The 57,671-nt window shown below is 56.6% G+C and carries 51 protein-coding genes and 1 pseudogene (2 of these 52 cut by a window edge); 16 read left to right on the forward strand and 36 right to left on the reverse strand.

Going from position 1 to position 57,671, the window contains the following annotated elements:
• Positions 1-926, reverse strand: the 5' portion of a protein-coding gene (queA, locus tag BM007_RS08195) for a tRNA preQ1(34) S-adenosylmethionine ribosyltransferase-isomerase QueA (protein WP_032646148.1). Its footprint begins 145 nt before the window's first position; only the first 926 of its 1,071 coding nucleotides appear in the window; the start codon lies at positions 924-926; its stop codon lies off the left edge, out of view.
• A gap of 92 nt (positions 927-1,018) precedes the next feature.
• Here queA and acpH point away from each other — a divergent pair, with 92 nt between their 5' ends.
• Together acpH and BM007_RS08205 are read left to right on the forward strand one after the other, a co-directional pair.
• Positions 1,019-1,600, forward strand: a complete 582-nt coding sequence (acpH, locus tag BM007_RS08200; RefSeq protein WP_024906800.1) for an ACP phosphodiesterase — start codon at positions 1,019-1,021, stop codon at positions 1,598-1,600.
• A 127-nt stretch (positions 1,601-1,727) separates the two neighbouring features.
• Positions 1,728-2,330 carry a peroxiredoxin gene (locus tag BM007_RS08205; protein WP_008503347.1) on the forward strand — a complete coding sequence of 201 codons (603 nt, stop codon included), beginning with the start codon at positions 1,728-1,730 and terminating at the stop codon, positions 2,328-2,330.
• Positions 2,331-2,373: 43 nt separating this feature from the next.
• On the opposite strand, the gene BM007_RS08210 is transcribed toward BM007_RS08205, so the two are convergent.
• From BM007_RS08210 to phoB, 7 genes and pseudogenes are all read right to left on the reverse strand, one after another.
• Positions 2,374-3,759: a DUF3999 domain-containing protein gene (locus BM007_RS08210; RefSeq protein WP_090418048.1), complete on the reverse strand. Its 1,386-nt coding sequence runs from the start codon at positions 3,757-3,759 to the stop codon at positions 2,374-2,376.
• A complete protein-coding gene (locus tag BM007_RS08215) occupies positions 3,756-6,365 on the reverse strand; it encodes a DUF2339 domain-containing protein (RefSeq protein ID WP_090418050.1) in 2,610 nt (869 codons plus the stop codon). The genes BM007_RS08210 and BM007_RS08215 overlap by 4 nt, the downstream gene beginning before the upstream one ends.
• Positions 6,366-6,453: 88 nt before the next feature.
• Positions 6,454-8,274, reverse strand: a pseudogene (gene malZ / locus BM007_RS08220) (maltodextrin glucosidase).
• Between the two features lie 159 nt (positions 8,275-8,433).
• Entirely contained in the window at positions 8,434-9,807 is a 1,374-nt protein-coding gene (proY, locus tag BM007_RS08225; RefSeq protein ID WP_008503261.1) for a proline-specific permease ProY, read from the reverse strand.
• Between the two features lie 81 nt (positions 9,808-9,888).
• A complete protein-coding gene (brnQ, locus tag BM007_RS08230) occupies positions 9,889-11,208 on the reverse strand; it encodes a branched-chain amino acid transporter carrier protein BrnQ (RefSeq protein ID WP_024906795.1) in 1,320 nt (439 codons plus the stop codon).
• A gap of 409 nt (positions 11,209-11,617) precedes the next feature.
• Positions 11,618-12,913, reverse strand: a complete 1,296-nt coding sequence (gene phoR / locus BM007_RS08235) for a phosphate regulon sensor histidine kinase PhoR (RefSeq protein ID WP_090418053.1) — start codon at positions 12,911-12,913, stop codon at positions 11,618-11,620.
• A gap of 21 nt (positions 12,914-12,934) precedes the next feature.
• On the reverse strand, positions 12,935-13,624 hold the full coding sequence (gene phoB / locus BM007_RS08240; RefSeq protein ID WP_008503265.1) for a phosphate response regulator transcription factor PhoB: 690 nt from the start codon (positions 13,622-13,624) through the stop codon (positions 12,935-12,937).
• A gap of 187 nt (positions 13,625-13,811) precedes the next feature.
• Between phoB and sbcD the strand changes: the two genes are divergently transcribed.
• Together sbcD and sbcC are read left to right on the forward strand one after the other, a co-directional pair.
• A complete protein-coding gene (gene sbcD, locus BM007_RS08245; protein ID WP_090418056.1) occupies positions 13,812-15,017 on the forward strand; it encodes an exonuclease subunit SbcD in 1,206 nt (401 codons plus the stop codon).
• Entirely contained in the window at positions 15,014-18,145 is a 3,132-nt protein-coding gene (gene sbcC, locus BM007_RS08250) for an exonuclease subunit SbcC (RefSeq protein WP_090418059.1), read from the forward strand. Before sbcD ends, sbcC begins: the two co-directional genes overlap by 4 nt.
• Before the next feature lie 66 nt (positions 18,146-18,211).
• Here the strand turns inward: sbcC and mak are convergent, their stop codons facing one another.
• A complete protein-coding gene (mak, locus tag BM007_RS08255) occupies positions 18,212-19,117 on the reverse strand; it encodes a fructokinase (protein WP_061715887.1) in 906 nt (301 codons plus the stop codon).
• 123 nt (positions 19,118-19,240) lie between these two features.
• Between mak and rdgC the strand changes: the two genes are divergently transcribed.
• The gene (rdgC, locus tag BM007_RS08260) at positions 19,241-20,155 is read left to right on the forward strand and encodes a recombination-associated protein RdgC (protein WP_023310540.1); all 915 of its coding nucleotides are present in this window, start codon (positions 19,241-19,243) and stop codon (positions 20,153-20,155) included.
• A gap of 48 nt (positions 20,156-20,203) precedes the next feature.
• Here rdgC and ppnP read toward each other — a convergent pair whose 3' ends face one another.
• From ppnP to BM007_RS08285, 5 genes are all read right to left on the reverse strand, one after another.
• Positions 20,204-20,491 carry a pyrimidine/purine nucleoside phosphorylase gene (ppnP, locus tag BM007_RS08265; protein ID WP_008503270.1) on the reverse strand — a complete coding sequence of 96 codons (288 nt, stop codon included), beginning with the start codon at positions 20,489-20,491 and terminating at the stop codon, positions 20,204-20,206.
• Between the two features lie 71 nt (positions 20,492-20,562).
• On the reverse strand, positions 20,563-21,240 hold the full coding sequence (locus BM007_RS08270; protein WP_024906791.1) for an AroM family protein: 678 nt from the start codon (positions 21,238-21,240) through the stop codon (positions 20,563-20,565).
• A 237-nt stretch (positions 21,241-21,477) separates the two neighbouring features.
• A complete protein-coding gene (gene yaiA, locus BM007_RS08275; RefSeq protein WP_023334675.1) occupies positions 21,478-21,669 on the reverse strand; it encodes a protein YaiA in 192 nt (63 codons plus the stop codon).
• A gap of 44 nt (positions 21,670-21,713) precedes the next feature.
• Positions 21,714-22,238 (reverse strand): shikimate kinase AroL, encoded by a 525-nt coding sequence (gene aroL, locus BM007_RS08280; protein ID WP_090418061.1) that lies wholly within the window; start codon positions 22,236-22,238, stop codon positions 21,714-21,716.
• A 143-nt stretch (positions 22,239-22,381) separates the two neighbouring features.
• Entirely contained in the window at positions 22,382-22,840 is a 459-nt protein-coding gene (locus BM007_RS08285; protein ID WP_010428006.1) for a YaiI/YqxD family protein, read from the reverse strand.
• Between the two features lie 97 nt (positions 22,841-22,937).
• On the opposite strand from BM007_RS08285, the gene proC reads away from it, so the two are divergent.
• Complete coding sequence (gene proC / locus BM007_RS08290) at positions 22,938-23,747, forward strand: pyrroline-5-carboxylate reductase (RefSeq protein WP_032646136.1); 810 nt, start codon at positions 22,938-22,940, stop codon at positions 23,745-23,747.
• A 16-nt stretch (positions 23,748-23,763) separates the two neighbouring features.
• Here the strand turns inward: proC and adrA are convergent, their stop codons facing one another.
• From adrA to BM007_RS08320, 6 genes are all read right to left on the reverse strand, one after another.
• On the reverse strand, positions 23,764-24,867 hold the full coding sequence (gene adrA, locus BM007_RS08295) for a diguanylate cyclase AdrA (protein ID WP_090418064.1): 1,104 nt from the start codon (positions 24,865-24,867) through the stop codon (positions 23,764-23,766).
• 102 nt (positions 24,868-24,969) lie between these two features.
• Complete coding sequence (gene psiF / locus BM007_RS08300; RefSeq protein ID WP_023334671.1) at positions 24,970-25,290, reverse strand: phosphate starvation-inducible protein PsiF; 321 nt, start codon at positions 25,288-25,290, stop codon at positions 24,970-24,972.
• A gap of 89 nt (positions 25,291-25,379) precedes the next feature.
• Positions 25,380-26,795, reverse strand: a complete 1,416-nt coding sequence (phoA, locus tag BM007_RS08305; protein WP_090418067.1) for an alkaline phosphatase — start codon at positions 26,793-26,795, stop codon at positions 25,380-25,382.
• Positions 26,796-26,894: 99 nt separating this feature from the next.
• Positions 26,895-27,155: an anti-adapter protein IraP gene (iraP, locus tag BM007_RS08310; RefSeq protein WP_024906786.1), complete on the reverse strand. Its 261-nt coding sequence runs from the start codon at positions 27,153-27,155 to the stop codon at positions 26,895-26,897.
• Positions 27,156-27,365: 210 nt separating this feature from the next.
• The gene (locus BM007_RS08315; RefSeq protein WP_090418069.1) at positions 27,366-28,580 is read right to left on the reverse strand and encodes a multidrug efflux MFS transporter; all 1,215 of its coding nucleotides are present in this window, start codon (positions 28,578-28,580) and stop codon (positions 27,366-27,368) included.
• Between the two features lie 168 nt (positions 28,581-28,748).
• A complete protein-coding gene (locus BM007_RS08320) occupies positions 28,749-29,432 on the reverse strand; it encodes an extensin-like domain-containing protein (protein WP_032646133.1) in 684 nt (227 codons plus the stop codon).
• A 103-nt stretch (positions 29,433-29,535) separates the two neighbouring features.
• Between BM007_RS08320 and ddlA the strand changes: the two genes are divergently transcribed.
• Positions 29,536-30,636, forward strand: a complete 1,101-nt coding sequence (gene ddlA, locus BM007_RS08325) for a D-alanine--D-alanine ligase (RefSeq protein WP_090418072.1) — start codon at positions 29,536-29,538, stop codon at positions 30,634-30,636.
• Here the strand turns inward: ddlA and BM007_RS08330 are convergent.
• Positions 30,633-30,869 (reverse strand): DUF2754 domain-containing protein, encoded by a 237-nt coding sequence (locus BM007_RS08330; RefSeq protein WP_023334666.1) that lies wholly within the window; start codon positions 30,867-30,869, stop codon positions 30,633-30,635. The genes ddlA and BM007_RS08330 overlap by 4 nt on opposite strands.
• Positions 30,870-31,116: 247 nt before the next feature.
• Here BM007_RS08330 and BM007_RS08335 point away from each other — a divergent pair, with 247 nt between their 5' ends.
• Positions 31,117-31,416: a DUF2755 family protein gene (locus BM007_RS08335; protein ID WP_024906782.1), complete on the forward strand. Its 300-nt coding sequence runs from the start codon at positions 31,117-31,119 to the stop codon at positions 31,414-31,416.
• On the opposite strand, the gene BM007_RS08340 is transcribed toward BM007_RS08335, so the two are convergent.
• The 3 genes from BM007_RS08340 to BM007_RS08350 all read right to left on the reverse strand — a co-directional run bounded on the left by BM007_RS08340 (position 31,413) and on the right by BM007_RS08350 (position 34,393).
• Positions 31,413-32,510 carry a DUF1615 domain-containing protein gene (locus BM007_RS08340; protein ID WP_090418075.1) on the reverse strand — a complete coding sequence of 366 codons (1,098 nt, stop codon included), beginning with the start codon at positions 32,508-32,510 and terminating at the stop codon, positions 31,413-31,415. The two genes, BM007_RS08335 and BM007_RS08340, sit on opposite strands and share 4 nt — an antisense overlap.
• Before the next feature lie 14 nt (positions 32,511-32,524).
• Positions 32,525-33,745 (reverse strand): peptide antibiotic transporter SbmA, encoded by a 1,221-nt coding sequence (gene sbmA / locus BM007_RS08345; protein ID WP_025912609.1) that lies wholly within the window; start codon positions 33,743-33,745, stop codon positions 32,525-32,527.
• A gap of 114 nt (positions 33,746-33,859) precedes the next feature.
• Positions 33,860-34,393 (reverse strand): isochorismatase family protein, encoded by a 534-nt coding sequence (locus BM007_RS08350; RefSeq protein ID WP_032646126.1) that lies wholly within the window; start codon positions 34,391-34,393, stop codon positions 33,860-33,862.
• A 204-nt stretch (positions 34,394-34,597) separates the two neighbouring features.
• Between BM007_RS08350 and ampH the strand changes: the two genes are divergently transcribed.
• Entirely contained in the window at positions 34,598-35,758 is a 1,161-nt protein-coding gene (ampH, locus tag BM007_RS08355) for a D-alanyl-D-alanine-carboxypeptidase/endopeptidase AmpH (RefSeq protein ID WP_024906778.1), read from the forward strand.
• Between the two features lie 2 nt (positions 35,759-35,760).
• On the opposite strand, the gene BM007_RS08360 is transcribed toward ampH, so the two are convergent.
• A complete protein-coding gene (locus BM007_RS08360) occupies positions 35,761-36,384 on the reverse strand; it encodes a helix-turn-helix domain-containing protein (RefSeq protein ID WP_090418077.1) in 624 nt (207 codons plus the stop codon).
• Between the two features lie 96 nt (positions 36,385-36,480).
• Entirely contained in the window at positions 36,481-39,255 is a 2,775-nt protein-coding gene (locus BM007_RS08365; RefSeq protein ID WP_090418080.1) for an autotransporter outer membrane beta-barrel domain-containing protein, read from the reverse strand.
• 451 nt (positions 39,256-39,706) lie between these two features.
• Between BM007_RS08365 and hemB the strand changes: the two genes are divergently transcribed.
• Together hemB and BM007_RS08380 are read left to right on the forward strand one after the other, a co-directional pair.
• On the forward strand, positions 39,707-40,681 hold the full coding sequence (hemB, locus tag BM007_RS08375) for a porphobilinogen synthase (protein ID WP_024906774.1): 975 nt from the start codon (positions 39,707-39,709) through the stop codon (positions 40,679-40,681).
• A 72-nt stretch (positions 40,682-40,753) separates the two neighbouring features.
• Positions 40,754-42,454, forward strand: a complete 1,701-nt coding sequence (locus BM007_RS08380; protein ID WP_090418084.1) for a bifunctional ornithine lipid synthase OlsF — start codon at positions 40,754-40,756, stop codon at positions 42,452-42,454.
• Positions 42,455-42,559: 105 nt separating this feature from the next.
• Here BM007_RS08380 and tauD read toward each other — a convergent pair whose 3' ends face one another.
• From tauD to mmuP, 6 genes are all read right to left on the reverse strand, one after another.
• A complete protein-coding gene (gene tauD, locus BM007_RS08385; protein WP_090418087.1) occupies positions 42,560-43,408 on the reverse strand; it encodes a taurine dioxygenase in 849 nt (282 codons plus the stop codon).
• Positions 43,405-44,232 carry a taurine ABC transporter permease TauC gene (tauC, locus tag BM007_RS08390; RefSeq protein ID WP_048225831.1) on the reverse strand — a complete coding sequence of 276 codons (828 nt, stop codon included), beginning with the start codon at positions 44,230-44,232 and terminating at the stop codon, positions 43,405-43,407. Before tauC ends, tauD begins: the two co-directional genes overlap by 4 nt.
• Entirely contained in the window at positions 44,229-44,996 is a 768-nt protein-coding gene (tauB, locus tag BM007_RS08395) for a taurine ABC transporter ATP-binding subunit (RefSeq protein ID WP_090418090.1), read from the reverse strand. The genes tauC and tauB overlap by 4 nt, the downstream gene beginning before the upstream one ends.
• Positions 44,997-45,006: 10 nt before the next feature.
• Positions 45,007-45,969 carry a taurine ABC transporter substrate-binding protein gene (gene tauA, locus BM007_RS08400; RefSeq protein WP_001018397.1) on the reverse strand — a complete coding sequence of 321 codons (963 nt, stop codon included), beginning with the start codon at positions 45,967-45,969 and terminating at the stop codon, positions 45,007-45,009.
• A 212-nt stretch (positions 45,970-46,181) separates the two neighbouring features.
• Entirely contained in the window at positions 46,182-47,114 is a 933-nt protein-coding gene (mmuM, locus tag BM007_RS08405; protein ID WP_090418093.1) for a homocysteine S-methyltransferase, read from the reverse strand.
• Positions 47,101-48,501, reverse strand: a complete 1,401-nt coding sequence (mmuP, locus tag BM007_RS08410; RefSeq protein WP_008503244.1) for an S-methylmethionine permease — start codon at positions 48,499-48,501, stop codon at positions 47,101-47,103. The genes mmuM and mmuP overlap by 14 nt, the downstream gene beginning before the upstream one ends.
• Before the next feature lie 363 nt (positions 48,502-48,864).
• On the opposite strand from mmuP, the gene BM007_RS08415 reads away from it, so the two are divergent.
• Together BM007_RS08415 and BM007_RS08420 are read left to right on the forward strand one after the other, a co-directional pair.
• On the forward strand, positions 48,865-49,974 hold the full coding sequence (locus BM007_RS08415) for an AI-2E family transporter (protein ID WP_045909822.1): 1,110 nt from the start codon (positions 48,865-48,867) through the stop codon (positions 49,972-49,974).
• A gap of 119 nt (positions 49,975-50,093) precedes the next feature.
• Positions 50,094-51,878, forward strand: coding sequence for a diguanylate cyclase (locus BM007_RS08420; RefSeq protein WP_063620906.1), 1,785 nt, complete (start codon positions 50,094-50,096; stop codon positions 51,876-51,878).
• 31 nt (positions 51,879-51,909) lie between these two features.
• Here BM007_RS08420 and BM007_RS08425 read toward each other — a convergent pair whose 3' ends face one another.
• Both BM007_RS08425 and BM007_RS08430 read right to left on the reverse strand, forming a co-directional pair.
• A complete protein-coding gene (locus BM007_RS08425) occupies positions 51,910-52,419 on the reverse strand; it encodes a hypothetical protein (protein WP_090418096.1) in 510 nt (169 codons plus the stop codon).
• A 16-nt stretch (positions 52,420-52,435) separates the two neighbouring features.
• Positions 52,436-53,335, reverse strand: coding sequence for a LysR family transcriptional regulator (locus tag BM007_RS08430; RefSeq protein WP_090418099.1), 900 nt, complete (start codon positions 53,333-53,335; stop codon positions 52,436-52,438).
• A 109-nt stretch (positions 53,336-53,444) separates the two neighbouring features.
• On the opposite strand from BM007_RS08430, the gene BM007_RS08435 reads away from it, so the two are divergent.
• Complete coding sequence (locus BM007_RS08435) at positions 53,445-54,650, forward strand: L-dopachrome tautomerase-related protein (RefSeq protein ID WP_090418102.1); 1,206 nt, start codon at positions 53,445-53,447, stop codon at positions 54,648-54,650.
• On the opposite strand, the gene BM007_RS08440 is transcribed toward BM007_RS08435, so the two are convergent.
• Both BM007_RS08440 and BM007_RS08445 read right to left on the reverse strand, forming a co-directional pair.
• Positions 54,647-55,051: a helix-turn-helix domain-containing protein gene (locus tag BM007_RS08440; protein ID WP_048990412.1), complete on the reverse strand. Its 405-nt coding sequence runs from the start codon at positions 55,049-55,051 to the stop codon at positions 54,647-54,649. The genes BM007_RS08435 and BM007_RS08440 overlap by 4 nt on opposite strands.
• A 123-nt stretch (positions 55,052-55,174) precedes the next feature.
• Positions 55,175-55,819, reverse strand: coding sequence for a TetR/AcrR family transcriptional regulator (locus BM007_RS08445; RefSeq protein ID WP_090418105.1), 645 nt, complete (start codon positions 55,817-55,819; stop codon positions 55,175-55,177).
• 179 nt (positions 55,820-55,998) lie between these two features.
• Between BM007_RS08445 and BM007_RS08450 the strand changes: the two genes are divergently transcribed.
• Positions 55,999-57,495: an efflux transporter outer membrane subunit gene (locus tag BM007_RS08450; RefSeq protein ID WP_139210897.1), complete on the forward strand. Its 1,497-nt coding sequence runs from the start codon at positions 55,999-56,001 to the stop codon at positions 57,493-57,495.
• Positions 57,496-57,543: 48 nt separating this feature from the next.
• Positions 57,544-57,671, forward strand: partial view of an HlyD/EmrA/EmrK family protein gene (locus BM007_RS08455; RefSeq protein ID WP_090418111.1) — the 5' end (the start) only. 1,015 nt of this gene lie beyond the right edge of the window; only the first 128 of its 1,143 coding nucleotides appear in the window; the start codon lies at positions 57,544-57,546; its stop codon lies off the right edge, out of view.

Here is a 57,671-nt window from a genome sequence, read left to right on the forward strand (position 1 = left end):
ATAATCAGCGTCGATTCAGGCAGATGGAAGTTGGTCACCAGCGCGTCAATCACTTTGTACTGGTAGCCCGGGTAGATAAAGATCTGCGTATCGCCAAAGAACGGCTCAATAAGATCGTTCTTCGCCGCCTGCGCGGCGCTCTCCAGCGAGCGCACAGACGTCGTCCCGACCGCCACGACGCGGCTACCGCGCGCTTTCGCCGCCAGCACCGCGTCCACCACATCCTGAGGCACTTCAGCATACTCAGAGTGCATGATGTGGTCTTCAATGCTGTCCACGCGCACCGGCTGGAAGGTCCCCGCGCCGACGTGCAGCGTCACGAACGCCATCTCCACGCCCTTCGCACGCAGTTTTTCCAGCAGCGGCTCATCAAAATGCAGGCCCGCGGTCGGCGCAGCGACGGCACCCGGTTTCTGGCTGTAGACGGTCTGGTACAGCTCGCGGTCGGCCTCTTCGTCCGGACGCTCAATATATGGCGGCAGCGGCATGTGGCCGATGGCGTTCAGGATATCGAGCACCGTGCGCTCGTCGTCAAACGCCACCTCGAACAGCGCGTCGTGGCGCGCGGTCATGGTCGCCTTGATGCTCTCATCATCACCCAGCAGCAGCTCCGCGCCCGGCTTCGGCGCCTTAGAAGCGCGAATATGTGCCAGAATACGTTTATCATCGAGCATACGTTCGACCAGCACTTCAATCTTACCGCCGCTGGCTTTACGGCCAAACAGGCGCGCCGGGATCACGCGGGTATTGTTAAAGACCAGCAGATCGCCAGGGTTGAGCTTGTCGAGCAAATCGGTGAAAGTACCGTGCGTCAGCTCGCCCGTTGGCCCATCCAGTGACAGTAAGCGACAGCTGCTGCGCTCAGGCATGGGATAGTGAGCAATCAGGGATTCAGGTAGTTCAAAGGAGAAATCGGCGACGCGCATGACGTATACTCGTGACTTAAAAACAGGCGGCATAGTCTAGTGCTCACACCCTTTTGCTGCAACAACTAGCCGCCCCCGGACAAATAAAACGCATGAATTTTCTCGCTCACCTGCATCTCGCGCACCTTGCTGACAGCTCCCTCTCGGGCAATTTGCTGGCCGATTTCGTACGCGGTAATCCCGCAGAAGACTACTCCCCTGAGGTTGTCGACGGGATTTTTATGCACCGCCGCATCGACGTGCTGACGGATAAGCTGCCGGAAGTGACGGAAGCCAAAGCCTGGTTCCGCCCTGAAACGCGCCGCGTTGCCCCGATCACGCTCGACGTGATGTGGGATCACTTCCTGTCGCGCCACTGGGAACAGCTGTCGCCGGAGATGCCGCTGCCGGCGTTTGTGCGCTATGCCCACCAGCAGGTGTCGATCATTCTGCCCGACTCGCCGCCGCGCTTTGTGAATCTGAATAACTATCTGTGGTCGGAACGCTGGCTGGAGCGCTATCGCGAGATGGACTTTATCCAGAACGTGTTGAATGGGATGGCGAGCCGTCGCCCGCGGCTGGATGCGCTGCGCGACTCCTGGTATGACCTGGATGAACATTACGATGCGCTGGAGACCCGATTCTGGCAGTTTTACCCGCGCATGATGGCGCAGGCGAAAAACAAACAACTTTAATGGAGATTGGATTGATAGGTAAAAGCTGGCGGAACGATTGTCACCACCTCTTTGTCTTATCCATGAACACTCTCTATACTGGCTCGCGTTGCGTTCCAAATAACCTTAGTATCTACAGGAGAATCATATGGTTCTGGTAACTCGTCCGGCTCCGGATTTTACAGCTGCAGCAGTTCTGGGCAACGGTGAAATCGTTGAAAACTTCAACTTCAAACAGCACACCAACGGTAAAGCGACCGTTCTGTTCTTCTGGCCAATGGACTTCACTTTCGTTTGCCCGTCTGAGCTGATCGCTTTCGACAAACGTTATGAAGAATTCCAGAAGCGTGGCGTGGAAGTTGTTGGCGTCTCCTTCGACTCTGAATTTGTACACAACGCATGGCGTAACACCCCTGTCGACAAAGGCGGCATTGGTGCGGTGAAATACGCAATGGTTGCGGACATCAAACGCGAAATCCAGCAGGCTTACGGTATCGAACATCCGGACGCTGGCGTTGCGCTGCGCGGTTCCTTCCTGATCGACGCAAACGGCATCGTTCGTCACCAGGTTGTGAACGATCTGCCGCTGGGTCGTAACATCGACGAAATGCTGCGCATGGTTGACGCGCTGCAGTTCCACGAAGAGCACGGCGAAGTGTGCCCGGCTCAGTGGGAAAAAGGTAAAGAAGGTATGGCTGCTTCCCCAGACGGCGTGGCTAAATACCTGTCTGAGAACGTATCCAGCCTGTAATCGGCACGGTTTACGAAAAAGGCCCGCTTATGCGGGCCTTTTTTTATGCCTTACGCTGCGTCTCTCGCCAGATGCGCCAGGCCATGCCCGCCAGCAGGATCACCCCCGCAATCAGCACGCCCCACACCAGCAGGGCGTTCATCCTGCTCTCTCGCTCGGCCGCAGAAGTGGCAGTCAGGCGCCCCTCGCCGCCTAACGCAACATTATCCACAATGTCGGCCTGCGGCAGGTTCGCCATAGCATAGGTCTTGCGCAGGTCGGCTGGGATCAGCATGCCGGGCTCCACGCTGGCAGGCTTTGCGGCGCCGTTACCCCAGGCGAGCACGTACGGCGCTTTCCCCTGGGCGTTGAACACCAGATCGTAGCGGTCACGATGTCCCGTGACGCTAGGCAGGTATTCTGGCAGACGCGCATTCAGCGTCGTGATTTTCACTGCCTGCACCAGGCTCCCGTTAAGCGAAACCGGTGGCGACGTTTTTCCCTCAAGACGGTAAAGGACCTCTTTTTTCAGGGGGTGCCATGCGTCTTTTTCCGTACTGCGCCACGCTATCTCCACGGGAAGGACGCCATCACCGTTCAGCGAGATGCTGACAGCACTCAGCGGCTGCGGGCGCGCCCAGCGCCACTGCGCTTCGCTTGTCGATAGCTGCTCCCCTTCCCCCTCAAGCTCGACCGCTTCCGGGGTCGCCTGGGCAGGTGCGATGATTGCGTTAACGCCGGTCAAGGTTATCCCCTGGCTCTGCGCGTTCAGCACCACCATGAGATAGCGATTCGCATCGGGAGATAAAACCGTATCGGTATCGATCCGATCGAGCTTAAGACGATCCTGGCCGCTGACGGCGTCAAGCAATGGCATATCCTCGCGCAGGGTATACCAGCGCTTAAGATCCTCGCTGTAATAGACCGACGCCGTTCCCTGCCACGGCGTCTGAGGAGAATTCCAGAGCAGCTGCAGCTGGGATATGGCCATCTCCCCCGTAGCCTGCTCCGGCAGGGTCAGCAGATAATGTTGCCCGGCTGCGGCGGCTTTTTGCCCCTCCAGCACAATCTCAACGCCGTTTCCGGAGCGGAGCAGGATCTTATCGCTATCACCGGATCCTTGCGAAGCCGCAAGCGGCGAGGCATCCAGCGGGAAGAGGCGCAGCGCCGTGGATTGCACTGACGCCTGCGGACGCGTCGCGCTGACCAGGCTGAAGGGAACCGGCTCGCCCGACTGGTTAAAGACGCGGACATCATGCAGATCTGGCGACGTGCTTTGCTCATAGACGGCGAGCGGCAGCATCACCCGATACCACTGGGAAGGAACAGACGTATCAAGTGAAAGACCAAAAGCATAGTCCCGGGGCGATTCCGTTTGTCCCTCGTCGCAGAACGCCGGGCCGGAAAGCGCCAGCAGCGCGGTACACGCTACCGCTTTCATCCATTTCATTTTTCATCTCCTGTTTTGGGCGGTAGCGGTGAGAAATACCCCACAATCAGAACCAGTATCGCCACGCCGATAAACGCTACCGCGCGCGACAAACCGCCTCCGCCCGCGCTGTCCACCAGCATCAGTTTAACCATTACCACACCCAGCAGCGCGGCACCGCAGAGCCACTCCTGCCGGGAAGCCCGACGGGTAGCATGGATCATGACCACCAGCGCGCTCAGCATCCAGAACAGGGCGAAGCTGGTCTGGATAAGCCGCGAATCCCACAGCGATGCCATATTCCAGGCCACGTCGCCGTACCAGGCCAGGGCGCGCATCAGCGCACCGTTAAGCCACCAGAAACCAAACGCCATGAGCGCGACGGCAGGCCACGGGCGCGCTTGCGCAAGCCACGCCGGGTAGTAACGATCCACCGCCCGATAAAAGACGACCAGCCCCAGCAACGCGAACGCCGCGCCTTCCTCAAGCGGGTTCACCAGCGGCAGCCAGGTCTGACGATAGACCACGCCGTCCTGGAAATTGGTCACCACCAGCAATACCAGCAGCGCCACGACTACAGGAATCGGTGCCAGGCAGGCGTAGAGCGCAGGCCACTCCCGGAATGGCCACACGCGACGCCGTACCGCAGCAGAGAGCGCCATAATCACCCCGCCGCCTGCGGCCATCGCTAAACCGCTACCCCAGGCCGCCATGCCCCAGGGCAGAGACCGGGCAAACCAGTAAAGCTCGGCGGCCAGCGCCAGTAAAATCATCCAGAAGAGCGACAAATGCAGCCCCATTGCGATGCGTGGCAGGAGTCTTTCACCGTCGCGCCGCAGCAGTACCAGCGCGGCAGGAAGCGCAACGCACCAGGCCAGATTTGACCAGCCAGCGGAGACGATCTGCTGGTGCCAGAGCTGATAACCCACCATCAACAGCATAATCGGCCAGAGCAGCCATTTGCTGGCATCCAGTTCCCGCCACGCCAGACGAGCGGCCACCTGCCGCCAGCCCCAGACCGACGCCGCCGTCAGCGCCAGCACGCCCGCCAGAATCGGTAATTCCTGCGTCAATGCCAGCCGCGATGCGCCCAATAGCGCCACGAGCCAGAACAGCAGCCCGCCAGCCAGCAGCGCCCAGCTGACCGGCAGGAAGAGAGTCCGCCACAGCCAGCCAGCCGCCAGCCAGCAAAGGCTGAGGATGGCGAAGATCAGCAGCAGACTCAGCGACGTAACGCCGTTCGTTTGTGCCCACAGCGCGCTGCCGAGCGCCAGCACCAGCAGAGCCGTCCCGCTATAGCTCATGCGACGCTGGTGCTGCTGCACGCCCAGCCAGAGGATACCCAGCCCTTCCAGCGCCCAGGCCATCGCCGTCCAGCGCGCTGACAGCGCCAGCGGAATGGCGAGCGTCGCGAACCCGCCGCCGATAGCCAGCGCCGCCATGACCAGCGGTCGTCCGAGGGAGGGATAGCGCCGCAGCGCAAGGAACGCGAGGGTAAGATAAAATGCGCCGTATCCCAGCGCACTCAGGGCCGGGCCATATTCCCAGTGCCGGGTCATGCCGTACTGCATCCCAAAACCGATCAGCGGCGGGGCAAACAGCAGCACGCCGTCAATAATCTGCTTCCCTTTCTCCTGCGCCCGCAGCGACAGCGCCACGCTCAGGACGCCGAATATCAGCGTATTGGCAATCAGGAACAGCTGGCAGACCCAATAGTCTTCAGGCTGGTAGTCATTCAGCCCCCACATGCCGCCCACGCCGAACGTGAACAGCAGCCCGAGCAGGTTCAGCTCGCGCCAGTGCTGCCAGATGCTGATAGCGAGAATGCCGATAGACAGCAGGAGATAGAAAGAGAACAGCGCGACAAAACTTCCGCCTCCGGTAGACAAGAGGAGCGGCGCAAGATAGCCGCCGAGGCTCGCCAGCATGGCAAGGCTCAGTGCCTTCTGCAGCACCGCCAGCCCGACGCTCGCCGCGCAAATCACCACCAGCAGCGCAAAGGCCAGCGTCATCGGCAACATTTGCCAGAGCCGGAAGGCGCCAAACACCGTCAGGTAGAGCACGCCGGTCGCCCCGCCCTGGAGGATCAGCGCATAGACGCGCTGCCTGTGCCGCAGCCGCCACCCGACAGCCAGCAGAACGATGGCAAACAGCGCCGTTGCCACGAGGCGCAGCTCAAGCGGGAACAGGGAATGTTCCACGGTATAGCGCAGCAGGAATGAAAGACCAAGGAAAAGCAGCAGGATCCCAAGCTTCGCCAGCGGGTTACCCTGCATGAACCAGCGCACCAGCGACGTCAGGATGCCGCCAAAAGCCGAAGGCTGTTTTGCCGCAGGCGCCGGGGCCGGTTCTGCCACGGCAGCGGGAGTATCGGGGCGCCAGGGGTCGACAGGCGCGGGAGCGTCCTCAACCACCGGCGCGGTCACAGGCGACGGCGCCGTGGTCTGCACCGGCTCCGGCGCGTCCTCAGGCACGCCGCGCTGCTCAAGCGCCTCAATGCGCTGGCGCAGCCGGGCAATCTCCTGTCGCGCCGCCGTACTTCGATTAAAGCCTATAACCGCAAGCACGGGTGCCACCACCAGCGCAAATACCAGGAACAAACAGCCAAGGATGTAAAGCTCGTCCATGTTTCCACCTTCACCGTAAACGATCCGTTAAGATTGACACAAATAGTTGCATTTGCGCCATCTTAAAAGGTGGAAACATTAGCAGGTCTTAGCTGCCGAACCAGATCGTCGCGGATACCGCAGGCAGCGCCAGCACGCCGTCCTGTATTGTTGCCTTGCCCTCTTTATTCTTCCACGTCGCTACCTTCAGCAGCGGTGAATCATCCAGCACCACTTCGCAGGCCTCTCCCCGGTTAATCGCCACCAGCACGCGCTGCTGGTTATAGACGCGAGCAAATACCACCACGTTATCGTGGGCGTACACCACCTGACAGCCGCCGTAGCGCAGGGCGAGACTCTGCTTACGCAGCTTTGCCAGCCGCTGATACAGGCTGAACAGCACCTTGTCCTGTTTCGCTGGCTCCCATGGGAAGGTTTTGCGGCAGAACGGATCGTTGTTGCCGTCCAGCCCCACCTCGTCTCCGTAGTAGATGCACGGTACGCCCGGCCAGGTGAAGAGCCAGGTCACCGCCAGCGACAGACGCGCGACATCCTTGCCGAGCAGGGATTTAAAACGCGCGGTATCGTGGCTATCGAGCTGGTTAAACATCCGCAGCTGCTGCTGATGCGACAGGCCGGCGCGGTAGTTCTCCATCCACGCCATGCAGGTTTCAGCATCGATATGATTCGGATCGTAGGAGATATCGGTGTTAGCGAGGAATCCCCACAGCGGGAAGGTAAAGCCGCGATAGTTCATCGCCGCATCTTCCGCATCGTTCTGCAGCCACTGGCGCGCGTCGCCAAAGTGCTCGCCAAAGACGAACGCCTCCGGCTGGGCCGCTTTTGCCGAGCGCGTAATCCCGGCGACGTGCTGAAGGTTTTCCCGCGCCCCGCCCGCTTCGCCGAGCATATGCACCACGTCCAGGCGCCAGCCGTCCATATTCCACGGCGCCTTCAGCCAGTGACGCACGATGCTGTCTTCCCCGCCGTAAATCTCGTTCACAAGCGTTGGCGACTGGAAATCCAGCTTCGGCAGGCTCGGGTAGCCCAGCCAGTCCAGCGCACGGCCCTCCTCGTTAAAGCTGTACCAGTCGCGCTGCGGCGAATCCGGGTTATGACATGCCCCGCCCATCGACTGATTATGACGGTCAAACCAGGCGTGCGAATCTCCGCTGTGGTTGAACACGCCGTCAAGAATGAGGCGCATGCCTTCGTTTTGGGTGTTCTTACGCAGGCGCAGCAGCGCCTCGTCACCGCCAAACTGCGCGTCAACGTGGCGATAATCTTCGGTATCGTATTTGTGTACGCTCGGGGCCTTAAACACCGGGTTGAGATACAGCGCCGTCACGCCCAGTTTTTTCAGGTACGGCAGCTTTTCGCTGATACCGTCGAGATCGCCGCCATAAAACGTCGATCCGCCCGCCTGCGCGGTTTATGGCTCGTCCCACGCTTTCAGGATAATGTCATGGCCCGCCGCATGGTGGTGATAGATTTTATCCTGGTCGGCAGTGCGTTTTTCGCTGCGCGCAAAACGGTCCGGGAAAATCTGGTAAAAGACCTGGTCGTTAACCCACTGCGGGCCGTTATCCGGATAATCGACCGCAAACTGCTCCAGCCGTGCGGGCGGGAAACGGCTAAACCCCTGCGGGGTAAACCACAGCTGGCGATTATTCCACAGCAGTTTGAAGCTGTAACGGCGACGCGGCTGCCCGCTGCTCAGGTCGATATTCGCCCGCCAGGCGGTGATCCCCGGCTGCGGCTGGCTGCGCAGCTTGTGCATTTTCAGCCCGGTCTCTTCGTTATCGATTTCGGCGCGGAGCGTCACGCGTTCAGGCTGATTTTCCCCCGCCAGCCAGAGCGTAATCACAAGGTTGTCTTTGTTTTGCTTAACAAATGGGGCAACCGGAAGGTGCCAGGCGTTTAACATCACGAATCCCCTTTGATGAAATTGACGTCACCTTGCCACAGGGTGGTTAAGGATAGCTCATCACGATCGGGATTATTGGGGGAGGAGAAAGGAGGAGGAGGCATCAGTGCGGCCTGATGCCCTCCCCCCAACCCTCTCCCACAGGGAGAGGGAGAAAAAAGATTACTGCGCTTCTGCCAGCTGACGGTCGCGGCGGCATTTAAACACCCAGCCCACCAGCAGCAGGACGATCCACGCGCAGCCCACGTACAGGGAAATGCGGGTATCCGGATGGTAGCCAATCAGGCCAATGATAAACACCAGGAAGATCAGCCCGACGACGGTCGTCGCAACGCCACCCGGTACTTTGAACTTCAGCGCTTTCGCCTCATCCGGCGACAGGCGACGGCGGAAGGCAATCTGCGACAGCAGGATCATGATCCACACCCACACCGTCGCGAAAGTCGCCAGCGATGCAATCACCAGGAAGACGTTCTCCGGCATGATGTAGTTCAGGTAAACCGAGAACAGCAACGCCACGGTCATCACCACAACGGTCACCCACGGCGTGCCGCGGCGTGAGGTTTTGGCGAACACCTTCGGCGCACTGCCCTGCTCCGCCATGCCGTGCAGCATACGGCCCACGCCAAAGACGTCACTGTTGATCGCGGAGAGCGACGCGGTCAGCACCACAAAGTTCAGAATGCTGGCGGCAAACGCAATCCCCATATGCTGGAAGGTCAGAACAAACGGGCTACCGTTGGTGCCCACCTGGTTCCACGGGTAAATGGACATGATCACAAACAGCGTACCCACATAGAACACCAGAATACGCATCGGCACCGAGTTGATCGCGCGCGGAATAGACTTCTCCGGATCTTTCGCTTCCCCGGCGGTAATACCGATAATCTCGATACCGCCGTAGGCGAACATGACCATCTGGAGCGACATGACCATACCGAGCCAGCCGTTGCTGAAGAAGCCGCCGTTGCTCCAGAGGTTATGGATGCCGGTCGGCTGCCCGCCGTTGCCGATTCCCCAGATGATGATGCCAAAACCGGCCACAATCATGATGATGATGGTGGCGACCTTGAAGAAGGAGAACCAGAACTCCAGCTCACCGAACACCTTCACGCTCATCAGGTTGACGGCGCAAATGATCAGCACCACGCTCAGCACCCATATCCAGTGCGGCACCGCCGGGAACCAGACGCCCATATAGATGCCAAACGCCGTCACGTCGGCAATCGCCACGATCAGGATTTCAAAGCAGTAGGTCCAGCCGGTGATAAACCCGGCCAGCGGGCCGAGGTTTTCCTGCGCGTAGCGGGAGAATGAGCTGGCAGACGGGTTGTGAACCGACATTTCGCCGAGGGCGCGCATAATGATATACGCCGCCACGCCGCCGATGATGTACGCCAGCAGCACGCTGGGACCGGCCATTTTGATGGCATCTGCCGAGCCATAAAAAAGACCGGTGCCGATAGCAGAGCCCAGCGCCATAAAGCGGATGTGGCGCGTGCTCAATCCACGTTTAAGTTTGTTAGTGCTTTCCATTTAAATCTTGCCATTCAACACGAAAAAAACAAAAAACCACGGGGCCTTAAGCCCCGTGGTTAAACAGTTTGTTGCCGTTGATTAATGGGCGTTCGATGCGACCTGACGCCCTGCAGCACGGTCCCAGATAATGGCCAGAACCAGTGCAACAACGGTAGGCATCAGCCAGGCCAGACCCTGCTCGGACAGCGGCAGACGCTGTGTCCATGCCGGCAGTATGTGCGCGAAAGCTGATGCTTTAATTCCGTCAAGGATACCAAAAATCAGGCTGATAAACATGGCTGGCGCAATAATTCGTGAAGAGTTGTTCCACCACGGGCGAGTAAAGCTCAACACCACCAGCACGATGCACGGCGGATAAATCGCCGTCAGCACCGGAATAGAGACCTGAATCAGGTGGCTCAGACCGAGGTTTGACACCGCCATAGAGAAGATGCCGAGGATAAACACCAGGGTGCGGTAAGAGAGCGGCAGATACTGTGCAAAGAACTCTGCGCAGGCGCAGGTCAGGCCAACCGCGGTGACCAGACAGGCCAGGAAGATGAGTGCCGCCAGCAGCATACTGCCCGCACCGCCGAAGGTGTGCTGAACGTAGGCGTGCAGGATAGCCGCACCGTTGGCGTTCTGATCGACCAGCATGGCGCTGTCGGAGCCCAGACGGAACAGCGCCAGATACAGCAGCGTCAGACCCACACCGGCCATCAGGCCAGCCCAGATGGTATAGCGGGTCAGCAGGCGCGCTTCGGTCACACCGCGGGAACGCGCGGCGTTAACGATAACGATACCAAACACCATGGCGCCCAGCGTATCCATCGTCAGGTAGCCGTTCACAAAGCCGTTAGAGAACGCGGCGTTTTTATAGGCGTCCATCGCATCGCTAATCGGGCCCGCTGGCCAGACGATGGCCGCTACCGCCAGAACAATCAGCGCCACAATTTTCAGCGGAGCCAGGAAGTTACCCACGGTATCCAGCAGTTTGCCCGGATAGAGGGAAACCAGAATCACGATCGCGAAGTAGATCAGGCTGTAGATAAACAGCGGCATCGCGCCGTCACCGGTCAGAGGAGCAATACCCACTTCGAAGGAAACGGTGGCCGTACGCGGGGTCGCAAACAGCGGGCCAACGGCCAGATAGCAGACGGTTGCCAGCAGAACGCCCGCCACTTTACCAATCGGGGTGCTAAGGCTATCCACACCGCCACCGACTTTCGCCAGCGCGACGACGGTGAGAACCGGCAGACCCACGGCAGTAATCAGGAAACCAAACGCGGCGGTCCAGACGTGTTCACCCGCCTGTAGGCCAACCATTGGAGGGAAAATGATGTTGCCTGCGCCAACGAACAGCGCAAATGTCATAAAGCCCAGCGCGATGATGTCACGCGATTTTAAGTGATGGGTCATAAAACCTTACTGCCTGTGGATGTGGTGTTGAAAACATTGAGATTTTCGATATCCCTGACGGGACGATACAGCCGAAAATTTGCTCAATTTCAGCGGGAAATGCTCCCGTCCTGGCGTGGAGAAGAATAGTTTTTCGATTTACCACGCAAATACAGTCGGTCTGACAGTATCTGGGGCGCAATTTAAACGCTTATAACGTTTAAAGGCAAGGTGGGATCGCAAAACCAGAACAATATGCCAGTATGAAAATACACGTTAGAATAATACGCTGTTTATAAGAAAAACCCATGGCTAATCATGCGAACAAAAAACAGACAGCCGTATAAAATTCATCCGCGTTTCGCTTGACTGCAAAGCAAACGGGCCAGCGATGGCTGACCCGTGGAAAGGTAAAATGACACGCCTGCCGTCAGGCGATCTTTTTGGCAATTAATCGTTCCGGAATAACGAAACTGAAACGGGTTCCTTTACCCAGCGTACTCTGAATATCGAGACGGCTTTCATGGTGATTCACCGCGTGTTTCACAATTGCCAGCCCCAGGCCGCTTCCGCCCGTCTGCCGGGATCGCGCTTTATCCACACGGTAAAAGCGCTCGGTCAGACGCGGAATGTGCTCCGGCGCGATCCCCGGCCCATTGTCTTCCACGCTAAACTCCGCCCCCGTTGGGGCATGGTGCCAGCGCACCACGATATTTGTCCCCTCAGGCGTATGATTCACCGCGTTATACACCAGGTTGGAAATGGCGCTACGCAGTTCATCTTCGCTGCCCAGCACCTTCAGCGTACTGTCGACCTCAAAGGTCAGGTGATGCTTTTTGTGGCTTAACGTCTGCGCTTCACGCTCCACGACCCGCAGCATCATCGGGACATCAATGGTGTCATTTAGCGCCAGCGTTGGCGCCGCTTCAATCTTCGAGAGCGTCAGCAGCTGCTTCACCAGCCCTTCCATCCGGTGCGTTTGCTCGCGCATGGTGTGCAGCGCTTTTTCACGCGGCGCGCCTTCCAGCGTTTGCTCCTGCATCATCTCCAGGTAGCCCTGCAGCACGGTCAACGGGGTTCGCAGTTCGTGACTGACGTTGGCGAAGAAGTTGCGACGCGCCCCTTCCAGCTGGTGCATTTGGGTGACATCGCGCGCCACCATTAGCCACTGCTTATCGCTGTAGGGCATCACGCGGATCTCCAGATGGCGACCATTATTGAGCTTCAGATTGTGCGGACGGGTAAAATCACGCTTTTTCAGGTACAGCGTAAACTCGGGATAACGCAGAAGGTTGAGGATATTTTGACCGTTGTCATCCGGCCAGCGCAGGCCCAGCAGCTGTTGCGCCAGGCCGTTACACCAGAAGATCGTCCCTTCTTCGGTTGTCAGAATCACGGCATCCGGCAGCGACTCTGCACCGCTGCGAAAACGCTTAATCAGGCTTCCCAGCTCGCGGCGACGCTTTTTATTACGCATCTGCATCTGATGCAGACCGTACAGCAGCGGCTCCCAGCTGCCGCTTCCCGGCGGCGGCGTCATACTTCGGTCAACCCACAGCCACCAGGAGAGGCGCAGCAGGTTCCAGAAATGCCAGATCAGCAGCCCGGTGACCGACGCCAGCAGAAACCACGGCAGGTGTCCAAGAAAGGCCCCAAGAAGGAAGGCCGGAATACAGCATAAGATCAGTTCAAAGACGAGCCTTTTCCATGACAGACGTTCCAGCACGCGTCACACTCCTGTCATTGTTCAGAAACGGGTAGAAAAACGATAACCCGTGCCGCGGACCGTCTGCACCATGCGATCGTGGCCGCTCAGTTCCAGTGCTTTTCGCAGGCGGCGAATATGTACGTCAACCGTCCGGTCTTCGACATACACGTTAGTTCCCCAGACGTTATTCAGCAACTGCTCGCGGCTGTACACGCGTTCCGGGTGGGTCATAAAGAAGTGCAGGAGTTTAAATTCGGTAGGCCCCATGTCGAGGGGATTTTCACCGGTCATCACGCGGTGTGAGGTGGGATCAAGGCTCAGCCCCTGCATCTCAATCACCTCTTCCACCGCCATCGGCGAAATACGGCGCATCACGGCTTTAATGCGGGCGACCAGCTCTTTGGGGGAGAACGGTTTGGTAATGTAATCGTCCGCACCGGTCTCAAGACCGCGCACGCGATCCTCTTCTTCTCCGCGCGCCGTGAGCATCACAACCGGGATGTCGCGGGTCAGCGCCTCACGCTTCAGGTGTTTGATAAACTGCAGTCCGGAGCCGCCAGGCAACATCCAGTCCAGCAGAATCAGATCGGGCCAGGGTTCATTCAGCTGGTTCACTGCGCTGTCATAATCTTCCGCTTCAACCGGCTGGAAACCGTTTTGCTCGAGCACGAAGCACACCATTTCACGAATTGGAGCTTCATCTTCTACGACCAGAATACGTCTCGCCATACTTTGCCCTGTCTTATCTTATTTAAGTTACAAGTTTGTAATTCGGCGCCATTATGCGTCAGATTTATGACAGATTTATGAAAAACAGTACCACGATAACGGGCAAACCGTTGTTTTATTACAGCGGTTATTTTCCCGTCTCTGAACGTTTATAATCCTGCTTTCTCTTTTTTGCCACGGATCAGCTATGCGCATACTTCACACCTCGGACTGGCATCTGGGTCAAAATTTTTACAGTAAAAGCCGTGCGGCTGAACATGAAGCGTTCCTGAACTGGCTGCTGGAAACGGCCCGGACGCACGAGGTGGACGCGATTATTGTGGCGGGTGACATCTTTGATACTGGCTCGCCCCCCAGCTATGCGCGTGAGCTGTATAACCGCTTCGTGGTGAATCTGCAGCAAACCGGCTGTCACCTGGTGATTGTCGCCGGCAACCATGATTCCGTCGCCACGCTCAATGAATCCCGCGACATCCTGGCATTTCTCAATACCACCGTGGTCGCCAGCGCCGGGCACGCCCCACAGATCCTGAAAAAACGCGACGGCTCGCAGGGCGCTGTGCTGTGTCCGATACCGTTTTTACGTCCGCGGGACATCGTGCAAAGCCAGGCGGGGCTGTCGGGTGCAGAAAAGCAGCAACATCTGTTACAGGCCATCACAGACTATTACCACCAGCAGCACGCCGAAGCCAGTGCCCTGCGGGGTGAACAGCCTATTCCGGTGATTGCGACCGGGCATCTCACCACCGTCGGGGCCAGTAAAAGTGACGCCGTGCGTGACATCTATATCGGCACGCTGGATGCCTTTCCGGCGCAGAACTTCCCGCCAGCCGACTATATTGCGCTCGGGCATATCCACCGCGCGCAGGTTATTGGCGGCTGCGAGCACATCCGCTACTGCGGCTCCCCCCTTTCGCTCAGCTTTGACGAAACGGGCAAAGCCAAATCCGTACATCTGGTGACCTTCTCCGACGGAAAACTCAGCGCCGTCGACACGCTGGAGGTGCCCGTAACTCAACCGCTGGCCGTGCTGAAAGGCGATCTCGATGCCATCACCGCCCAGCTGGAGCAGTGGCGCGGCGTCGAGCAAGATCCCCCCATCTGGCTGGACATCGAAATCACCACCGACGACTACCTGCACGATATGCAGCGAAAAATCCAGGCGCTGACCGAAGATTTGCCGGTAGAAGTCTTGCTGGTGCGCCGCAGTCGCGAGCAGCGCGAGAAAATCCTGTTAAGCGCTCAACGCGAAACGCTCAGTGAACTGGGGGTCGAAGAGGTGTTTGAACGCAGACTCTCGCAGGAGGAAATCGACGAGGCGAAGCGCGCAAGGCTCAGCGAACTGTTCAGCCATACCCTGCATGCGCTCAATGATGAGGAAGAAAACGCGTGAAAATTTTGAGCCTGCGACTGAAAAATCTTAACTCCCTCAAGGGCGAGTGGAAAATTGATTTTACCGCTGAGCCGTTTGCCAGCAACGGGCTGTTTGCCATCACCGGCGCGACCGGGGCAGGTAAAACTACCCTGCTCGACGCCATCTGTCTGGCGCTTTATCACGAAACGCCGCGACTACAGAAGGTCTCTCAGGCGCAAAACGATCTGATGACACGCGACACCGCCGAATGCCTGGCAGAAGTGGAGTTCGAGGTAAAAGGCACTGCCTATCGCGCCTTCTGGAGCCAGAACCGGGCCCGCAACCAGCCGGACGGGAACCTGCAGGCGCCGCGCGTGGAGCTGGCGCGCTGTGAAGATGGCAAAATCCTGGCCGACAAAGTGTCGGATAAGCTGGAGCAAACCGCCGCGCTCACCGGGCTGGACTACGGGCGCTTTACCCGCTCGATGCTGCTGTCACAGGGGCAGTTTGCCGCCTTCCTTAATGCCAAACCGAGCGATCGTGCCGAGCTGCTGGAAGAGCTGACCGGCACCGAGATCTACGGCCAGATTTCCGCCATGGTGTTTGAAAAACATAAAGCCGCCCGCAGCGTGCTTGAAAAGTGCGAGGCGCAGGCGGCGGGCGTCGTGCTGTTGAGCGAAGAACAGCAGCAGCAGTTACAGCAAAGTTTGCAGGCACTTACTGACGAAGAGAAAACCCTGCTGGTTCAGCAGCAAAGCCAGCAGAAAGATTTTCAGTGGCTTACGCGTCATGATGAGCTCGTGCACGAGCAACAGCGCGTCACCGCGACGCAGCAGCAGGTGCAACAGGCGCTGACGAACGCTGCGCCAGAGCTGGCAAAGCTCCAGCTTGCTCTGCCCGCCGCCCAGCTTCGACCGCTCTGGGAACATCAGCAGGAGCAAACCGCGCGTCTGGCACAGACACAGCAGCGAATTATCGAAGTAAATACTCGCTTACAAGCCAGAACCGCGCTGCGTTCACGTATCCGCAATGCCGCCCTGCGTAACCACGAACAGCTTCAGACCGAACTGACGGCGCTGGCGCAGTGGCTGGCGGAGCACGAGCGCTATCGGCTGCTGGGCCAGGAGATTGCCGGCTGGCGCGCCCAGTTCTCGCAGCTTAACCGCGATAAAACGCAGTTAGCCTCGCTTGCTGCGCGGATGAGTGAATTACGCAACAGGCTGGCTGAGATGCCGGAAAATGCGCTGACCCTGACGGCGGATGAGGTCAGCGCGGCCATGGAGCAGCAGTCCCGGTCACGCACGCTGCGCCAGCGGCTAACGTCGCTGCATGCCCGCTATCAGCCGCTGCAAAAGCGCCTGCACCAGAGCGGTGAAAGCGTGCAGAAGGCCCAGGCCGAACAAAATAAACTCAATGAAACGCTGACGCTGCGCCGCCAGCAGTACAAAGAGAAACACCAGCACTATCTGGACCTGAAGGCCCTGTGCGAACGCGAAGCGACGATTAAAGACCTGGAAAGCTATCGTGCCCGGCTTGAGGCCGGCAAACCCTGTCCGCTGTGCGGCTCCAGCGAGCATCCCGCCGTTGAGCAATACCAGTCGCTTGAGCTGACGGATAACCAGCGCCGCCGTGATGCCCTGGAAAAAGAGGTCGCCGCGCTTAAAGAGGAAGGCCTGCTGGTGCTGGGACAGGTTAATGCCCTGGCTCAGCAGATCCAGCGCGAGACAGACGAAGTTCAGACGCTCTCTCAGGAAGAGCAAGCACTCACTAAAGAGTGGATCGAGGCCTGTGCTTCCCTGAATATAGCGTTGAATATTCAGGACGATATCACGCCATGGATGAACGAGCAGGAACAGTACGAGCGCCAACTTTATCAGCTCAGCCAGCGTCTGACCCTGCAAAACCAGTTGAACGAGCAGGAAGCGCAGGAGCGACAGTATCAGCAGCAGCTGACTACCGCGCGCCAGGCGCTGGAACACGCCCTGCTCTCGCTATCACTCAACGTACCTGAAGACGGAAATGAAGCCTCCTGGCTGCACGCCCGCGAAGCGGAATTCTCGCAGTGGCAGGAGAAGCAAACGCAGCACGGCGTGCTTCAGGAACGCATAAACGCCCTGAAGCCGCTGCTCGACGCGCTTCCGGCAACGAACAGCGCAGACGCCGAACCGGTTATTCCTGATAACTGGCGCGACATCCACGACGAGTGCGTGTCGCTACAGAGCCAGCAGACCGCGCAACAGCAGCAGGAGACGCTGGAGCAAGAGCGTCTGCAGCAGTCGCAGACGCAGTTCACCGCGGCGCTCTCGGCAAGCTGCTTTGCCGATCGGGACGCGTTCCTTGCCGCGCTGTTGGATGACGACGCTATTCGCCACCTCGAACAGCTGAAACAGTCGCTGGAAAGCCAGATACAGCAGGCCGCGGCCCTTTCCGGCCAGGCTAACCAGCAGCTGCAGGCTCATCTGGCGCTGCGGCCGGAAGGGCTCGACGCCGATGCACCTGCGCTGCAAAGCCAGCTGCAGCAGCTGGCGCAGCGGCTGCGCGAGAACACCACGCATCAGGGCGAGATCCGCCAGCAGCTTAAGCAGGACAGCGATAACCGTCAGCACCAGCTGGCGTTGATGCAGCAAATTGAAGAGGCCGCGCGCCAGGCGGACGACTGGGGGTACCTGAACGCGCTGATCGGCTCCAGCACCGGCGACAAGTTCCGTAAGTTCGCCCAGGGGCTGACGCTGGACAATCTTGTCTGGCTCGCAAACCAGCAGCTTAACCGTCTGCACGGGCGTTATCTGCTGCAGCGTAAGGCCAGCGACGCGCTGGAGCTGGAAGTGGTCGATACCTGGCAGGCGGATGCGGTTCGCGATACCCGTACGCTCTCGGGCGGTGAAAGCTTCCTGGTCAGCCTGGCGCTGGCGCTGGCCCTTTCCGATCTGGTGAGTCATAAGACGCGGATCGATTCCCTGTTCCTGGATGAAGGGTTCGGCACGCTCGACAGTGAGACGCTGGATACCGCGCTGGATGCGCTCGACGCGCTGAACGCCACCGGGAAAACCATCGGCGTGATCAGCCACGTAGAGGCGATGAAAGAGCGCATTCCGGTGCAGATTAAGGTGAAGAAGATCAACGGCCTGGGGTATAGCAGGCTGGATAAGGTGTTTGCGGTGGAATGAATGGGGTGATCGTGCGGTCTGATGCCCTCACCCTAACCCTCTCCCACAGGGAGAGGGAATAAACGTTTATTCTGGCCATAACCACGCCGCGCCGCGCACGCCGCTGGAGTCCCCGTGCAGCGCTTTGCGGATCGGGGTTTCGCATTCACCGCCGAAGACCCACTGTTTCACCAGGTTCGGCACCGTGGCGTAAAGCCGATCGACGTTGCTCATGCCGCCACCCAGCACTATCACGTCAGGATCGAGAATATTCACCACGTGGGCCAGCGATTTCGCCAGCCGCATTTCGTAGCGGCTAAGCGCCAGTTCGGCGACAGGATCCTGTTCTTCGACCAGACGCATGATTTCGTTGCCCTTGAGCGGCTGGCCGCTCAAACGGTGGTAGTCGGTCGCAAACCCGGTGCCGGAGATAAACGTCTCGATACAGCCCTGTTTTCCGCAGTAGCACGGAACTTCAGCGCGGTATTTAAGCTCGTCTTCATCCATCCACGGCAGCGGGTTGTGTCCCCACTCGCCCGCCGTGCCGTTGCCGCCGATATGGGCGCGCCCCCCGAACGCCACCCCCGCGCCGCAGCCAGTGCCGATAATAACGGCAAACACGGTCTGGGCACCCGCTGCCGCGCCGTCGATGGCCTCAGAGACCGCCAGGCAGTTGGCATCGTTGGCCAGACGCACGTCCCGGTTCAGACGCGCGCTTAAATCTTTATCAAACGGCTGGCCGTTGAGCCAGGTGGAGTTAGCATTTTTAACCACGCCGGTATACGGCGAGATCGACCCCGGGATCCCCATCCCGACGCTGCCAGTTTGCCCAGTCGCCTGCTCTGCCATCTCAACCAGCCTGGCAATCGTCTCGATAGTCTGGTGATAATCATCGCGCGGCGTCGGCAGACGGTGGCGAAACAGCTGCTCCCCCTGCTCGCTCAGTGCGATAACTTCTGTTTTGGTGCCGCCCAAATCGATCCCAATACGCACAAGACTCTCCTCATTATTTTGATTATCAACAGAGTAGAAGCACGCTTCCCGATTAGCAATGCAAGCGATGCGACAATTCGTTATCATGCCCGCTGATTTAACGACAAGGCCGTGGAAATTATCATGCTGTGGTTCAAAAATTTGATGGTTTACCGTCTCAGCCGCGACGTTTCGCTGCGTGCAGAAGAGATGGAAAAACAGTTAGCCGCTTATACCTTTTCCCCTTGCGGTAGCCAGGATATGGCGAAAACCGGTTGGGTTCCGCCAATGGGTTCACAAAGCGATGCACTGACCCACGCCAGCAGCACGGGTCAAATCATCGTCTGCGCCCGTAAAGAAGAGAAAATCCTGCCGACGCCGGTGGTTAAGCAGGCGCTCGAGGCGAAAATTTTCAAGCTGGAAGCCGAGCAGGGCCGCAAGCTGAAAAAGACCGAAAAAGATTCGCTGAAAGACGAAGTGCTGCACTCTCTGCTGCCGCGCGCCTTCAGCCGCTTCAGCCAGACCATGATGTGGATCGACACCGTTAACGGGCTGATCATGGTGGACTGCGCCAGCGCCAAGAAAGCAGAAGATACGCTGGCCCTGCTGCGTAAGAGCATCGGCTCGTTACCGGTCGTTCCGCTGGCGCTGGAAACGCCAATTGAGTTAACGCTGACCGAATGGGTACGCAGCGGTGCTGCGGCACAGGGTTTCCAGATCCTAGATGAAGCCGAGCTGAAAGCCCTGCTGGAAGATGGCGGCGTAATCCGCGCGAAGAAGCAGGATCTGGTCAGCGACGAGATCGCCGTACACATTGAAGCGGGTAAAGTGGTCACCAAGCTGGCGCTCGACTGGCAGCAACGTATTCAGTTCGTGATGTGCGACGACGGTTCAGTGAAGCGTCTGAAGTTCTGCGACGAGCTGCGCGATCAGAACGAAGATATCGACCGGGAAGATTACGCCCAGCGTTTTGACGCTGACTTCATCCTGATGACCGGCGAGCTGGCCGCGTTGATTCAGAATCTGGTGGAAGGTCTCGGCGGCGAAGCGCAGAGATAACGGGTAAAACGTAGGCCGGGTAAGCGTTAGCGCCACCCGGCTAATTTTTTATTTCAGGTAGCGGCACAGATAAGAGGTAGGCTCAGCCACCTGCAAATGAAATTCGCTGTGGCCAGGGACGTTGAAAACTTGCCCGGCAGCGTAAACTTTCCATTCCGTTTCACCCGGCAGCAGGACGTTCAGCGCGCCGCTGACCACCGTCATTTCTTCCGCTTCCGCGGTGCCAAAGGTGTATTCCCCTTCCGCCATTACGCCGACACTGGCGCGGCCAGTGCTGCTGCTGGTAAAACCAATGGATTTCACTTTACCGGAAAAGTATTCGTTACTCTGAAGCATGAACTGGCCCTTATATTTTTAGATAAAAATTCACTATAGGGGCCATGCTCATCACCTGTCACGCAAAATCATTACATGAGGAGTTCCGAGGCCAGGCGAGCCATCAGAACGTTGGATAACAGCACCGGCACATCCAGCGCTTTTTGCAGCAAATCACGATGATGCTGGTGGAACCCCAGGCAGTCCAGGATCAAGACATCTGCCCCTCTCTCCAGCAGTTCCTTCCCGGCAGCAATGAGTTTAGCGTCACTGTCCCAGAACGGATTTGCCAGCGCATACAAGGGCACTTTTTCCAGCACGTGCCATTTTGCCTCCTGGTTATCCATGAGCTCCTCAATGGGAACAATCACCCCCACCTGATGACCATCAACGATAGAGGCCACCAGCGGCGGAATGATGCGCATCGGTTCCAGCAAAATCGCATTACGCGCCGTGAGACCTTTAATGGGGGCAGTACTCATCAGCAAAATAACGTCATATCCTTGATTATCGAGCACTTCTATCACGCCCTGCAGCGAGCGCTCGATTTTCTGGCGCGAAACGTGCGCCAGTTTACCGTCACTTAATAACGTCGCCAGGGGATCCTCCCCCGCCTCGACAGCGTAGTCTTCCATGACCTCTTCCCGACTCATCTTCCCCAGCAGGCTGAGATGCGTTATCTGTTGTTCAGATACGTGCTCGGTTAAGAGCGGTAACACTTCGCTTACAGGGACCACACCAATGGTGAGGATCGCCAACGTTGCCTTCATTTTTATCGCCTTCCATTACTCCAACATCGTGTACACAGGTACAGGCTCACTACGCTGCACAGTTCATTTTTTCAACAAAACAGCACCAAGCGTAGCAGGTGATCCCGACATCGAAATGTAAAGATCGCCTGCCGATACCGGAGTTACTTGTAATAACTAAATATTAACTCCTGCTTAACTTTGCCGATGAGTAAAAAGTGTGATTCAGGCACGATCCTGGAGCGTTTAGGAAAACATTCAGGTTATGTCGGGATCTTCATAGCGCCGTTTCGCATCCAGCGCTTCCTGCTCAGTCTCGTGTTCACTGATCAGCGAGTCCGGTTTTGGGTGATCCGCACGCAGTTGATACCAGGTCACGGTATGACCCGTATGGCCTTTTTCAACGGTAACAATGCGCGCTTCACGCGGATAGGGAGGTCTGGTTGGCATAGCTCATCCTTTTTTTATGTCTGAGCTATAAGTATAGACGCCGCTTAGCTGGCACACGCCAAACGCAGGGCGGTAATAATCTGAATCACAACGTCTTCGGGAGTGGCTGACGCATCCACCACGTGGTGAGCCGCTTCGCGGTATAACGCATCGCGTTCGGCCAGCACTTCACTCACCTCTTCGTTGAGAGGCCTGGAGGTCAGCGCAGGGCGTTGCCCCTCTTCCGGAAAAGCTTCCAGACGCCCGACCAGAGCCGACACCGGCGCACTGAGATAAATCACGATCCCCTTTTCGCGCATAAAGTGACGATTACACTCCGCCAGAACAATGCCACCCCCGGTGGCGATCACGGAAGACGGGGTAGTGACCGCTTTCAGTGCGGCGGTTTCGCGTGCGCGAAAGCTCTCCCATCCCTCTTGCTCAACAATCTCAGCGATGGTTTTTCCGGCCTCGGTTTGCAGCCAGTGGTCGGTATCAACAAACTGGCGATGACACACGCGTGCCAGCTCCAGGCCAACGGTGGTTTTCCCACAGCCGCGGGGGCCAACTAAAAAGATGGGTTGGGTCATGCCAGGTGTTCCCCTTGATGCCGAATGGCTGAAGAGTGTAAAGAAATAATTGCAGAAGATGTTTCGTTTACTTTACTGCAAAGCGGTACGGGATGACAACCCTGTGGAGGCCACACTGTACCACAAATTGACAATAATTATCATTACGCTGTGCGGCGCTTCACTTCCAGCAGCCATTTATCCAGTTCGGCAGCGAACTGCTGGCGATCGCGCTGGGACAAGCTGTCCGGTCCACCGGTCTGCACGCCGCTGGCCCGCATCGTATCCATAAAATCGCGCATGGTGAGCTTTTCCCGAATGGTCGAAGGCGAGTAACGCTCCCCGCGCGGATTGAGCGCCGCCGCCCCTTTCTCGAGCACTTCAGCGGCCAGCGGAATATCCGCCGTGATCACCAGATCCTCCGCGCTGCACAGGCGAACAATTTCGTTATCCGCCACGTCGAACCCGGCCGGCACGCGCAAAGAGCGGATGAACCGCGAAGGCGGTACGCGAATGTTCTGGTTTGCCACCAGCGTTAGCGGCATCTGAACGCGCTCGGCGGCGCGAAATAAAATCTCTTTAATCACATTCGGACACGCGTCCGCATCAACCCAAATCGCCATATTGTCTCCCCATAATGACTCTGTCGACTATTGTCGCCTGCATTTCGTTGTTAAGCTATCAATCAGAGAAAACAACGCATAATGACGGAGAATCGTGATGGACAAGAAAATCGGGTTTATCGGCTGCGGTAACATGGGCAAAGCCATCCTGGGCGGTCTGATCGCCAGCGGGCAGGTGCTGCCGGGTCAGATTTGGGTCTATACCCCGTCACCGGACAAGGTCGCCGCATTGCGCGATCAGTACGGGATCAACGCTGCCGAAAGCGCGCAGGAAGTGGCCCAGGTCGCCGATATCGTCTTTGGCGCCGTCAAGCCGAACATCATGATCAAAGTGCTGAGCGATATCACCTCCAGCCTGAACAAAGAGACGCTGGTCGTGTCGATTGCCGCGGGCGTCACGCTCGATCAGCTGGCGCGCGCCCTGGGTCACGATCGTAAAATCATCCGCGCGATGCCCAACACCCCTTCGCTGGTCAACGCCGGCATGACCTCCGTCACGCCTAACGCGCTGGTGACCACGGAAGAAGTGGCCGATGTGCTGAACATTTTCCGCTGCTTTGGTGAAGCTGAAGTGATTGCCGAATCGATGATCCATCCGGTGGTCGGCGTGAGTGGCTCAGCCCCTGCCTATGTATTCATGTTTTTAGAAGCGATGGCCGACGCCGCCGTGCTTGGCGGAATGCCGCGCGCGCAGGCGTATAAGTTCGCCGCGCAGGCCGTCATGGGCTCCGCCAAAATGGTGCTGGAAACCGGCAAACACCCGGGTGAGCTGAAAGATATGGTCTGCTCCCCGGGCGGTACCACCATCGAAGCGGTGCGGGTGCTGGAAGAGCGCGGGTTCCGCTCGGCGGTCATTGAAGCGATGGCAAAATGCATGGAAAAATCAGAGAAGCTGAGTAAATCCTGATACTCTCCATCGGGCGTCAGGCCGCCACTTCGGTGCGGCCGCGCCCGGCATTTTTCGCCCTGTACAGCGCCACGTCAGCCGCCTTCAGCCATTCCCGATAATGTCCAAACTGCGGTCCCCAGGGGGCAACGCCTACGCTGATGCGCAGCGCTTCTTTTGGCGCGCACGGTAACGTCAGGTTTTCCAGCCGCTCATGCAACCGCGACATCACGGCGATGGCGCTTTCCGCTGCTGTCTGGGACATGATCACCGCAAACTCATCCCCACCAAACCGGCCGATAGCATCGCCTGACCGTACTGACCGCTGGAGCTGGCGCGTAATAGCAATGATCGCCTCGTCGCCCACGTCGTGCCCCCAGGTGTCGTTGATGTTTTTAAAGTGGTCGATATCAATCAGCAGTATCGTGGCCGTGCTGTGGTCGCGCCGACAATGCTCAAATTCATTTCGCAACAGCATTTCCCAGTGTCGACGGTTAAAGACCCCGGTCATGCCGTCGCGGGTGCTCATCATTTCCAGCCGCTGCTTGTGCTCCGCAAGCCTGACGGCAGTGCGGTGGCTGAGCCAGGCAAACAGCATAGGATAAAATACGAGAACAGGCAGTGTTAAGCCCCACTCCACGGGGTCGGGGTTGAAGACGGCCACCTTCCCGACGAGTGGCAGGATCACCAGCGCGGAGAGCAGCGTCAACGCGATCCCCGGGATGAACAGACGACAGCCCCCGGAGCCCATCATATTCATCCCCACCATCATCACCAGCGCTGCCGTGGGTAACGCATTCATCCCCATCACGCCGATCCAGAGCCCGGCAATAATGGCATCAACTTTAAGATTGAAAGTTTCCTGCTGATGAGGTGACGTGGCCCGGCAGGATAGCTGCCAGGCGAAATGGGGCCAGACGAACGACCACCCCACCAGTAAAAGCCACCAGCCTCCGGGTAAAAAATGGGTGACCAGCATTCCCGAAACCGGGAAAAACATCGCCGCCAGCCCCACGGCGCGCGCCAGCCTAACTCGCCGGGCAAACTGAATGCCGGCGCGGTGAGGGTCATCCTGAGAAAGGGTTAAATTCCACTCTTCCCGAATGCGCTTTTTGTTGTAATACGTTTCATCATTCATCATTTTTGGGAATATTCTGAAACATTTTCCCAAATTATAGAGAGGGGGTCTGCGGGGAAAGTATGAAATTTCGGGTGAGCCGCCGGAGCCGCTCACCCGTTAGAACTACACTTTTTTCTTCAGGCAGGCACTCATGAACTTGCTGCGGTCGTCCCCTTTCAGGGACTGTTCGGTTGCCTTCGCATTACACTCGCGCATTTTTTGCTGCTGCGGGGTCAGGCTTTTTTCAGCCGGCTTCGCGGCGCCGTTTTTGAGGCAGTCGCTCATGTAGGTCTTGCGAGCATCGCCCTTCAGACTCTGAGACGTCGCCTGTTGATTACAGGTGGTCATACGCTGCTGCTGCGGCGTTAACGTTTTCTCTTCCGCGTTCGCCGAGGCGACCAGGAACAGGCCGGAGAGCAGAGTAACCAGTAATGTTGTTTTCATTGCACCATCCTTTTGTGAACATTCCCTGTAAGTCTGGTTCGTGACAGGAAAAAAACCAGCCGACAGATGTGATTTCCGCCGGGATTTTATCATTTCAGACCCAGCGCCGCCTTCATGGTGTAGAACAGATCCGTTTGATCCGTCAGGCCTACCACGTTGGCCGCATGCGGACCGTAGGCGGCAATGCGCAGCTGGGTGCCCGTGTGCTCCATGGACTCTTCTTCAGAGTTGCCGTAGCTCATCACCATGACGGAGCCATCTTTGGTGTTCAGCGCCTGCGTCAAGCCAGGGGCTTTGGTATCTGGCGGAATGATCTGGCTGGCGTGCGCATGGTCCGCGGTGACGATCACCAGGGTGTTACCGTCTTTTTTCGCGAACGCGAGCGCCTTCTGCACCGCTTCGTCCAGATCGACGGTTTCACCAATCTGACCGCACGGATTCGCAGCATGATCCTGTTTATCAATCGACGCGCCCTCAACCTGCAGGAAGAACCCTTTTTCGCTCTTGCTCAAAAGAGAGATCGCTTTATCGGTCATCGCCGCCAGCGTCGGAATGCTGTCCGTACGTTTCGGGTTCGGCGTACAGGTCACCGCAGGCTGATCGATGTTGCCGTGATACGAGGCTTTTGGTCCTTCCCAGCGCACGGGCATGTTGCCGTCAGAGAACAGCCCCAGCAGCGGCTTGTCCTGGTTCGCCTCGCTTATCGCCGCCAGAGCATTTGCGTCACTCACCAGCTGATAGCCGCGAGCCTGCGCCTGCTCGCGCAGCGTTTTGCCCTGCCACTCGCCCGCCGTCGCGGTTTCCGCGAAGGTTTTCGCGCCGCCGCCCAGGGTCACGTCAGGACGCGCGTTCAGCAGCTGTTCCGTAATCGAGCCTTTGCCGCCTTTTTCCAGCGCATTCGTTGGGCATTTTTCGCTGGTCACTGACGGGCCGTAGCATTTACGCGATGTAACGTGCGCCACCAGCGCCGCGGGCGTTGCATCCTGGAGTTCAGCGGTGGAGACGTTGCCGGTCGCCAGGCCCGCCGCTTTTGCCATCTCCAGAAGGGTTTGATGATCTTTTTCGTGAATATCCACGCCCAGCGCGCCATTATAGGTTTTCACGCCGGTGGACCACGCCGTGGCAGAGGCCGCGGAGTCCGTTACGTAATCCGGTTTACCGGTTTTTTTATCCAGCGCGTAATGGGTATATTGTCCGGTCAGTGGTAAGGCGTCGATACCTTTAAAAAAGCCGCCCGCTCCCTCGGCATAATTTCGCGCCGCCGTGATTTCGGAATCGCCCATTCCATCGCCAATCAGCAGAATAATATTTTTCGCCGGCTTATCATTCAGCGAAGCGCGAATAGCGGCAGTTTGATCTTCTGATAAACGGCGCGCGCCGCCAGGCTGGGTGATATCCCCTTTTGCCGCACGATTATCCAGCACGCTGGTTTGCGTCGTATCAGCATAAATGGCAGGGGTAATTAACAGGGGAAGTAATGCAATGAAAAGTGCGCTCTGTTTCAATTTATTTTCTCCATGTACAAATACATAAAAATAAAAACAGAGCGACTATAGGCATCCTGCATGACAATTCTATGACACGTCGTTACGTCCTGTGACGGTTTAGCTGCGCGGATGCCTTAACAGCTTCTTTACGTACTGGTGGAGCATCTCGGCATCCTCAACCGGAACCTGCGATTCAGGCCTGACGCTGTCCAGCGCACCTTCCACGCTCTCTATCAACGCCTGTTGATCGGTTTTTGCCATTTGTCGCAGCAGCGCGGTGACGACAATTTCAAGCGCTTCGACCTGAGCCACCAGCTCTTTTGACTCTTCTTCCTTTTGTGCCAGCTTAACCAGCAATTCAGCAATGAGGTTTTTCATCGTGCCAGTTCCTTTTTCAGTTTTGTCTGACGTTATCACTCTGAATCCATATTGCAAAGAGAAGATATTAATTATGGTATGCAAAAGTGACACAGGAACAGAAATAAAGAGGCAGCGCCGTGATCGAAACGTTTTTCTATAAAAAGAAGCCGCATTTTGTTATATAAAAATGCGGCGACCATAAGAATATATAATACATCTGCGAAATTGTTATCTCGCCGATTTGGCCTCCGCCATTTGTCTGCGGCGTCGCAGCGCAATAGCCAGCTGGATAATATTGATTAAAACAACAATCGCTGTCGCCGCAAATACCCAGCGAAAACCGGCCATCGCGGAAACGGATGCGCCAATAAGCGGACCGGCAACATTCCCCAGATACATAAATGACTGGTTATATCCAAAAATACGCCCCGTCACCTGGTCGCTGGAATATTTAACCAGCAGGGTCTGCACCGCAGGCAACATGGCGCCATCAGCGAACCCAAGCAGAAATCGCAATACCCCAAGCTGAAGCGGAGAGGTGACAAACGACATCGCGAAGAAGAGTACCACCGCCAAGATCAGCGTCGCCATCAGGATGCGCGCCGTGCCGATCCTGTCACCCAGTTTTCCCAGACGCGGCGCGGAAATCAGGGCGGATACGCCCGGCACGGCGGCAATCATGCCGCTCAGAAAAGCGATATTGGTGCTATCCGGCTCCATCGACTTGATAAACAGCGCCAGAATCGGACCGACCGAACCGTTACAAAGCTGGATCACCATGGTGGTCACAAACAGGCTGATCATCAGTCCCGGATAGGGCAGCGAGGCGAAGACGGCCTTGCCGCTGAGGCGTTCAGATTTACTGATAACCGGACGGCCCCCCTCTTTAATAAGAAAGAGCGTCACCAGAAAACTGACCACCAGCAGAACCGCAGTGATGATAAATACCGCGCGCAGTCCGACGTGGTCCGCCAGAAAGCCCCCCAGCAGCGGACCGCCGATGACGCCGCTGATCTGTGCCGTGGAAAGCGTACTCAGCGCCCAGCCGCTACGCTCGCGCGGCACCTGAGAGGCGACCAGCGCCATGGCATTCGGAATGTACCCGGATGTCAGCCCCATCACCGCGCGCAGGAAAAACAGCTGCCAGACGTTGGTGGCGAAGGCCTGCAGCAGAATGGCAATCGCCATCCCGAGCGAGGCGCGCAGCAGCATCAGTTTTCGGCCTTTCCGATCCGCCAGGCTGCCCCACATCGGTGACACAATGGCGGAGACCAGAAACGTGACGCTGAACGTCAGACCGGACCACATGGAGAGCGCTTCATGCGAAGTCACCCCCAGCTGCGAGACGTACAGCGGCAGGAACGGCAGGATCTGGCTGATGGCCAACCCGGTGAAGAAGCAGCCGAACCAGACCGAGATGAGATTAACTTTCCAGGATTCCATAAAGAAATAGTCTTCATTTTTAGGCGAATTCGCCGTCAGATTAGCAAGTTACGCGTTTTGACGTCGCACCAGAGATGCGGCCTGACTGACTTTGGTGTTTTATCTTCCCAGTCATCATATTTGTGAAATAAGTCACAATTCATCCATTTTCTGGCGGAATATTATGCTTCACCGACAGAGTCCGAAACCGCGCATGCCCAGATGAAAATGGTTGGCATGCGCCGCGTTATACTCCGGCCCCAGGCCGTTTCCGTAGTAGCCGCAGCTCGCCGCCAGCATGGCCTTCAGCCATGGCTGCGTTGTTGCCGCCTTCCAGCCATTCAGCACCGTGACGCGTTCACCGTTCGCCAGACGAAAAGCGGCAATATCCAGCGCCTCAGCCGTAGCATGTTCACTGCGTCGCGCGTCAGGGCGGTGGTAAATATTGCGGCAGGCAAAGCTGCCGAGATGATCGATACGCGCCAGGTCGCTGCCCGTATAGCGTTTTGTCAGCGGCCGGGCCTGCTGGCTGATAAAGAGGGCTGAGCTGAGCGCCAGCGGACAGCTGGCGAGAAAACTGCTGTTCAGGCCGACCGGACCGAAGTCACGCACGCGTACAACGTTATTAAGCGGACACGCGCCGCCACTGTCAGCCACCGGCTGGGTGCGGATGAGATCTCTTTGGTTAGCCTGCGAAAGCAGGCTCGCGCACGCCTCGGGGGTTAAGCGCCGAAGCTTATACTGGGTGATTCGGCCCGGCGGGTCGTCAAGCGTCAGCGGCATGAAAGGGTTGTAGTAAGGCGGCAACCAGCGGTAACCCACCGTTGCGATGGCCAAAATGATAAATACGGTCAGCAGCGTTTTTCCTTTCACTCTCCCCCCTCAACATTCCCCAAAACATTATGGCAGAAGGCCGCGAAACCCGCCGGGCATCGTGGTATGTTATTGGCTTTTCGTCAGACTGGAAGAGAGTGAGATGGCTAAGCAGCGCGTAGGTATTGTCTTTGGGGGAAAATCAGCTGAGCACGAAGTGTCATTGCAATCGGCCAAAAATATCGTTGATGCGATCGATAAAAGCCGCTTCGACGTGGTGCTGCTGGGCATTGATAAACAGGGCCAGTGGCACGTTAACGATGCCAGCCAGTATCTGCTGAATGCTCACGATCCGGCACACATCGCCCTTAATCCTTCGGAAGTAAGCGTCGCCACCGTACCCGGCGTCGTGAAGGGGCAGCTTATCGACGCCGGCAATGCACAGGCTCTCGCCCAGATCGACGTTGTCTTCCCTATCGTTCACGGCACACTGGGGGAAGATGGTTCCCTGCAGGGAATGCTGCGCATGGCCAACCTGCCGTTCGTCGGCTCGGACGTCCTCGGCTCTGCCGCATGCATGGACAAAGACGTCACCAAACGCCTGCTGCGCGATGCCGGGCTGAACATTGCACCATTCGTGACCCTCACCCGCGCCAACCGCGACAAACACAGCTTCGCGCAAATTAGCGGAGAGCTGGGTGTGCCGCTGTTTGTGAAGCCTGCAAACCAGGGCTCCTCCGTGGGCGTCAGCAAAGTGACCAGCGAAGCTGAGTTCACGCAGGCCGTCCGCCTGGCGTTTGAGTTCGACCATAAAGTGGTGGTTGAGCAGGGTATTAAAGGCCGTGAAATTGAGTGCGCCGTGCTGGGCAACGATTTTCCACAGGCGAGCACCTGCGGCGAAGTGGTCTTAAACAGCGACTTCTACTCGTACGACACTAAATACATTGATGACAAAGGCGCCCAGGTTGTCGTGCCTGCGGATATCGATCCGGCGGTTAACGATAAGATCCGGGCGATCGCCATTCGCGCTTATCAGACGCTCGGCTGCTGCGGCATGGCGCGCGTGGATGTGTTCCTGACGGCGGAAAACGAGGTGGTGATCAATGAAATCAATACGCTGCCGGGGTTCACTAACATAAGCATGTATCCGAAACTGTGGCAGGCAAGTGGCCTGAGCTACCCGGAATTGATCACCCGCCTGATCGAACTGGCGCTGGAGCGTCACGCCGCCGACAGCGCGCTTAAAAGTTCCGTAAACGGTTAATCGGCGCGCTTCGCCGACTCCGCCTCATCCGCTGTCGTCTCTTCAGGACGACGGCGGATAATCAACCCCGCCAGCCAGAAACTGATCACCCAGGTAACCAGCCCAACGGCATACGTTTGCCAGCCTTTTGCCTCAAACCCCAACAGGCCCACAACACCGTTAAGAATAAAGATCAGCCCGATAGCGAAGGCGTAGTAGTGCCAGTCTCGGCGTAGTTTGGACGTGAGCTTCATAACAACTCCGGCAGGAAAAAAAGACATCCTCTCACAGATTTACGGCCAGGTCTGTGGCAGATACGGAAATTCTGAAACGCGACGCAATTTCAGTTAAGTCATGAAATTGTGATGTGCTGCAGAAATCAACAATCCAGGAGGATTCCGGCGCGTAAATTACCACGATTCTGATATTGACAAATGCGATGACCTGTCAAACTCACCCTGTACGAAGCGTATTAACAGAGCGATTTATCCGGAGGTCATCATGGCTGACTTTACATTGTCGAAACCGATTTTTGGCGGAAAACCAAAAACCTCCACGGCGGGTAATATCGCGTATGCCCTGTTTGTCCTGTTCTGCTTCTGGGCTGGCTCACAGCTGCTCAATATGCTGGTCCATGCGCCAGGCGTTTATGAACACCTGATGCAGGTACAGGATAACGGACGCCCGCGAGTTGAGATTGGCTTTGGCGTCAGCACCCTGTTCGGCCTGATTCCCTTCCTCGCGGGATGTATGATTCTGGGCGTGGTGGCATTAGCGCTGCGCTTTCGCCGTCGCCGTTAAAGCCCCATACAGCGAGCCCGGCGATCGTCCACGCGTTTTGCGAACCACGCGGTGGTCAGGTTACGCGTGATCTTCGGGCTTTCCAGCTGGATCCCCGGCAGGATAGCCCTCGGTAACGTTTTCCCGCTTTTCTGCTCTGCGAGCGCAAACACCTTCTTGTACAGATCCGTTTTCTCAAAGGCCAGGCTATCGCCTTTCTCAAGCTGGCGGCGAATGTCGCTGTTGCTCAAGCCAAGCGTTGTCGATAATTTCCGTACGGCAAGCTCAGTGCTTCCCGCCTCGCTGCTGCCGTAAGCGATGAGATCGCCGTCCAGCGCGAGCTTAACGCCGCTTGCGCGGCTGACCGCACTCTGGAATGCCGCATTACGGCTGGCATACCAGCCGGCGTTAAAGTCGGCAAAGCGGTACAGCGGCTCATCGTAGTTCGCCGGGTAGTTCAGCAGGTGATACGTGCCGAACCACAGCCCGCCGCGCAGGGAGAAGACCTCCTGGCGCACCGTACCGTCGATTTTCCACGGGTAGCCATCGGTATGCTTCTCCGCGAACGCGATGCTTACCTGCATTGGGCCTCCGGTGTGGACCGGGTTCAGTGAGCCAAACAGCTTCTGCCCCATTGGGACCATGCTGATGAAATCATCAAAGATGGCGCTAAGCTGTTTTTCGGTTTTCACCGTATCGAGCCGCTCGCTGTAGCTTTTGCCGTTCGGCGAGGTGATTTTAAGCGCGGTATGCACGAGGAACAGCGGGATATGCATGGACTCCGCGCGGCGGTCGATCTCTTTCCAGGCGATTTTATTCAGCCCCGGCACAGCCGGGTCTGACTGGTACATCGACTCCTGCTGCGCCACCGCCAGCACCGAACAAATGTTCTCCTCGGTCGGCGCGATCTTTTGGCTTTCAAAAGTTTTTGCCAGCGCGTCTGCCCACGCATTGCGATCCTTCACGCTGGCGGGCATTTTCTGCCGCACAACGCTCGCCACATCAACGGGCTTCTCGCCCTTTTTGAGCGGAGCGGCTCCCTTTTCGGCACAGCCTGCCAGCACAAAAGCGGCCAGAATGGTCAACGGTAATGCGCGCGGTACGGCAAAAGGCATAGCAACGTCCTGTATTAGCTAAATGTGTTGGTGACTTCCTGCAGGTCACGATCGTCCAGCTCGCGTTCAAAGCTGCGCAGACGTTTGTAGATAGACATCAGTTCTACCAGCGTGGTCCAGGAGCTGATCAGGTACTGGAATGAACTTCTGACCTGATCAAACACGTTGGTAATTTGGGTCATCAGTCCCAGGGTAATTGTCCCTGCAACTATTGACGGGAACAACAGGACTATTCCAAAAACAGTATCGGCCTGAAGATATAAAATACGAGCTATGTTGAAATACATGTAGTGGAAGTAGAGCTTAAAGTAGTTAAAACGGACGTTCTGAAATAACTCTTTTACCGTTGGTGGCGCAGCTCGTGATGGGTCATCCTCACCGTAAACGAGTTCTTTACGGTAAGCCGCTTCCACGCGCTGATTTTTAAATTGTAACCCCGGCAATTTGATTCCCACCACAGCAAGAAGCCCCGTTCCCATAAGAGACCAGACCAGTGCCGCAATAACCAAACCATAGGGTAAATGACCAACAATTGGAAGTTCAGGCACATGGGGTGAAAGTGCAATCAGAATCGGTAAAAAAGCGATAAGTTTCATCACAGCATTAAGCAAGCTGACCCCCATGTCCTCCAGCGTTGAGGCAAAACGCATGGTGTCTTCCTGCACACGCTGTGCAGCACCTTCGATGTGCCGCAGTCGTTGCCAATTTGCCATGTAATATTCGTTCATAGCAGTACGCCAACGGAAAACGTAATGGCTAACGAAGAAATTGTTCAGCACTGCCACTGTTACTGCAATCATGGCAATGCCGGTAAAACTAACGAGACTGGCATAGAGTTCACCAATCGGAACCTTATTCGGGGCGCTTAGTGCTTTTTGGATCAAATCGTAGAAGGGTGCATACCATGCATTAATTGCAACGCTCACTTCCACCATGAACCAGGTAACGAAAATGATCAGTGCAGATCCCAAAATCGACCAAAACTGCCAACGATGCGGAGAATATTTGAACCAGAAGAGTGCAAACAGCCCCACACATACCGTGTAGTAGGCATAAAATACGATAAAGCTCAGCGACCAGAAGCGCGCCGCGCTAATCGGCACCTCGCCTGTCGCCCCCGTGATGCGCGTCAGCCATGCGCCGCCGCCCGCCTGCCAGAAAATGACAGCGATCAGTGCCCAAATAAATGCCGACAGGAAAAAAGGCCCCGGCTTTGGGAAAAAAGACTTAAACATAATGCTTCCTTCTTGTTGTTATGGCTGTTGCTGTGTACAACACGTCACCACACGAAAACCTGCCCGAGCCAGCCTCCCGGCTCCGGCAAAAAGGTCAGACCCGAGCGTTAATTATTAGTTCGCTTTCCAGTTTTCAAGAATTGTTTCGGTGCGTTTCACCGCGAGAGGATTCGCCGGCGCAATGAAGTTACGCCAGACGTCGTTGTGATGGTTAATCAGGATCTGCGCATCTGCCGCCGGGCGATTGGCTGTAGTATGGGCATCTTCCGCCACGGTGATGTGATAACCCCGGCTGACGCCGTTCTTAACCGTCGCATCGACGCAGTAATCGGTGGCGCAGCCGCAGATGACAAACTCGCGAATACCCTGCTCACGCAGCAGCGCCTCAAGCGCGGTGTTGTAGAAGGCATCACAGGCGGTTTTGGTCACGTAAAGCGCGTCAGCAGGTTGATGGAGTTCAGGCAGTAGTGCAAACCCCTCACTCCCCTCTTCCAGGCCACCAGCCTCAGTATGCTGAATAAAAATCACCGTGTCGGCTGCCTGCGTAAGCTGGTTGATCAGAGAGACACACTTTTCACGCTGATGACGAGGGGTTTCAAATACCCCGTTCTGCATATCGACAACCATAACCACACGCTTCTCAGACATACCGTTCTCCGTAAGATTGAGTGAAACTGGTGCCTATCATAAGCCCGATGTCACAAAATGGGAGATGGCTCGTAAGTAAATTGTTCATATTTACCCATGGTTACGTTTTTCTCGCTATCGTTATGCAATTCGGGGCATTGCGCGGTTCCGATTAGTAGTATAAATACCCATTACTTTCCTCATTCACTTCATGGATGCTTTTCGTTGAAACGTTGTCTGCTCTCTTTTGCCGCGCTGTGTGCGGTGAGCTTTTCTACCGCCCAGGCAGCCCAACCGCTGACGGCACCCGTTTTAGCTTCAGATATTGCCGATCGCTACGCGAACCTTATCTATTACGGCAGCGGCGCGACCGGGATGGCGATGGTCGTCATCGACGGCAACCAGCGTGTGTTCCGCAGCTTTGGCGAAACGCGTCCGGGAAATAACGTTCACCCGCAGCTGGATTCCGTTATCCGCATCGCGTCCTTAACCAAGCTGATGACCAGCGAAATGCTGGTGAAACTGCTCGACCAGGGCGTGGTGAAGCTTGACGATCCGCTCAGCAAATACGCGCCGCCAGGTGCCCGGGTACCTACGTATCAGGGGACGCCGATCCGGCTTGTGAACCTTGCAACCCACACCAGCGCCCTGCCGCGTGAGCAGCCAGGCGGAGCAGCGCATCGTGACGTATTTGTCTGGCCAACGCGCGACCAGCGCTGGAGCTATCTGAGTACCGCCACGCTGAAAGCGGCACCGGGCTCGCAGGCCTCTTATTCAAACCTGGCGTTCGACCTGCTGGCGGATGCCCTCTCAACGGCGGCTGGCAAACCCTATACGCAGCTGTTTGAAGAGCAGATCACCCGTCCGCTCGGCATGAAAGACACCACGTTTACCCCGTCCCCGGATCAGTGCCGTCGCCTGATGGTGGCAGAGAAAGGTGCCAGCCCCTGTAATAACACGCTCGCGGCTGTGGGCAGCGGCGGGGTTTACTCCACGCCTGGCGACATGATGCGCTGGATGCAGCAGTTCCTTTCTTCAGATTTCTACGCTCGCACCAGCCAGGCCGATCGCATGCAGACTCTGATTTATCAGCGTACTCAGCTGCACCGCGTCATCGGGATGGACGTGCCGGGTAAAGCCGATGCGCTCGGCATGGGGTGGGTCTATATGGCGCCGAAAAATGGGCGTCCGGGTATTATTCAGAAAACCGGCGGCGGCGGTGGATTCATCACCTATATGGCCATGATCCCGCAGTCAAACGTGGGCGCGTTTGTGGTGGTCACCCGCTCCCCGCATACGCGTTTCGTCAATATGAGTGACGGGATTAATAACCTGGTGGCAGAACTGAGCGCCAATAAAGCCCAGGTGCTCACCGCGTCTAACTGATCTTAATATTCCGTGGGCAAGCGGTTGATGCTGACCAGCTTGCCCCGGCTCATATTGATGTAGTTACCTTGCCGCAGGGCAGCGAGAACCTCAGCAACCACTGAACGTGAAATACGCGTACTTTGTTGAATATGATTCATCACACCGATTTTTGAACGCAACGTTTCATCCCACTCCGCCATATTCAACAGCATGGCGCGGATCTGATGATAGGAATTATTTCCCACCAGCTGCATATCGCGTTTCTCAAGAATGTAATTTATCCAGGATAACCAACCGAAGGCCTCTTTCCATAGCGCGTTCTGTTGTATAAGTTGACGGGTGGTTTCAGTGGGCAAATAAAAACCCGTGCAGGATGTTTTGGCTATCACTCTATATTCCTGGCAGTGATTAATCATCACTGTGGACAAACCCATAATAAACGGCGCTGTCGCGATGCCCACAAGCAGTTCATCTGAATGTCGATAGACTTCGATAACACCGGTTTGGAATACGATGGTGCGGCGCTCATTACATTCACCGGATATAATTAATTGTTTTGGAGCAGATTTAAAAGGGGTACTGGCTGATTTCAAACACTGTTCGAGCCGGCGTAATTCAGAAAGTGGTTTCGCATTAACCTTCATGCAGACCTCAAGGCATCCGTATTTGTCGGTTCAATATTATTTTTATTACTTCTGTAAAAAGCGGGGGGAGGTAACGCCTCCCCCCGCTTTTATTTATTACCAGGTATATTTCACCCCCAGGTTTGCGCCCCAGTTCTGATCAACGTCGCCGCCGCCCAGATAAGTGGCATCAGTGTAAGCACTGAAGTTCTTCGTGAAGCTGAACTGGGTGCCCAGCCCTACGCGCACAGCGGAGCCTTTAACGCCGTTATCAATGCTGTCACCGTTAATGTCGGCATTGTTATCAGCATCGCCATAGACCCAGGCCAGTTTGAAGTAAGGCGTCAGAGCCTGATCGCCACCGTAGTTGAAGGTATAACCCGTATCAACACCGAGTTCATAGCGCAGGCTATCGTAAGATTGCCCATCCATGCGCATGTCATTGCTGAGACGATAATCATCGCCAGACTGGAACAGGCCAGACACGGCTGCGTATGGTGTGACGTAGCCGGACAGGTTTGGTTTCCAGTCATAGCCCAGTTTCAGCCCAAAACCAACTGCGTCATTGGTGGTGTTGCCGTCAACATACTGGCCGTTGCTCATGTTAGCAGAGAGATCGCTGTTGAAGCGGGTGTAGCTCAGGGAGCTGTCGAGGAAAAGATCGTTCATGAACTTCGCAGACGCGTAGATCATCGCCGTCTGGCTGTCCTGATCGACCTGACCGGTACGATCGCTGATATCCCCCTTCGCGAAACCTGCCGCACCACCGACGATCCACTTCGCATTATTACCGTCAATCTGGGTATCCAGACCGACCATAATACCGCTCACGTCCTGATCGTAGCTAAGAACGCCATTGTCGCCGTCGAAGTTACCGCCGAAGTAACTCACCCACGCCCCGCCGTTATCCGCCAGGCCGTGACGGCTGTTGGTCAGACGCGTACCAACGGTATCCTGCTGCAGATTCCAGATGTTGGTGTTGGCAGATGGGATGCTCAGCGCCATATTGGCGTAGTCGGTCAGCGCTTTCTGCTGGAGGACAACGGCGTCACCCTGCTGCTGCGCCTGGTAGGTGTAGGCACCTAAATCGGCTTTGTTTGCAGCAGTAAAGCTGGCTGCAGTATCCGCGTTATTGTCATAGACGCGAATAATCTCTTTGTTTTTGTAATCGGCGACGGAACCGGCTCCGGTCGCGTTGTCGATACGGACCTTGTAGTTACCGGCGACGTCACCGTTCACTGACAGATGACCATCAGAATTAATCGCCACAACGCCGTAGTCGTAATCGGCATTGTGCTTATCGTTGGTGATATAGCGTGCGTTGTTCAGATCGCTGTTCAGCACGTAATCACGGCTGGCAACGTTCAGCACACCACCATCGGTCAGTACCATATTGTGCGTATCAACCTGTCCCAGCCCCAGCGCCAGCTCTGCACCGTTATCCACGGTGATGGTGTTGGCATACAGATCGGCCGTTTCTTCCGTCAGTGCCGCACGGCTATAGCTGTCAAGATACAGATGGTCGGTGGCCACGCCGCCGCTGTCGCCGATATTCAATGAGGAAGCATTGGTCAGGGTGATGGTATCCGCCAGCAGACCTGAATTTTCAACATTGACCTGAGACTGGTTATTTACCGTCAGCGTGTCGATGTTAGACACCTTGCGGGTATCCCATTCGGAGCCGTTATCCAGCGTGATGTTAAAGAGACCGCTCTGATACACCGCTTCGCCCGCAACATGTCCGTTGCTGTCATAGGTGGAGTCCGGCCAAATGCTGTTTGGAGACAGAGCGCTCCAGTCTACGTTGCTGTAGCCCAGGCCATACATCTGCGCCGTGCCGATAGCCTCGACGCTCGACTGCGCTGCACCAACCCATTTGCTGCCATTGGTCAGAGTAACGTCAAGCTTATCGGTACCGTCCCAGCCGTTGGTGGTTGGGTTATAGACACCGTCTGCACTGGTATCCGTTGCCGGATCGCCGTTCGGGTAGAAGTTGTTGTCGAAGGTACTGGAGAAAAGAATGTCGCCAGTCACGGTGGAGTGATCGAACGTGGCGCTGGTCTGCATCGCGTTATCAGACGCGCTGGCGGCCACAATCAGCGCCGCATCATCTGCCGCTGTCGCGTTGGTTTCACCATAGTCGCTCGGCTTCGCGGTTTGACCGTAGAATCCGCTGGTACCTAAATCGCTGTACGCACCAGAAGTCAGTACCGAATCTTTCACCAGTAGCGTGTCGGTAAAGACGTTGCTGCTGTTGGCTACGCCTTCAACGCCGTCGTACGGGGTATTATCCAGCTCCTGATACCCCTGCGTCAGGGTAATACCCGCGACGTGAGAGTTATTCTGGATAACAATATCCGATTCAACATCCAGGGTAATTGCATTGCCCAACCCATAGGTATCAAGATAGTGGGTTTCGGTGTTATCGCCATTTACCACATTGTAAGCATAATGCTCATAGGTGTCGTTAATGGTGGAGTGATCAACGGTCAGACTAAAACGATCGTACTGAGAATGGGTCGTGCCATCGGTGTCTATACCATCAGCACACGAGGTGGTCATACACTCAGAGGTAATCATGCCATTAATGGTACTGTTGGAAATGCTTAATGCATTAGCCCGACCATTGATACCATCATCCAGATAGTATGTTGAAATAATACCATTCACGGTGGATTTATTAATCACCGGATAAATATCACCGTCGTGGGTAACGTCTGAGTAATCCCAGTCGGCATAGCCATAATACCAGGGTGTGGACGCTGTATTATCGTATCCGAAGGTATTATAAGTTGTACCGGAAATATCCTTCGCACTGGCCTGAGAAGCGATAGCCAGGGTGCAGGCTAATGCAAGTTGAGATACAACGAGTTTCTTTTTCCATGTTTGCATTGGGTCATCCCTCCTCAGGGACGTAAGCAAGTTTGTCCATCAATGAATTTGCAACATTTAATTGCGGAGGGAATTATGCAGTTTCATTTCGAAAAGGTTCAATGAATGTTTCCATTAAGTCCGTATCCAGACCAATTACACATAAAAAACAACAAGCGCAGGGGTCACTCAAGATAAATATTATAAAAACAAAACGTTAAAATACAGACAAGTGAAGGAGGATTATATAATAATAAATAATAGATTATTTTTAATGATGCATCCCACTTAATATAGAAACAACACGAATACCTCACCCCCAATCAGTAATATACTAACCTGTATTAAATATTGATGAAATGAAACCTGACCTGCCGCATTTCGCAAAAAGCAAAATGCCCACTTTAGTAAAACACCCGTCTTCACTTTGAGGTACACTAGCCTTCTTTGTTCCACAAACATCAGGCATACCATGACCGATTTAATTGCACGCCCACGCCGCCTGCGCAAGTCACCTGCACTGCGCGCTATGTTTGAAGAGACAACCCTGACCTTAAACGATCTGGTGTTGCCGATTTTTGTCGAAGAAGAGATCGATGACTACAAAGCCATCGAAGCCATGCCGGGCGTCATGCGCATTCCGGAGAAATATCTGGCGCGTGAGATTGAACGCATCGCCAACGCGGGGATCCGCTCGGTGATGACCTTCGGCATCTCACACCATACCGATGCCACCGGCAGCGACGCGTGGAAAGAAGATGGCCTCGTCGCTCGCATGTCCCGCATCTGCAAAGAGACCGTGCCGGAAATGATCGTCATGTCCGATACCTGTTTCTGCGAATACACCTCACACGGCCACTGCGGCGTGCTGTGCGATCACGGCGTGGATAACGATGCCACCCTGCTGAACCTTGGCAAGCAGGCTGTCGTCGCGGCCGCGGCAGGTGCGGACTTCATCGCCCCATCTGCGGCAATGGACGGACAGGTTCAGGCGATTCGTCAGGCGCTGGACGCGGCGGGCTTTACCGACACCGCCATCATGTCTTACTCCACCAAATTCGCCTCCTCCTTCTACGGCCCGTTCCGTGAAGCGGCGGGCACGGCGCTGAAAGGCGATCGTAAAACCTATCAGATGAACCCGCTGAACCGTCGGGAAGCGATTCGTGAATCCCTGCTTGATGAAGCCCAGGGCGCAGACTGCCTGATGGTGAAACCGGCTGGCGCGTACCTTGATATCCTGCGCGACATCCGCGAGCGCACCGAGCTGCCGCTGGGCGCTTATCAGGTGAGCGGCGAGTACGCGATGATCAAATTCGCCGCGCTGGCGGGTGCCATTGACGAAGAGAAAGTGGTCCTCGAAAGCCTCGGCGCCATCAAACGCGCAGGCGCGGACCTGATCTTCAGCTACTTCGCGCTGGATCTGGCCGAGAAAAAAATCCTCCGCTAATCTTCACCAAACTGCAATACAACCGACATCTGCTCCTTCTACTGTCTTCGCAAGACGGCAGGAGGAGTAATCATGTTTAGCCTCGATAGCGTTCTCGACGATCTTTGGCCTCAGGCGAGGCCTGCACCCTGGCAAAAAAGTCTGTTAAAAAGACTGTTTTACGAAGACGAATTTCAGCAATTTGCCGCAGCACACCGCCACCTGAAAGGCCTGGATATGGTGGAGCAAGTTCTGGAACACCTTGATATTCTCTGCACCGTTTCCGCCCGCGATCTTGAACAAATCCCCGAACATGGCCCGCTGGTCATTATTGCCAACCACCCGACGGGTACGCTGGACGGGCTGGCGCTGATGTACGCCGTCTCCCGCGTGCGACGCGATGTGAAAGTCGTGACCAACCGGATGCTGACCCACCTTGAGCCCCTCAGCTCGCTGTTTATTCCGGTGGACAATATGGGCGGCAGGACGGCGAAAACATCCCTGGTGCAGATGGAACAGCATCTGCAAAACGCAGGCGTGCTGATCTTCTTCCCGGCCGGAGAAGTTTCCCGCCCCACGCGCAAAGGCATTCGCGACAAAAAGTGGCACTCCGGCTTTATCAAACTCGCCGGCAAGCTGCGCGCCCCGCTGCTGCCGGTGCATATCCAGGCGCATAACAGCCTGCTCTTTTATGCCAGCACGCTGGTCTCCCCGACGCTGTCGATGCTGTTGCTCATGCAGCAGATGTTCCGCCGCCGCCACAGCCAGCTGCCGATCAAAATCGGCCAGCAGATTGCGTGGCATCACTGGCACAGCGCCACCCTTTCGTCGCGTGAGATGGCCGAGCAGTGCCGCCAGCACGTGATGCGTCTTGGCAAGGGAGTGCCCGGCGTCTTTAAAACCCAGTGCGCGATTGCCCGTCCGGAAGATCGGGCCACCCTGAAGCGCGCGCTGGCGCAGGCCGAATGTCTGGGCAAAACCAGCGACGGTAAAACCATCTATCTGTGGCAGCGTAACGGTCAGGAAGACGTCCCGCTGCTGCGCGAGCTGGGCCGCCTGCGCGAGATTGCCTTTCGCGCGGTGGAGGAAGGGAGCGGCAAACGCCGGGATACCGACAGCTACGACGATGATTATCTGCACCTGATCCTGTGGGATGAGGACGATCTGGAGATCGTCGGGGCGTATCGCTTTATGCCGACGGCCATGCAGATCGAAAAGCGCGGCGTTGAGGGGTTGTACAGCTATAGCCTCTTCCACTACGACGACAAAATGCAGGACGTGCTGGAGCACGGTATTGAGCTAGGGCGCAGCTTTATTCAGCCGCGCTACTGGGGGCGCCGCGGCCTGGACTATTTATGGTCCGGCATTGGGGCCTATCTGGCGCGTTATCCGCACTACCGCTACCTGTTTGGCCCGGTCTCCATTTCCGGTGGCTTACCGCCTGCCGCGCGGGATCTGCTGGTCGCCTTTTACCGCCTGTGGTTCCCGGCGACGCATCCGCTTGCCGCCTCGCGCCAGCCGTATCCCGCCTCCCTGCCGGACGTGCTGGCGCAGTTTGGCGGCGTGGATTACGTGGACGATCTGACGAAGCTGAAGTCCCTGCTCGGCAATCTTGGCTGCGGTATTCCGCCGCTCTACAAGCAATATTCCGAACTTTGCGAGCCCGGCGGCGTACAGTTTATTGATTTTGGCAGCGACCCGGCATTCAACAACTGCGTTGACGGGCTGGTGCTGGTGGATTTGTGTTACCTGAAGGCGAACCGCTATCAGCGGTATATTGAGGCGCACCTTTAAATGTGCGGTATTTTGTAGGCCGGGTAAGGCGTAGCCGCCACCCGGCAATTGTGCACCGTTTTCGCCGGGTGGCGCTGCGCTTACCCGGCCTACGGAAGCGACGGGTTAAGGACGGTAAAACGGCTTATCGCCCAAAATCGTCGCCCGCTGCATAATCCGGCGCTGCGGCAGATAGTCCGCATTGGCATAATGCTGCGTTACGCGGTTATCCCAGATCGCCAGGTCGTTCTCCTGCCAGCGCCAGCGCACCTGGAACTCCGGCTTGGTGATATGCGCAAACAGGAAACCTAACAGCGCCTCACTCTCTTTTTCCGTCACGTCCACAATGCGCGTGGTGAACCCTTCGTTCACAAACAGCGCCTGTTTGCCCGTCACCGGATGGGTCCGCACCACCGGGTGCAGCAGCGGAGGATGTTTCGCCACAGCCTCCTGCCAGCGCTGATGTTCCTCTTCCGTTTTACGGTACTTGTACTCCGGGAACGATTTTTTGAAGTCGTGCTCCGCCCGCAGCCCGCTCAGCAGCGTCCGGAGCGGCGCGGAGAGCGCCTCATACGCCGCAATCCCGCTGGTCCACAGCGTATCGCCGCCGGTTTCCGGCAGCAGCTTCGCCGCCAGAATGGCTCCGGCAGGCGGCGTCTCGATAAAGGTCACGTCGGTGTGCCAGTTATCGTTATCCGGCGGGTTATCGTTGTGGGTGTCGAGGACGATAATCTCCTCCACCCCTTCCGCATGCGGATAGACCGGGTGGATATGCAGATCGCCAAAGCGCAGGGCCAGCGCGCGCTGCTGCTGCGGGGTGATCGCCTGCTCGCGCAGGAACACCACCTGATGGCGCAGCACCGCGTGGTACAGCTGCTCGAACTGGTTATCGCTCAGCGGACGGGTCACATCCAGGCCCGACACCTGTGCACCAATGTACGGCCCCAGCGGGGTGATGGTCAGACGTTCACTCATTGTATTTCTCCATGCCAGGGCGTCAGACGGCGTTGTAACGCGCGCAGCCCCAGTTCTAATCCGAAGGCGATCGCGGCGATCACCGCGATTCCTGCCAGCACCACGTCAGTCGCCAGGAACTCTCCCGCCGACTGCACCATAAACCCAAGTCCGCGCGTGGCCGCAATCAGCTCCGCCGCCACCAGCGTGGACCAGCCCACGCCAAGGCCGATGCGCAGCCCGGTTAAAATCTCCGGCAGTGCGCCCGGTAAAATCACGAACAGCAGCACCTGCGTACGGCTGGCTCCCAGCGACTGCGCCGCGCGGATCCGCACCTGCTGGGCGCTCTTCACGCCCGCCAGCGCCGACATGGCAACCGGGGCGAAAATCGCCAGATAGATCAGCAGGATTTTTGACGTTTCCCCGATGCCGAACCAGATCACCATCAGCGGCAGATAGGCCAGCGGCGGCACCGGGCGGTAAAGCTCAATCAGCGGGTCAAGGATGCCGCGCACCGTCGGGCTTAAGCCCATCGCGATCCCGACCGGTATCCCGATAATCACCGCCGCCAGCAGCGCCACCAGAATGCGCGCCAGGCTGGCACCTAAGTGCTGCCAGAGCGTGGCATCCATAAAGCCCTGCGGCCCGGCGATGGTAATGAGTTTGGCCAGCACCTGTCCCGGCGGCGGCAGAAACAGCGGGCTGACCCACTGCAGGGCAGCAACTGCCCACCACACCGCCAGCAGCACCAGCAGCGTACCGACGCTCAACGTGATTTGACGTGAGAAAGGCCAGCGCAGCGCCAGACGCGTGCGGCGCGTTTTTTCACTGAAGACGATGCTCATGAGAAGGCCTCCCGCTGTTCAAACACGCGGCTTAAAACGTACTCACGCTGTTCGATAAACAGCGGATCGGATTTGATGCTGCGCACGGGTTCCCCCGCGACGTAGCGGCGGGCGAATTCCAGCGGCAAGCGCTCCAGCACGCGGCCCGGCCCCGGCGAGAGCAGCACCAGCTCGGTGGCCATAAACACCGCCTCTTCGATATCGTGGGTAATCAACAGCACCTGCTTGCCCGTCTCATGCCAAAGGCGCAACAGCAGGGTTTGCATCTGCTCGCGGGTGAAGGCGTCGAGCGCCCCGAACGGCTCGTCCAGCAGCAACAGCTGCGGATTCGCTGCCAGCGCGCGGGCAATCCCGACACGCTGTCGCTGGCCGCCGGAAAGCTGCCAGATATAGCGTTTTTCCGCGCCTTCCAGCCCCACTTTTTTCAGCATCGCCCGCGCCGTTTCCAGCCGCTGTTCACGATTGATGCCCGCAAGCTGCAGCCCAAACGCCACGTTTTCCTGCACGTTGCGCCACGGGAGCAGGCCTTCATTCTGGAAGACCACGCCGCGCTCGGCGCCGGGGCCTTCCACCTTTTTGCCTTCCAGTTGAATGGTGCCATGCTGATAAGGGACAAACCCGGCGATCAGATTCAGCAGCGTGGTTTTTCCGCATCCGGACGGACCCAGCACCACCAGCAGTTCACCGCTGTCCAGCGTCAGGTTGATCTCCTCCAGCGCGGGTTTGCCACCGTAATCAGCAGACAGATTTGTAATATTCAGCATGGCGGACTCCTTATTTCACAAAACGATCGGTCACGTACTGGCTGTAATCCGTTGCTACCGCGGGCACTTTGCCCTGCTCTTTCAGGAAGGTGGCGGTATCAACAATCGCTTTGTTTACCGGCCCGGTCAGCTGCTGCACCTGCTGCGCGGGGGTCAGATAGGTATTGCCCTTCACCAGTCCCGGCACGTCCGCTTCCGGCACGCCGCTCAGGCGGGAGAGTTTTTCCAGGTTGGCGGGCTGCTTCAGCCATTCATCCGGGTTACTGATGTACGGCTGCTGGGCGTCAATCGCGCTTTTCGCGAAGGCTTTCACCACCTCAGGATGTTTCTCGGCGAAGTCTTTACGCACGACCCACACGTCGAGCGTTGGCGCGCCCCACTGTCCCACCTTTTCGGAGTCGGTCAGCACGGTACCGTCTTTTTCCAGCTCGTTCACGGCCGGTGCCCACACATAGGCCCCGTCTATATCGCCGCGCTGCCAGGCCGCGATAATCGCCGGCGGCTGGAGGTTGATAATTTGTACCTGCCCCGGCTTGATGCCCCAGTGTTTGAGCGCCGCCAGCAGGCTGTAGTGGGTGGTTGAGATAAACGGCACGGCGATGCGTTTGCCGATCAGGTCTTCCGGCTTGGTGATGTTTTTCTTCACCACCAGCGCTTCAGAGTTACCGAGCTGCGAGGCGAGCAGGAACACCTCAATCGGCACCTGCTGGCTGGCCGCAACCGCCAGCGGGCTGGAGCCGATATTGCCGATCTGCACGTCGCCGGAGGCTAACGCACGCACGACGGAGGCCCCGCTGTCGAACTTGCGCCAGTCGACTTTCGCGCCGCTCTCTTTGGCAAAGGTGTTGTCCGCCTGCGCGACTTTCGCCGGTTCCGCAGAAGTTTGATATGCGACGGTGACGTCCACCGCCTGCGCCTGAAATGCCCACAGCGCCAGTGCGCCGAGAAGTGTGATTCGCGATGAAATTGCCATAGTGCCTGCTCCCCTTGTTGTTATGAGGGCAGTATTTACAACGCGAGAATTTTGATAAAGGAATAAAAATGAATCGCTCATAACGATTCGTTTTTAGATAAAAAGCGGGAAAGGATAGTTGGTTTTGTGCAGTTGTTTTTTTCCCTCTCCCCGTGGGAGAGGGTCAGCGATCCGTAGGACGGGTAAGGCGTAGCCGCCACCCGGCAAAGCACTCAGCGCTGCGCGTTCAGCTCAGCAATATCCTTCGGCGTGGTGCGACAGCAGCCGCCAATTAGCTTAGCCCCGGCGTCCAGCCACTGGGGCAGATACCCTGCCAGCGTCTCGCACGCTTCACCGTGGTGGTGCCAGGTTTTGGTTACCGCGTCATAATGCTCGCCCGAGTTCGGGTAAACCACCAGCGGCAGCGACGTCAGGCTTTGCAGATGCTTCAGCGCCGCCGTGGTGTTTTCCAGGGCGATGCAGTTAATGCCCAGCGCAACAATGTGCGGAGAGTTGGCCAGCGCGCTGACCACGTCACGCAGAGGCGTACCGTCGCTCAGGTGCTCGCTGTCCCGCAGGGTAAAGGAGAACCACGCCCGGGCGCGGGGATATTCAGACAGCAACGCCGCCAGCGCCTTAATCTCCTCAAAGGACGGCAGCGTTTCGCAGGCCAGCAGGTCAGCGCCCGCATCCAGCAGCGCTTCCACGCGCGGGCGGTGGAAGTCGGCGAATGCTTCCGCACTGCGCACGTAGTCGCCGCGATACTCTGAGCCATCCGCCAGATACGCGCCGTACGGCCCAACGGAGCCCGCCACCAGCAGCGTGCCCGCATGCGGATTTTCAGCCAGATACGCTTCGCGCGCCTTACGCGCCAGCTCCACGCTTCTGCCGATCAGCGCCCGGGACTGCGCCTCGTCCAGGCCGCGCGCCGCAAAACCCGCAGGCGTGGCCTGATAGCTGGCGGTGATCGCCACCTGCGCGCCCGCGCGATAGTAATCAAGATGCACTTCGCGGATAAGCTCCGGGTTTTCCATCAGCACTTTGGCAGACCAGAGGCTGTCTGCCAGGTTACAGCCGCGCGCTTCCAGCTCCGTCGCCATCGCGCCATCCAGCACCACAAACGGCTGCTTTTCAAGGAGGGCGGTAAGCGGATTATTCTGCGACATGTTCGGGCTCCTGCGATGTCATATTTCGGGTCAGATAGTAGGCACCATAACACAGGGCGACAAACGGAATCCCGCAATAAAGGGCAATGCGCTGGCTTGGGTCAAACCACAGGCCGACACAGGCCACCACGCAGAGGATAAAACCGAGCACCGGCACCAGCGGATACCACGGCGCGCGGTACTGCAGCGCAGAGAGCGGTTGCCCGGACTGCAGATGGCGACGACGGAAAACGAAGTGCGACGCGCAGATGCTGATCCAGACGGCCACCACCGCAAAGCCAGAAATCGCCGAGAGCGCGACAAACACCGTGTCCGGCGCCACGACGCTTGAGAACAGCGCCAGCACGCCGCCGAGCATAGAGACCGAGAGCGCCGTCAGCGGCACGCCGTTTTTGTTCACGCGGGCAAAGCAGCGCGGGAGCGTTTTCTCATTAGAGAGCGACCACAGCATGCGCCCTGAGGCGTACAGCCCGGAGTTCGCCGCCGAGAGGATCGCCGTCAAAATCACAAAGTTAAAGATATCCGCCGCGTAAGGAATACCGACCTTTTCGAACACCAGCACGAACGGGCTTTTTTCTACCCCGGCCTGCTGCATCGGGATCAGCGCCGCCAGCACAAACACGGTGCCGATAAAGAAGATAATCAGGCGCGCAATGGTGGTGCGGATCGCGACCGGAATCACCTTGTGCGGATTTTCCGTTTCCCCTGCGGCGATGCCGATAAGCTCGGTCCCGGAGAAGGCAAAGTTCACCGCCACCATGGTCATCAGGATCGGCAGGCCGCCGTGCGGGAACCAGCCCTCGGCGGTGATGTTGCTCAAGCCCGGCGCGGGTGAACCGTCCTGCATCGGAATAAAGCCAAAGACCGCCGCGCCGCCAAGAATAATGAAAGCGATGATGGTGATGACTTTCACCAGGGAGAACCAGAACTCGCCTTCCGCAAAGAAGCGCGTTGAGATGACGTTCAGGCCAAAAATCACCACGCAGAAGACCACGCACCACGCCCAGACGGGCACCTGCGGGAACCAGTACTGCATGCAGAACCCGGCGGCGGTAAAGCTCGACCCGAGCGCCACCGTCCAGGTGAGCCAGTAGAGCCACGCCACGGTGTAGCCCGTCGCCGGGCCAAGATAGCGCGCGGCATAGACGTGGAACGCGCCGGTTTCCGGCATCGCCACGGAAAGCTCGCCCAGACACTGCATCACCAGCCAGACCACCAGCGCGCCTATCAGGTACGCCAGCAGCGTGCCCGCCGCCCCGGTCGTGGAAATGATGTAGCCGGTATTGAAGAATAACCCTGTCCCAATCACGCCACCCAGCGAGAGCATAATCAGGTGGCGTGTTTTCATGGTGCGCTTAAGCTGCCCATTTTCTTGTTGTGTTTGCATATTACCTTCTATACGTATGGACATCTAAACATCCAAAGAAGGTGTGTTATACCGCGATTGTTAATAAAAAGCTAGATGACCAGACGCAAACGGGCGCGCCGCGCGCTGAGTCTGGGGTGGGTTGTGAGGATCACATAGAGAATCGGACGCCAGGCCATAAGCACCTCCGCAAGCAGATACTTACAGCATGGTGCGGGAAAAGGCGCTCTTCGGTCAGTCGAAAGTGGTATCCGTAAAGCGCGAAGTCATACCGTAACACCGCCCGCAGGACGGGTAAGGCGCAGCCGCCACCCGATGCAAGGTTGGTAATTCTCACAATCAGTTCTATAGTCGACACAGTTTATGAGTAACCAGGACTGACTGATGCGCTTTAACGGACTGACTAAAGGTTTCTTTATTTTCATTCTCGCCCTTGTGACCTGGGCCTTCTTCGACGTGCTGTCGCCCTACTTCTCCGCGATACTGTGGGCCGCCATTCTGACCGTCATCTTCAACCCGGTAAAAAACAAGCTGCGCGCCGCGCTGGGGGATCGCAACGGGCTGGCCTCGCTGTTGACCATCGGTATTATCTGCCTGATCGTCTTTATCCCGCTGATGGTGATCCTCTCCTCGCTCGCCATTGAGCTGAACGTGGTTTACACCAAACTACAGGAGAACAACACCCAGTTCCCGGAAGTGGTGGCGAGCATCTTCAACCACCTGCCTGACTGGGCCAGCGGCTTCCTCGCGGATCACAACCTGACCAACGCGGCGCAGATCCAGAAAAAACTCTCCGACGTCGCCCTGCAGGGCGGACAGTATCTGGCGGGCAGCGCGTTCCTGATCGGCAAGGGGACGTTTGGCTTTGCGATTAGCTTCGGCATCATGCTGTATCTGCTGTTCTTCCTGCTGAAAGACGGCCCGTATCTGGTACGCCAGATCCTCGATTCCCTGCCCCTGTCCGATTTTGCCAAGCAGCATCTGTTCGCCAAATTCGTCGGCGTGTCACGCGCCACGGTAAAAGGGACGGCGGCGGTGGCCGTGGTTCAGGGCATCCTCGGCGGGATTGCCTTTGCCATTGCCGGTATCGACGGCAGCGTGCTCTGGGGCGCACTGATGGCGTTCCTTTCCCTCGTGCCCGCCATCGGCTCGGCGATTGTCTGGGTGCCCGCCGCTATCTTCCTGTTCGCCACGCACCAGATCTGGCAGGGGCTGTTTATTGTCGGCTTTTTCGTAATTATCGTCGGGCTGGTGGACAATATTCTGCGCCCGCTGCTGGTGGGGAAAGACACCAAAATGCCGGACTACCTGATTCTGATCTCCACCCTCGGCGGCATGGAGCTGTACGGCATTAACGGCTTTGTGATCGGGCCGCTCATCGCCGCGCTGTTTATCGCCTGCTGGAACCTCTTCTCCGGACGCGATCACGAAGGCAACGCCGAAGAGCTGGACGCGGATTTCATCGAAGAAGGAAAAAATCCTCCAGATTTGTAAGGACGTGACGATAAAGACCACACCAGGCGGCGCTGTGCCGCCTTTTTTTTCGCCTTAAATCAGACGTTTTCTATAATTTGAAGAACGCCATCCTACTCATGTCGTAAAAGGATCATCTGGTGCGAATCGCGACGATAACAAACTGGGCCTATGGGGCCACGGTCTGCCTGACCATCGCCTCCGGCATCATCATGCTGATGGCGTCCAGTGCGGATACCCTCGAACGTCAGGCCGTTGAACAACGGCAGAAATTTGATCAGCTGACGGAAGATATCGAAACCGATATCTGGGCGCAGTCTGATTTAGCGCGGCTGTACGTCATAAAAAAAGATCCTCAGGTGCTCAAGGAATATAACCAGGCAGAAAACAGCCTGAAGCGCATCGAGCTTCGGCTGGAAAAGCTGCAGGATAACGGCGCATCGGATGAAGAACTGGCCCTGCTGCATGAAGGAATAAAGATCGTCGATGAGCTGCAGGACGAGCAGCAAACCGCCCTCGCCAGCCTGGAACGCGGTGAAGACGCCCAGGCCGTTGCCTTGCTCTATGGTCAGCCCTATGAGCAGGAGCTGGATCGCGCGCAGAATCAGATCGATCACTTTCGCCAGATACTCGACAAGCGCGTTATCGGCTCCGTAAAAGATGCGACAAAAAAATCGAAAGCGCTGCGTACCGCCTCTGAGCTGACGGTCGGCCTGACCGCCCTGCTGTTCCTGTTTGTACTCGGCTTTATATTAAAGCGCCGCGTGCTGCGTCCCGTGGTGCGCCTGAGCGACGTGGTGCACCGCCTGGCATCCCAGGATTACGCGGTTGAAACGCCCAATTTCAACCAGATCGATGAGATAGGCGATATGGCCCAGGCCATCAGCATCTTCCGTGAAAACGGCCTTGCGCGGCAGCGTCTGGAAAAAGAGCGTGATGCCGACTGGGCCATCCGCGAGCTGCTGGCGCGCATGACCCAGCGGCTGCAGGGCTGTGAGAACTTTAACGATGTGATTAACGTGGCGGAGCTGTTTGCCCCCAATATCGCGCCGGGGATCGCGGGCCGACTCTACGTCCTTGACCGCGAGCCGTGGCAGATGCGCTGCGTCGCGCAATGGCTTTCGCCGGTTGGTGAAGAGACGACGTTCCACCCGGACGAGTGCTGGGCCGTGCGACGCGGGCAGAGTCACCCGCCGGTAAACGGCGAGCCGGATATTGCCTGCTACCATCTTCCGGCGTCCCAGGCGGAAAGTGCGCTTTGCGTGCCGCTTATCGCTCAGGGCGAGGCCATTGGCCTGCTCTCCTTCCAGAATATCACGGCGGATAATGCCCCTTCCCGCGCGTATCTGGAGCTGATGGCCGAGGCGCTCGGGCTGGCGCTGGCCAACCAGCGTCTGCGCGACGCGTTGCTGGAAAAAGCGTTGTTTGATCCGCTCACCGGCCTGCGTAACCGTCATCATCTGGAAGATACCCTGCAAACCCAAACGGCACAGGCGATACGCACGGGCGTGCCGTTAAGCTGCATGATGATTGATATCGATCACTTCAAGAGCATTAACGATCGGTTCGGCCATGAAGCGGGCGATCTGGTGATCAAAAGCGTGGCGTCAATTGTTCAGCGGGCCGCGCATGACAACGGGCTGGCATTCCGCTACGGCGGCGAGGAGTTTCTGGTGCTGCTTTCCGGTGCCGATGAGGCAGAAGCGTACGCCTGCGCGCAGAAGATTTACACCGGCGTGCATGAGCTGTCGCTTCGCTACGGGCTGACCGAGATTGGGCCGGTGGACGTGTCGATTGGGATTGCCAGCTACCCGCAGCATGCCCAGACCGACAACCTGCTGCGCGCTGCGGATGTGGCCTTGTACCGGGCGAAAGAGCTGGGCCGCGCGCGGATTGTGAGTTTTGGGATGCTGGAGGCGGGCTGACGCTAATTCTCGCGCCCTGACTTTCCCCGGTTCAGGCGCGGGTGATAGCCCAAAGCACCACAATCCCCAGGGCATTGCTCCGCTTTTCCACATACAGGGTGGTATCGGAATAAACGTTACCCTGCGGGTTACAGATGCGGATCTCTTTTTTTAATTCCGGCTCGTAGACTTCCGCACCCGAGCAGCTGTGGCGGGTACTGGACTCATACCGGTAAGGTTTGCTCCAGCTCGAATAGTCCCCCTCCAGCAGCCAGGCCGTTGTAAAGACCACGAACATGGCAACCGGCAGGCTGCAAATAAAGAAGCCGAGGTAGATTTTTACCGCGCCAGCAAGGCGCTTACCTTTCAGTCTCCCCTTTCTGATGAAATAGACCATCGGCACCAGCGCCAGCAGCAACGCCCCACAGGCAAGGTACTGCTCCCCGCGGATCGAAAGGTATGTCACGCGGTAAATGTTGACTGACCAGACCACAAAACCCGATATCAGTGCTATCCCGCTCACGATGAGTGGGACCCAAAAGGAAAAACGCGCTTTTTTCATGGTGGACTCGTCCTTGTCATTCTTGTCGGGTCAGAAGGTCAATCATTGCTCGGGTGGCTGCTGACTGACGCCGGTGCGGGGCAAACAGCACGGAGAAAGGTCGCGATCGTCCCCGAAGGTGCGGCAGCACCTCAACTAACTGGCCGCCCTGTATTCTGTCGCGAACGATAAATTCATAGCTCTGGCAGATCCCCATCCCCTGCTCCGCCAGCGAAACCACGCCGAGTACATCGTCTGATATTTCGATGGTTGAACCCGGCAACCAGTCAATATCGCGCCCTTCATCATGAAATACCCAGGGGGCGATGCGCCCGGTGCGCGGCATGATAAACGGCAGGCACTGATGGCGTTGCAGCTCTTCCAGCGTCTGAGGCTTTCCTCTCCGATGCAGGTAGTCCGGAGAGGCGACCAGAAGCAATGCCGCGTCTTCCAGCTTACGCGCCACAAGTCCACTGTCAGGCAACTGACCCAGACGGATCGCCAGATCGAACCCCTCAGCGATCAGGTCAACGTTGCGATTGGTAATGTTCAGCTCCACCTGTACGCGCGGGTAACGTTGATTATAGTGCGCCAGCAGCGGCGGCAGGCGGTAGTGGGCATAGGTGGTTGGGACACTCATTCTCACGCGACCGGTCAGATCGCCCTCCTGACCCCGGCCAACGCGTTCGGCGTCATCGAGCAGAGAAAACGCTGAGCGCGCCTGCTCAAGATAGACGCGTCCGGCTTCAGTCAGCCCCACCCGGCGGGTCGTTCGCTGTAATAGCTGCCGTCCAAGACGCGCTTCCAGACGGGTGACCGCGCGGCTCAGTACCGAAGGGGTGGTTGAAAGGGCAACCGCTGCGGCAGTAAATGAGCCGTGCTCAACCACAGCAATGAAGACTTCAACGTCGCCGAGGTAATCAAATTTCCGGCTCATTTTGCTCTCTCAGGAACAAATGTTTTTCAATTTGGCTAATTTATCTCCCGTTGGGCGATGAGTAAAGTGGCCAGCATTCATCACTTGAACGTTCCACTGGAGCCTGTCAATGTTCAACCGTCCCCATATTCTGTCCGCCATCGCAATGGCGGCGTTGTTCTCTTTCCCAAGTGTTGTCAACGCGGCGAACCACCCGTCTCTGGAGCGCTGGCGAAGCTACGCCGGCGTGAGCTGGGATACCGCTCAAGACGGAAAGATGCCTGCGGCGTTTTCCGGTTCGGTCAATGCCCCTATTGCAGGTATCCACTTTGATGCAATGGACCGGGCCTTTGTCAGCACGCCCCGGCTGGTTTCCGCCGCAGCACCCGCCACGTTAAGCATTCTGGATACGACGGCGCAGTCTGGCCCTGCCCGCCTGACGGCATTTCCCTCCCGCGAGGGGAATGCGGTGAACACCGATCCCGCTCAGAGCCTGCGCAACGTGCTCGGTTTTTATATTGACCGTAAAAACGGCTGGCTATGGGCGCTGGACATGGGGTTTGTTGCAGGCGAAACAGAGTCCCCCGCGGGGGCGCAGAAACTGGTCGTACTGGATCTCCACTCTGGCCGCACCATCAAACGCATCGCCCTGGACGGCGTAGCGGACCGCAAGGCCAGCTTTCTGAATGATGTGGTGGTCGATGAGAACCGCCGTGTCGCCTATATCTCCGACAGCGGCTCGCGGAGTGCGCCTGAAAACCAGGTGGGACTAATTATCGTTGATTTCGCTACCGGTACGGCCCGGCGCGTGCTCGATCGTCACCCTGCGCTGCAGATTGAGCCAGGCGTTAACGTCGTCTCGCACGGGGTTGAAGTCTGGCCTGGTAAACCATTACTGATTGGTATCAATGGCATTGCGCTTTCACCCGATGCGGGCACGCTGTACTGGACGGTGACAACCGGCACGCGCGCCTATGCGGTACCAACTGCCATACTGAGGCAACCTGCGTCAACCAATGCGCAAATCGCCGGGCAGATCCGCGATCTGGGTCGCGTGGGGGGCAACACCGACGGAATGGTGACAGATGTAAAAGGCAACCTCTACATTACCGATGTCACACGCAATGGTATCGTCAGATACGATCCTGAAACCCATTCCATGTCGCTAATTGCGGCAAGCGAAGAGGTGCGCTGGCCAGACACGCCGGCAATCCGTCCGAACGGGGAGATGGTATTTACCTCAAGTCGCCTCAATGACCACTTCGCGGGAGCCGTTAAACCGGGAGAAGAACGCTATGATTTGTGGCGCTTGCGTCGCGATGCTTCAAAGGATTAGTCGCGCGTCACCTCAGTAATCAATATCGACAAGCCATTCATGTCATGACTTTTTTTAGCCATCTCACGGTATTTGGTTGGGGAGAGCCCATATTGATTCGAGAACGCTCTGCTGAACGTTGACGGCTCTTCGTAGCCTAACATTGTAAATATATCTGAAACAGAGAGCTGCGTATGTCTGAGCATATGCGCGGCTTTTTCAAGTTTCCGGCTTCGAATATAGAGACCGATACTTATGCCACACTCCTGGCGAAAGTTTCGTTGAATATAAGCCAATGAATAACCGGATTTTCGCGCCACATCCAGAACGGTAATAGGTCTATATAAATTCGAGTCAATCCAGTGAGTCAGGGACTTAATTACAGCTTCACGATCTTTTAAGAGAGTAAACTTTATACACATAAGTATCCACGAAATTTTATTTACAAGAAGGCCGCTGGCAACGTCATCCAATGACAATTGAAAATAATATTTCCTAAAAGAAAAATCACCCTAATAATAGGGTGAGAGAATGCTTACTGTATTTTAGTGAGATGTCTTTGCAACATTCTCATTTTGTTCAGGACCATACAGTTTCATAAACGCATTAACGGAGGCCTGCGCTTTCATGATTATTTCACTTTCGTCCGGCTGATCCTTTCGCGCTTTTAAAAGCAAGGGTTCAAGGATACCGGCCTGGAGAAGAGAGCGAAAATACTCAGCGGCCAGCACAGGGTCATCTTTTCTTAAGATATTTTGATTCATTAAATCGGTGAAAAGCGCCGATACGTTTGAACGCAGTTTTTGCATTCGCTCATAATATAACTCTCCGATTCCCGACCTTCCGGCTTCGGAAATCATTAATCTTTGCAAATCCACAATATCCGGTGAACAAATATAGCGTAAAAAGGCAACGGCAAATTGCTCGATGACAAGTTGTGGTGATTTTCTGAAAAGGCGCACCTGCCCTGCAGTTTCAATAGTCATGCTCTTTATATACTGTTCAGTTTCTGAAGACATGCATTCTACAAATAGCTCTTCTTTCGAAGAAAAGTGACTGTAAATTGTCGATTTTGAGCCACCCACAATCGCGTTAATCTCTGAGATAGACGTGGCATCAAATCCCTTTTGTCGAAACAGTCCGGATGCGACTTCCAGAATCTGTTGCCGTTTAAGCGCTCTTTTATCCATATGTTTCCTCGTTAGTTTAGGTGTCTGACCGGGGCCAACACTTTTTGTTCTCTGATTTCGGAATCACGTCTGGTAGTAGGGTTCGTAATCGTACTGACGAGTACATTTTCATTTGACGACGCTCAGAAGTCAAGATATAAAGTGTACCGTACTGTACGGTACTGTATTTGGACTTCTCTATGAACAGCATGACGAGCGTACTGATGAAAGGTTTTCAGGAGACACTACTGGGGTGTCGTATTTCCGGTTTAACCCGGTCCAGAATAGTGATGGGCTGTGTTGTCATTTCCGCCATCAGTATGAGCGGATGCGCCATGATCCCCGACCTTGGCACCCCACCGCCTATGAAGACGGTCACACAACTTAAAAGCGATCAAAGTTTCCCACATCAGAACGGCCAGTGGCCGAAAGATGACTGGTGGAAGAAATACGGTGACGAGCAGCTCAACGGGCTGATTGATGACGCGCTTAAAAATTCCCCTACGCTTAATATCGCCGAAGCTCGCGTGAAACAAGCGCAGGCGATGACGCAAAGTGCGAGCGGTTCGCTTTTCCCTGAGGTCACCGCAAACGCCAGCTTTATGCGGGACAAAATGAGTTACAACTATGTGACGCCTGAAAGCGCAACGCCTCAAAACTGGAACAGCTATGGCCGTACCACGCTGGATATGAGCTGGGAAATAGATTTTTGGGGTAAAAACCGCGCCGCGCTCGCGGCTGCAACGTCAGGTGAAATGGCGGCTGTCGCGGAAAAAGCGCAAACAAGACTGGTGCTGTCTTCGTCTGTTGTTACCGTTTACGCGGAGCTGGCGCATTTATACACCGTACGCGAAACGCTTAACGACACCCTCACTATACGAACCAGTACGCTCGCGTTGTTCCAGCAACGACATGATGCGGGGCTTGAAGATTTATCCAGCCTTCAACAGGTTGAGACGCGTCAACTCAACGCAAAAGCAAATCTGGTGGCAATAGAGGAAGCGATTGCGATCAAAAAACATGCCCTCGCTGCACTGATCGATGATGGGCCCGACAGATCGCTGGCCATAACCGCGCCTAAGGCATCGCTTTTAGCGCATGAGGAACTTCCTCCCAATATTGCGCTGGATCTGATTGGTCGACGTCCTGATATTGTCGCGGCACGTTTACGCGCAGAGGCTGCAGCAGAGCAAATCAAACAGAAAAAAGCCGGTTTTTACCCCAGCGTTAATCTGGTTGCCTTTGCCGGGTTCCAGTCACTGGGTATTAACAACCTTACCCGGAGTGGCTCAGCAATTGGCAGTTTTGGTCCGGCCATATCGTTGCCAATATTTAATACGCAAAAGCTACAGGGTGATTTGAAATACGCCAGCGGTGAATATGATATTGCGGTGAACGTTTATAACGCCACGTTAACGAATGCACTTCGTGAAGTGAGCGATGCGCTCACCAGCAGAGCCTCTCTGAAAGACGAGATGCTTTATTCTCAGGGTGCAGTCACGTCGGCAGAAAAAGCGTATTCGCTCACCAGACAAAGGTATGAAGGAAAGGTCGCTGATTATCTCGACGTTTTATCTTCGGAAGATGAGCTGGTTGCGGCCCGCAGAAAATTAGCCGATGTAAATTCCCGTGCCTTTACGATTGACGTCGAATTAGCGCGTGCATTGGGCGGCGGATATACCTCGAGCAAACAGTGATTTTTAACACCAGGTTAATTACTAAATAGTGGAAAGAAAGGAAATAAAATGAGTCATTCTGCAGCTATTGAAAATCAAAATATTCAATCATCCGATATCAAAAAGAAAAAAAGAAAACGTTTATTCTCTTATCTTGCATTAAGCATCGCGCTGGCTGGCTCAGGCTCGTTCGCATA

The organism is Enterobacter sp. NFIX59 (assembly GCF_900113755.1).
Classification (GTDB): Bacteria; Pseudomonadota; Gammaproteobacteria; order Enterobacterales; family Enterobacteriaceae; genus Enterobacter; species Enterobacter pseudoroggenkampii.

Excerpts from the sequence above, each read along its gene's own strand:
- acpH (WP_024906800.1), top strand. The coding sequence starts at position 1,019 with ATGAATTTTCTCGCTCACCTGCATCTCGCGCACCTTGCTGACAGCTCC.
- BM007_RS08205 (WP_008503347.1), top strand. The coding sequence starts at position 1,728 with ATGGTTCTGGTAACTCGTCCGGCTCCGGATTTTACAGCTGCAGCAGTT.
- BM007_RS08210 (WP_090418048.1), bottom strand. The coding sequence starts at position 3,759 with ATGAAATGGATGAAAGCGGTAGCGTGTACCGCGCTGCTGGCGCTTTCC.
- BM007_RS08215 (WP_090418050.1), bottom strand. The coding sequence starts at position 6,365 with ATGGACGAGCTTTACATCCTTGGCTGTTTGTTCCTGGTATTTGCGCTG.
- proY (WP_008503261.1), bottom strand. The coding sequence starts at position 9,807 with ATGGAAAGCACTAACAAACTTAAACGTGGATTGAGCACGCGCCACATC.
- brnQ (WP_024906795.1), bottom strand. The coding sequence starts at position 11,208 with ATGACCCATCACTTAAAATCGCGTGACATCATCGCGCTGGGCTTTATG.
- phoB (WP_008503265.1), bottom strand. The coding sequence starts at position 13,624 with ATGGCGAGACGTATTCTGGTCGTAGAAGATGAAGCTCCAATTCGTGAA.
- sbcD (WP_090418056.1), top strand. The coding sequence starts at position 13,812 with ATGCGCATACTTCACACCTCGGACTGGCATCTGGGTCAAAATTTTTAC.
- rdgC (WP_023310540.1), top strand. The coding sequence starts at position 19,241 with ATGCTGTGGTTCAAAAATTTGATGGTTTACCGTCTCAGCCGCGACGTT.
- ppnP (WP_008503270.1), bottom strand. The coding sequence starts at position 20,491 with ATGCTTCAGAGTAACGAATACTTTTCCGGTAAAGTGAAATCCATTGGT.
- BM007_RS08270 (WP_024906791.1), bottom strand. The coding sequence starts at position 21,240 with ATGAAGGCAACGTTGGCGATCCTCACCATTGGTGTGGTCCCTGTAAGC.
- yaiA (WP_023334675.1), bottom strand. The coding sequence starts at position 21,669 with ATGCCAACCAGACCTCCCTATCCGCGTGAAGCGCGCATTGTTACCGTT.
- aroL (WP_090418061.1), bottom strand. The coding sequence starts at position 22,238 with ATGACCCAACCCATCTTTTTAGTTGGCCCCCGCGGCTGTGGGAAAACC.
- BM007_RS08285 (WP_010428006.1), bottom strand. The coding sequence starts at position 22,840 with ATGGCGATTTGGGTTGATGCGGACGCGTGTCCGAATGTGATTAAAGAG.
- proC (WP_032646136.1), top strand. The coding sequence starts at position 22,938 with ATGGACAAGAAAATCGGGTTTATCGGCTGCGGTAACATGGGCAAAGCC.
- adrA (WP_090418064.1), bottom strand. The coding sequence starts at position 24,867 with ATGATGAATGATGAAACGTATTACAACAAAAAGCGCATTCGGGAAGAG.
- psiF (WP_023334671.1), bottom strand. The coding sequence starts at position 25,290 with ATGAAAACAACATTACTGGTTACTCTGCTCTCCGGCCTGTTCCTGGTC.
- iraP (WP_024906786.1), bottom strand. The coding sequence starts at position 27,155 with ATGAAAAACCTCATTGCTGAATTGCTGGTTAAGCTGGCACAAAAGGAA.
- BM007_RS08315 (WP_090418069.1), bottom strand. The coding sequence starts at position 28,580 with ATGGAATCCTGGAAAGTTAATCTCATCTCGGTCTGGTTCGGCTGCTTC.
- ddlA (WP_090418072.1), top strand. The coding sequence starts at position 29,536 with ATGGCTAAGCAGCGCGTAGGTATTGTCTTTGGGGGAAAATCAGCTGAG.
- BM007_RS08330 (WP_023334666.1), bottom strand. The coding sequence starts at position 30,869 with ATGAAGCTCACGTCCAAACTACGCCGAGACTGGCACTACTACGCCTTC.
- BM007_RS08335 (WP_024906782.1), top strand. The coding sequence starts at position 31,117 with ATGGCTGACTTTACATTGTCGAAACCGATTTTTGGCGGAAAACCAAAA.
- BM007_RS08340 (WP_090418075.1), bottom strand. The coding sequence starts at position 32,510 with ATGCCTTTTGCCGTACCGCGCGCATTACCGTTGACCATTCTGGCCGCT.
- sbmA (WP_025912609.1), bottom strand. The coding sequence starts at position 33,745 with ATGTTTAAGTCTTTTTTCCCAAAGCCGGGGCCTTTTTTCCTGTCGGCA.
- BM007_RS08350 (WP_032646126.1), bottom strand. The coding sequence starts at position 34,393 with ATGTCTGAGAAGCGTGTGGTTATGGTTGTCGATATGCAGAACGGGGTA.
- BM007_RS08360 (WP_090418077.1), bottom strand. The coding sequence starts at position 36,384 with ATGAAGGTTAATGCGAAACCACTTTCTGAATTACGCCGGCTCGAACAG.
- BM007_RS08365 (WP_090418080.1), bottom strand. The coding sequence starts at position 39,255 with ATGCAAACATGGAAAAAGAAACTCGTTGTATCTCAACTTGCATTAGCC.
- hemB (WP_024906774.1), top strand. The coding sequence starts at position 39,707 with ATGACCGATTTAATTGCACGCCCACGCCGCCTGCGCAAGTCACCTGCA.
- BM007_RS08380 (WP_090418084.1), top strand. The coding sequence starts at position 40,754 with ATGTTTAGCCTCGATAGCGTTCTCGACGATCTTTGGCCTCAGGCGAGG.
- tauD (WP_090418087.1), bottom strand. The coding sequence starts at position 43,408 with ATGAGTGAACGTCTGACCATCACCCCGCTGGGGCCGTACATTGGTGCA.
- tauC (WP_048225831.1), bottom strand. The coding sequence starts at position 44,232 with ATGAGCATCGTCTTCAGTGAAAAAACGCGCCGCACGCGTCTGGCGCTG.
- tauB (WP_090418090.1), bottom strand. The coding sequence starts at position 44,996 with ATGCTGAATATTACAAATCTGTCTGCTGATTACGGTGGCAAACCCGCG.
- tauA (WP_001018397.1), bottom strand. The coding sequence starts at position 45,969 with ATGGCAATTTCATCGCGAATCACACTTCTCGGCGCACTGGCGCTGTGG.
- mmuM (WP_090418093.1), bottom strand. The coding sequence starts at position 47,114 with ATGTCGCAGAATAATCCGCTTACCGCCCTCCTTGAAAAGCAGCCGTTT.
- mmuP (WP_008503244.1), bottom strand. The coding sequence starts at position 48,501 with ATGCAAACACAACAAGAAAATGGGCAGCTTAAGCGCACCATGAAAACA.
- BM007_RS08415 (WP_045909822.1), top strand. The coding sequence starts at position 48,865 with ATGCGCTTTAACGGACTGACTAAAGGTTTCTTTATTTTCATTCTCGCC.
- BM007_RS08425 (WP_090418096.1), bottom strand. The coding sequence starts at position 52,419 with ATGAAAAAAGCGCGTTTTTCCTTTTGGGTCCCACTCATCGTGAGCGGG.
- BM007_RS08430 (WP_090418099.1), bottom strand. The coding sequence starts at position 53,335 with ATGAGCCGGAAATTTGATTACCTCGGCGACGTTGAAGTCTTCATTGCT.
- BM007_RS08435 (WP_090418102.1), top strand. The coding sequence starts at position 53,445 with ATGTTCAACCGTCCCCATATTCTGTCCGCCATCGCAATGGCGGCGTTG.
- BM007_RS08440 (WP_048990412.1), bottom strand. The coding sequence starts at position 55,051 with ATGTGTATAAAGTTTACTCTCTTAAAAGATCGTGAAGCTGTAATTAAG.
- BM007_RS08445 (WP_090418105.1), bottom strand. The coding sequence starts at position 55,819 with ATGGATAAAAGAGCGCTTAAACGGCAACAGATTCTGGAAGTCGCATCC.
- BM007_RS08450 (WP_139210897.1), top strand. The coding sequence starts at position 55,999 with ATGAACAGCATGACGAGCGTACTGATGAAAGGTTTTCAGGAGACACTA.